Origin of the sequence: Flavobacterium fructosi, from assembly GCF_042787335.1 — a bacterium.
Lineage (GTDB): Bacteria > Bacteroidota > Bacteroidia > Flavobacteriales > Flavobacteriaceae > Flavobacterium > Flavobacterium fructosi.
The window spans coordinates 1-57,671 of the sequence record NZ_JBHZQA010000011.1; the positions used below are offsets into that span (position 1 = coordinate 1).

The following is a 57,671-nucleotide window of genomic DNA, read 5'->3' on the forward strand; positions in this document are numbered from 1 at the left end:
TCAATTGGACGGCTTTTTCTTTGAAAGCTTTGTCATAAACTTTGCGGAATTGTTTCATAGGTTAAAATTAAGATTATTTCTTAACTTTCTGTGATGGCTAAGTTAGCATGTCCAGATTATCGCTATTAATTATTTTATGAGTACCGTGAAAGAACTTATCCGTATAAAACAAACTTATTTTGAATTCATTATCGCTAGTGTCAAAAAATTCAGAAAAAAATTCATTAGCATCATTTTCGATTTTTGATACTAACCTACTAATTTCAGAATTTACATATCCTATTTGCGAGTAAAAGTCAAAGTAATCTTGTTGTACGTATTAAGGAACAATTTCTCCACTGTAACATCACACTAACCACTGCTAATCAGTAAGTTAGTGTTTTTTATTTCTACTTTTAACCCATATTTAGGCCACATTCGTTATATATACTATCAAAACTTTTTTACAATAGAATACAATCCTTTTTGGTTGATTTTAGCCTGTAAATTTCATTCCTGATATACCTGAAGCATTTCACAAAAAACGTCGTTATATAGCTTTGCATAGCCTACTTTGGTCATTATTACAACTAAACACTGGTGTTTTTTAGAATCAAATATCCGATTAGAAATTCCACCTCCCATTTTATTTTCCCTTATAAGTTGATGGGAGCTTACTTGGCATAGTGCATTACTGCTTTTATAGCTTTCGTATTTTTATTTTACAATGTAAAACCAAAATTTAAGGTAAAAACCATCAAATGAAAGCTTTAGAATGCGGTAAAACTGCATACTCGCTGTTGAAATACGGCCTGTGTAAGAACTTTTATAACTAAGTCGTATTTTCGTCAATTTCACAAATATCAAAAATCATTAAACAAGTGATATAAATACCTAATTTAGTTATTGGCTTAGCATATTCATCATTAATTGGAATACCTCTTGCTTGTTAAAATGTCAAATTTTATTTAGAATAAATTTAAATAAAAATTTGTTTGTTACGTTTTAGGTTTTATATTTGCATTAAATTATTTTAATTCAATCTAAATTAACTGAAATGAACTTTAAAAAAATATCTCTCTCCGCATTCCCAATCTTAGTATTAGTACTTTCTTCTTGTTCAAATGATGACAATGCAGCTGCTGAAGAATCTTTTAACTATACCGTTCCTACAACGTACACATTTGAAAGAAATGCGGTAACATCTGTAGATTATTCAGGGCAATCAAGCCGGTTATTAATGCTTGATGAAATGGGGAAATATTTTAGTACAGCTGCAACAAACGGAACTGTAGCTGACGATACTGTTTTATCAGAAATGTATTTAAATACAAACAATCGCTATACTGGTGCAGGTTTAAACGCTTCTGGGAAACAATTAAAAGATAAAACGGCTGCTTCAAAAGATTATTTTTCATTATATCTTGGTGGTGGTTCAATAGCGGAACAAGTAAGTGTTCGTGATTTATTTGAAACCCAATTCGACAATGCTGATGCTGCCAGTCAAGGAAAAACTGCTTCAGCGGGTGTTGCAGGTGTTTATCTAGATGGAACAAGTAAACGATTATTCGCCGCAAATGGATTAGAGCCTCAACAAGTATTATTAAAAGGAATGATGGGCGCTTGTTTTATGGATCAAATAGCGAATAATTATTTAAGTTTAAATAAATTAGATGAAAGCACTAACAAAGCAGATAATACCAGGAAAATTTTAGTTGCTGGAAAGTCTTACACAGCAATGGAACATACATGGGATGAAGCTTACGGCTACATTTACGGTGCCGATAATTTAACAGTTACCCCAAACGTATTCAAGCATTGGAGCAGCTATATCAATCAAGTTAATGCCGACACTGATTTTAATACACTTAAAGCCGACATTGAGATGGCTTTCCGTAAAGGCAGAGCAGCAATTGTTGCTAATGATTATGCAGTTCGTGATACTCAAATTGATATTATTAAAGCGAAACTAGCACTTGTTTCAGCAGTTAGAGCCGTGTTTTATTTGCAGGAGGGAAAAGGTAAATTAGCTACTGATAATGGTGCAAAAGCTTTTCATGCTTTGTCTGAAGGTTATGGATTTATTATGGCATTGCGCTATACTAATATACCAGGAACAAATAGTCCTTATTTTACTAAAGCAGAAGTAGATATAATGTTATCTTCTATGGTGAGCGGAACTAATGGATTGTGGGCTATCGATACCTTGGGAGCAAAACTCGATGCTATTTCATCACAAATTGCAACAAAATTCAGTTTTACAGTAGTTCAAGCTGCAACAGTAAATTAATTAAATAAAAACAAAGTACGAGAATTTAAGTTCTCTTGCTTTGTGTATTTTTGTAAAAATTTTTAAAAATGAAAAAGATTCTATTAATTTTAAGTCTCATTGTTTTAATTGCGGCTTGCTCATCAAATGAGGGAGAGAGCAATACTGACGGGAATAATTATGATCGAACAGTACTATTAACTAACTGGGCTGATAATATCATTATACCAAGTTATGTAAATTACCAAGCAAAGGTTCAAATATTAGCAACAAACTCAAATGCTTTTGTTACAACGCCAACTGAAGGAAATCTTCAAGCGGTTAGGTCTTCTTGGCTAGACGCTTACAAAGCCTATCAATATATATCGATGTACAATCTGGGTAAAGCAGAAGAAATCAATTTTAATATGGCTTCTAATACTTATCCAACAAATACAATCGGTATAGAATCTAATATTTCATCCGGAACTTACAATCTGGCATTGTTATCTCAACTTGACAAACAAGGTTTTCCAGCATTGGATTATTTGATAAATGGTTTGAGTACAAGTGATGCAGCAATCGTTGGTTTTTATGCTACAAATACAAATGCTACCAATTACAAACAGTACTTATCAGCGGTTGTGAGCAAATTAAAAACTAATATTGATGCAGTTGTAACCGACTGGAATTCGGGTTTTAGAAATAGTTATGTGGCTAACAACGGAACATCGGTAAGCAGTTCAGTAAACAAGACCACAAATTTATTTGTAAAAAATCTTGAAAAAGATATTAGAGCTGGTAAATTAGGAATTCCGGCAGGCGTTTTTTCAAGTGGTGTTAAATATCCAGAAAAAGTGGAGGGCTATTATAAAAATGATATTTCTAAAGAGTTATTAAATATTTCCCTAAAAGCACAACAGGATTTTTTCAATGGAAAGCATTTCAATAGTACCACAACAGGTGCAGGTTTAAAAATGTATTTAGACTTTTTAAATGCGATACGAAATAACCAAAAATTAAGCGATATCATAAACAATCAATTCACAACTATTTTTACCGTTAATACTACCCTGAACAACAGTTTTTCGCAACAAATAAATACTGATAATTCAAAAATGATTGCTGCATATGATGCTTTACAGCAAAATGTTATTTACGTAAAACTAGATATGATGCAAGCGTTAAACATTACTATTGATTATGTAGATGGTGATGGCGATTAATTATGAATATTAGTATGACAAAATATATAAATAAATATTCAGAGGCATCAACGCTAGCTTTTTTTAGGCTAGCGTTTGGTTTTATGATGGTTTTAAGTTTACTGCGATTTGTGAGTTATGGCTGGATTGATAAATTTTACATACAGCCCCAATTCCACTTTACATATTATGGTTTTGAATGGGTAAAACCACTTGGAGATTATACCTATTTATTGTTTTTTATTTCAGGGTTAGCCGCTTTATTTGTCGCCATCGGATACAAATACAAACTATCGATTATTACTTTTTTCCTGAGTTTTACTTATATAGAATTTATGGATAAAACAACTTACCTAAACCATTATTACTTTATTACGGTGGTGAGTTTTATACTAATTTTTTTACCTGCAAATGCGTACTTTTCTGTTGATGCGTATAGAAATCCTAAAATTGCCTTTCAGAAAATACCCAGTTGGACAATTGATATTTTGAAATTGCTTATCGGGATTGTATATTTTTATGCAGGGTTGGCAAAACTCAATTCAGACTGGCTTTTTGAAGCTATGCCACTCAAAATCTGGTTGCCTAATAATTCCAATTTACCAATAATTGGTTCTTTATTAAATGAGAATTGGGTACACTACGCTTTTAGCTGGACAGGAATGATTTATGATTTAAGCATCCCTTTTTTACTATTATATAAAAGAACCAGACTCTTCGCTTTTGTTTTAGTAGTAGTATTTCATATTCTGACTAAAATACTTTTCCCAATTGGTGTTTTTCCGTATATAATGATTGTCAGTTCATTACTCTTTTTTAATGCCGATTTTCATAAAAAGTGCTTACAAATTATTTCAAAATTGTTTAACTTTAGTATAGCTGTTTTTGAAAATGGAAAAGAAAAAATTCAAAATTTCAATGGCCTTTATAAAACTAAAATAGCTTTGGTGAGTTGTTTTATAGCTTTACAATTACTGTTTCCTTTTCGATACTTATTGTATCCGGACGAATTATTTTGGACAGAAGAAGGCTTTCGGTTTTCGTGGCGCGTGATGCTTATGGAAAAAGCCGGTTATACTCAATTTAGTGTTACCGATGCGAAAACTAAAGAAAATATAAAGGTAGACAATAGTCATTTTTTAACCACTTTTCAAGAAAAGCAGATGTCGTTTCAACCAGATTTTATTTTGGAATACGCACATTTTTTACGGAATTATTACCAAAAACAAGGCATTCAAAACCCTGAAGTTAGAGTAGAAAGTTACGTTGCTCTCAACGGAAGATTAAGCAAATTATACATTGACCCAAAAATAAATCTAGCCAAAGAAAATGAATCTTTCAAACACAAAACTTGGATATTACCTTTTAACGATGAAATTAAAGGATTTTAGTTGCATTCTATTTTTGTTCATTACGATAAATAGCTTTTCACAATATAAAATTTCGGGAATAATTACGGCTGAAAACGGTACTAAATTAGCGTTAGTTGAAGTGTACAACAAAAGTTTCGGCACTAAATATTTGTCTAATTCCAAAGGAGAATTTTCAATTGAATTCAACCAATCTGGTGATTATCAACTTGTGTTTTACAAAGAGAGCTATGCCGTTTTAGAAAAAACAGTGGCAGCATCTGATGAAAATATTGTTGTTGTTTTACAAAGCGTTACACAACTTTCCGAAGTGGTAATCAATAAACAGAAAGACAAAATATTTGCCCTCAATAAATTAAAAGATATTGAAGAAACAGCTATTTATGCAGGTAAGAAAACTGAAGTTATTTCATTAAACAAAATAACAGCAAACAAGGCAACCAACAATGCACGTCAAATATTTGCTCAAGTGGTAGGACTAACTATAAATGAAAGTTCTGATGGTGGTTTGCAATTAAGTATTGGTGGTCGAGGATTAGATCCAAATCGAACATCAAATTTTAATACCCGTCAAAACGGGTATGACATAAGTGCGGATGTTTTGGGTTATCCTGAAAGTTATTATGCAACACCCACCGAGGCATTAGAAGAGATTCAAGTCATACGCGGCGCGGCATCGTTACAGTACGGTACACAATTTGGCGGATTAGTTAATTTCAAATTAAAATCACCAAGTAAAAGACCCTTTGAGTTTGCAACGAGAACTACAGTAGGCTCGTATGGTTTGTTTACCAATTTTACTTCGTTAAGTGGTACAAAAGATAAGTTCAGTTACTACACCTTTTATAATTACAAACAAGGAAATGGATTTAGACCTAATTCTGAATTCGAGAGTAAAAACTATTTTGGAAATTTAAATTATCAATTTTCGGATAAAACTTCCTTACATTTTGACTACACCTATTTCAATTATTTAGCACAACAAGCCGGAGGATTAACTGACGTGATGTTTGATAATGATCCAACACAAAGCAATAGAACACGAAACTGGTTTGCTGTAAATTGGAATTTATTTGCCCTTCGATTAAAGCATAAATTTAATGATAAGGCAGATTTTTCTTTGCAATTATTTGGTCTGGATGCGAGTCGAAAAGCACTTGGATTTCGTTCTAACAGAGTTTCTGCCCCGGATGTATTAGGTACCGAAAGGGATTTAATAATTGGTAAATTTGTCAATTGGGGTGCAGAAGCCCGCTATTTACAACGCTACATAATTAATGATAACACTAGCGCTTTTTTGATTGGGGCTAAATATTATCAATCCAAAAATTCAGGCCTTCAAGGTCCGGGAAGCTCGGGTAGTGATGCCAATTTTAATCTAGCAGAAGCTGAATTCCCTTTTTATGCCAACCAATCCAACTATAGTTTTCCCAATTTAAATATAGCTGTTTTTGGGGAGAATATTTTCAAAATAACCCCTAATTTTTCTATAACTCCTGGTTTTAGATTTGAAAAAATAAAAACACAAGCGGAAGGTTCCTACCGAAAAATAAATCTTGATTTAGCAGGAAATGTGATTTTAGATGAAACTAAGTTTGAGAAAAATATAAAAGACAGAAACTTCATTTTAGTTGGTGTCGGATTAAGTTATAAACCACAAAACCGAATTGAACTGTATGGGAATATTTCTCAAAATTATCGCTCGGTAACATTCAATGATATTCGTACGGTTTCACCAAGTCAAGTGATTGATGAAAATATTACTGACGAAAAGGGCTATACTTCTGATATTGGAATTAGAGGACAATTAGGAGATAAAGTCACTTTTGACGCTAGTATTTATGGCTTGTATTATAACGATAAAATAGGGGAATATGAAACCCGAAATCCTAATGGTTCAGCAGCAATTGTCAGATTTCGAGACAATATAGGTACAGCTGTAACGTATGGTTTTGAAACCATGTTTGACTGGAGTTTAAGTAAGACTTTCTTTAAAGAAAGCGACAACTTTGCTTGGAATGTATTTTCTAATATTGCGATTACCAATTCAGAATATTTAAAATCGGATGCGCCAAATATTGAAGGAAATAAAGTAGAGTTTGTTCCGCTTTATAACATAAAGACAGGAACAGGAATTGGGTATAAAAACTTTATTTCGAGTGTACAATTTACCTATGTATCTTCTCAATTTACGGAAGCAAACAACAGTAAAACAGATATAAATGACAATACGTATGGTATTTTTGGCCAAATTCCAGCCTATTATGTAGCTGATTTTTCAACCTCGTATAAATGGAAAAAATGGAAACTAGAAGCCGGAATCACTAATTTTACAAATAACAGTTATTTCACCAGAAGAGCAACTGGCTATCCAGGACCAGGAATAATACCTTCTGATACTAGAACTTTTTACACAACTTTAGAATTTGTATTTTAGAGTAATAAAAACTTACCTTGATCTTCTCTTAAAGTTGTTGTTAAGTACTAAAATCAGTAAATTACTTGAAGTTCACTATGTGTATTTTTATCGTTTTTTTTATTTCAATTTTTTGAACCTATATTTTATTGAAAACAAGCAACGGTACTTTGGCCTTAAAGGAATAATTTGCGGAGTTACTGGAAAAAAATATTTTATCAAAAAAACTTCTGTTTTGTTGCGTGAACATAATCATCATGGAAGGTTTTGACTGCTTAATTACCGCCTCTATGTTTGAAATTAAACTCTTGGCCAGATTGATATTTTCGATATGCAGTTCAATATTATGCTTTGAATTTTTTTTTACCAATTCATCTATGGTGTTTTTATTTGTTGTCATTTCAGTGGGGTAATTGAAATGGAGTATTTCAACTTTTGCCTTTAATGGCTTTGTGAATTCAATTACTTTTTTCAGTTCATTTTCAATATTTACAAGGTCGGAGGCGTAAATGACGCTCTTTATCTCACTTCGACGATAATTGTGGGGCACGGCTATAACAGGGACTATTGAATGAGAGATTAGACTAGAAGTATTTGTCCCGAATATTTTTTTTAGTTTTCCTGAGCCTCTGGTACTGAGGCAGATAAAACTAAATTTATTTTCCTGAGCATATTCACTGACATTGCTGTCTGCAAAAACAGCACTATTTATTACACACTTTTTATTTTTAGAAACAACATCAATGTCTCTATAAACCGATGCTACAAATTGGTTCAGTTTTTTTTGAATTTTATCCGCTTCTATCTTTTCATAATTAGCGAAGATGGCATCGCTCATTGATGTAAGATTTGCAATGTAATAGGAATGAAAAAAAGTCAACTCAAATTTATGTTGGGATGCCAATTGAATGGCAAATCGCAAACCTGCTTTTGAGTTAGAAGAAAAATCGGTGGTAACAAGAATTTTATCCATTATCTTTTATGTTGATTGTTATTTTGACAAAAACACTATTCAATTGACTGATTAAACCTATTATTGTTTTTTGTTAGACATCAATGAAGTTGCAATGCTCAAGATTAAAATAACAACAATTACCAACAATGCAATTTGTATCGGCAATTTGTAGAAATCAACCAGTAACATCTTCAGCCCGACAAATATTAATATCAAAGCAAGTCCCTTCGACAAATACCGAAACTTATCCATCATTCCCGCCAGCGCAAAATACAATGAGCGCAAGCCAAGTATGGCAAACACATTTGAAGTATAAACAATAAAATGGTCTTGCGTGATTGCCAGTATTGCAGGAATACTATCTGCTGCAAAAATCAAATCGGTGGTTTCAATCAACACTAACACTAAAAACAAAGGCGTTGCAAACCGTTTTCCATCTTGTTTTACAAAAAAATTACCACCATGCAGTTCATTAGTAACAGGCATCACTTTTCTGAATAATTTTATAAGGGGATTTTTTTCTGGTTCAATTATTATCTCCTTTTGCGTAAGCATCTTATATCCTGTATAAATCAGTATCGCTCCGAAAACATAAATCGTCCAATGGAATTTTTCAAGTAACGCCACTCCCGCAAAAATAAAAGCAGCCCGCATTATTAAAGCTCCGATAATTCCCCAAAACAAAATTTTATGCTGATATATTGCAGGAGTTTTGAAATAAGAAAAAATTAAAACGAATACAAAAATATTATCTACGCTCAATGCTTTTTCTATTACGTAACCCGTAAAAAACTCCAATGCTTTCACTTCACCTTGCCAATAATAAATAAGCCAATTGAAGCACATGGCAAGGGTTATCCAAACCCCTGTCCAAATCATGGCTTCTTTAATACTTACTTCATGTGCTTTACGGTTAAACACCCCTAAATCCAATGCCAGCATCAGCAGTACGAATACATTAAAGCCAATCCAAAAACTCAAATCCGTTTGCATATTCGCATCTTGTTTAATTATCCATCACTCCTATTTTATCAAATTCATTTGGTTAATTTTTACAGGTTACCAAAAGGTTTGTTTATTGAATTTTCTTAAATGCTTTTCTATAACGATGGTCTGACAGTTTGCGTGTACAAGTCGTTCAGGATTTACTTGTACAAACGGTATTAAACGAAAACGCATCTTAAAGGTAATGAACTTTTTGGCAAATGCCTAACAAAATTTTATACCATGAAAAACTTGAAGCGTGTATGAATCCTTTATAGTTTGTGATGCCTATACTATTGATTATAGTCATATTTCCTATTCTTTTGTTTATATTCGGTTCGATTTTTTTTCTATAATACTTTGTAAGTTTAACACATATGTTGCGACATAAAAACCTTGTTTAATACTCCAAACTGTATGACCTCTAAATTGTTCAAATTGTTGCTGTGTTGTTTCACAGTAATTGCCAAAGTAGTTTCATGAGTTCAGTATTTATTTTTTTTTATTTCATCGGCACAAGGATCATATCCATCTTGTTTAGGTTTTCGTTGATTGGTTAACAAAATATTTCATTTACTATGCTACAATCCATTATTACTCCTTGTAAAACACTTTTTGACAACAAGTTTTTCCTCGCATATAAAACATGTACTTCACAACAAGTATTACATCTTAACATTTTTAAAATATTTTCTTTGAATCCATTTTTCAATACTGATAATTATTAGAATTGAAAAAGCTACCATGGCTGACATCCCCCATGCCACTGCTTTTAATGGTGATGAATGAAACCAACGATTCATAAATGGAAAATAAACAAAAGCGGCCTGAACAAACAGTACTGTTGCAATTCCGATATAAATAAATGGATTGGAGAAAAGCCCGATTTTATTGACTGAAAAATTAAGAGATCGGCAATCAATAAGGTAAAACACCTGAAATAAAACCATTGCTGTTACAGCCATTGTTTGAGCTTCCGAAATGGCCAGTGAATGTTCCATGCCTCTGGACAGTTCAATATTATATTCCCAAAGAAATAATCCAATTGTTCCACCTGCCATTACCAGAGAAACCAGTATCATCCTGAAAATTATCAAAGAACTTAATAAAGGTTTATTGGGCTTACGTGGAGGACGATTCATTACATCGGGTTCCATTGCTTCAAGTGCAAGAGGCAATGACAAGGCTACGGCAGTTATAAGATTGATCCATAATACCTGAACAGGCTGTATTGGGATGAGTAGGATTCCCCCTTCTGAAGGAAAAAATAACACGGCAATAAAAATAACCAATCCCAATCCTATACTTGTAGGCAGAAGAAATACAATCGATTTCAAAAGGTTATCAAATACTCGGCGTCCTTCTTCAACAGCAGCCTTTATACTTTCAAAATTATCATCGGCCAGGATCATGTCTGCCGCCTCTTTGGCAACAGCTGTGCCACTTATACCCATAGCTACGCCAATATCTGCACGTTTAAGTGCTGGGGCGTCATTTACACCATCTCCTGTCATGGCTACCACTTCCCCGTTAGCCTGAAGGGCTTTTACTAAATTTAATTTATCTTCGGGGGATACCCGTGCGAAAATATTGGTGTTTTTTACTACCTCTTGAATCTCCTGGGCATTCAAATTCTGAAGCTCCTTTCCAGTGATAACCCTGTCTGCATTTATAAATCCAAGTTCCCTGCCTATTGCTCCGGCTGTTGCAGGATGGTCTCCGGTAATCATTTTCACCGTAATACCTGCATTATGACACGAATCGATCGCTTCTTTTACTTCCATCCTTGGAGGGTCACTTATGGCCTGTATCCCTAAAAAAGTAAAATCGCACAGATCCTCTTCCGTAATGAGTGATGAATGTTCGCTATCCAACTTTCTGGAAGCGAAAGCCAATACTCTCATTCCTGTTCCTGCTAATTGTAAAGCCTCCGTTCGTACCTCTGATGAATTTTTACTATTTAATAAAAGTGGAATAACTGATTCAGGTGCGCCTTTAAGGTAAATTATTTTTTCTCCAGAAGGGGATAGATGGAGCGTAGCCATTATTTTTTTTTCGGAATCAAAGGGTAATTCATCCAGCCTCCGCCATTTGCTTCTTAGTTCGTCCTCGTTTATTCCAAACTTTCCGGCTACTGCTATCAGGGCAACCTCTGTAGGGTCTCCTACTGATTTCCAATGACCCTCTTTTTTATGAAGTGTTGCGTCATTGCACAGTGCTGCAGCACTAATAAGTTCACCTATTTCATCCTCCTTTCCCTCTTCATCAGAATCATTTTTTAAAATTTTACCATCAGTATTAATACCTACTCCTGTAACATTGAATTTTTGCTTTCCATTCCAAAGTACCTGAACGGTCATTTCGTTAAGGGTAAGCGTTCCCGTTTTATCTGAGCAGATTACAGTGGTGCTGCCCAAGGTTTCTACAGCGGATAAATGCCTGATAATAGCTTGTCTCTTTGCCATTCGCATAATACCGATAGCTGATGCGATAGTAATTACGGCTGGCAGTCCTTCTGGGATAGCTGCTACCGCAAGAGTAATGGCAAAAAATATTGCATCTATGAATGTATAATTACGAAATATTCCTATTAGAAAAACTAAAACACTAACAAGGATGATGGCATAGGTAATTCCTCGTGCAATTTTTTCAAGAGATTTTGTCAGTGGAGATTTGACTGATGCGGTAGTTTGAAGAAGTGCTGAAATTTTACCAATCTCGGTTTTAATACCTGCCAAAACAACGACGCCTTCTGCTGTACCGGAAGTAATCAATGTGCCGCTAAAAACCATATTTTTACGATCAGCAACTCCTACATCTGCTTCAATAATATCCGTATTTTTTTCCACCGGCAAGGATTCTCCTGTAAGGATAGATTCATTACACTGCATATTTTTTACGAATGTGAGCCGCATATCTGCCGATACCTTATCGCCAGCCTGAAGCAATACATAATCACCGGGAACTAGTTCCGCAGCCTGGATATTCTTTTGCTTTCCATCTCTAATCACTGTAGCATTTTCCGGAATTAATTGGAGAAGTCCCTGAATGGTTTTTCCAGCCTGGTACTCCTGAACAAACCCGATAATGGCATTAATAATTATTACACAAAACACCACTATACCATCTGTGATTTTGCCCATAGTTATAGCAAAGATGGTAGCAGTAAGTAGAACATATATAAGCGGGTTAAGAAATTGCCTCAGCAAAATTTTAAAGGCACTTTCTCTACTTTGCCTGCAAATGATATTTGGCCCTTCCTTTTTCAAGCGCTTCCCAGCTTCTGTTGTACTAAGACCTTCAGAGGAAGTATCGAGACTCTCTAATACTTTACTATATGAAACGGAATGCCATTCTTTATTTTGGGCTATGCTACTCATAAAATCGTCAGTTATCGTTGTTTTAATTATTTAAAAACAATTAAAATCATTCAGAAATAGGTGCTATTTAAATTTGTTTAGGGTTTGTTTTGTAGTGTCTTACAATATTTTAATAAAAAATAAGCAACACCGAGTGCAGCAATTAATAAAGCTAAACTTATAACAATATTACTATTTGTTTGCTGTATATCTAGTGTGATTATTTTAGTTGAAATGGCAATAATTGAGATTTCTATGATTGGAGCAGTAGGAATTGTATCGGATGAAATAATTAATAGCAATGCTTTTATAAGCTCATATCCAATCGCAATAATCAATATCAAATTAAATACTTCGAATAAGGTGGAAACATCAATCAATAAATAAGGTGGAGCGATAATTTTTTTAAATTCTAAATAGATAAGATGTAATGTGCCCAATATTAAAATTAAAGTCATAATTCCAATTAAAACACGAATTATATTTTTATTAATGGCTATAATTATTCTTAAAAATTTATCATCGCTCTTCATAGTATTTTTTTTAACAGATTATAGTTGGAGATAAATTATTTCAATTTTTAAGCGTTTGCTTGTCAAATCGGCAAAATCCATCCGAAAATTGATCTTAAGTTTTCGATATTTTATGTATGTCCTCTGTATCAATTTTATCAGGGTTGCCTTTTACGCTATTAAAGCCTTTTGTCACAAGTAAATTTAGTTATAAAAATATGCCCTTTTAGTAATATAATTGTTTTTTTGTTTTTATTTAATTGATTGTGAGCAAAAAACCCAGAAACATTAGCTTGTTGGTTAGCAAAACGTTAATCGTAAGTTGTCGATGTTTCATGTTAACAAATATGGCAATTTTGTAGAATCTTTGTTTTTTTTGCGTAAGTTTTACTTTTACACTTTTCACATTTTAATTGTCAGTTTAAGTTCCGTGATTTAGTTTTTTCACACTTCTATTTCCAAATTTCGTTTTTTGAGTCATTGCTTGCCGACTAACCTGAATTGTCAAAAGGTAAAATGACTAACCATCGTTCAAACGGGTTAACTTAATGACATTGTACTCTAGACTACGTTTGTTACAATTAAAAGTAAAAAACCGTCTAAATTTTAAAAAAGTGATTTTATATTTGGTTCAGTGGTCTATTTTAAGATGGTTTGTTTGTCAATTATTTGTTCATTATCAATGCGAAATAAAGATTTCAGCCCGGTATATTCACAAATAAATTCTTCACTCGTATTCACAGGATTCTCGTTAAATAGTATACCTTTAATGGGAATGTTTCTACGTTGAAGAGCTTCGACAGAAAGTAGTGTATAGTTTATGCTTCCGATATAATTCCTGGAGACCTAAATAACTTCCACTTTTAATTTTTCTATAAGGTCAATTACCAAAGAAGCACCATTGAGCGGAACCATCAAATCGCCTGCTCCTTCAATAATGAGATGTTGTTGGTTGCTGGAACTTTAATGGAATCTAAATTAAGTGTAACACCATCAATCGCATCAGCAACGTGCGGATACATCGGTTCCGTAAGGCGATATGCTTCAGAAAAAAAATGAGAAGTAGAATTACTGATAGGTCCCTCCATTTTCATTGTATCCGTCTGATGCAAATCTCCTGATTGTATAGGCTTCCAGTAATCGGCTTTTAGCGCTTCGACGAGAATGGCTGATACTATTGTTTTTCCTATATCCATACCAATGCCTGTTATGAAATAGGTTTTCATTTGCCGTGTTTTTTTAATTAAATTCTAATCTTTGCCCCGGGATGAATTCAGAGAAATTACCATTCTCATAGACAAGATTTCCGTTAACAAACCTATGGGTTACTTTTGATTGAAATATTTGGCCTTCTAATGGCGACCAACCGCACTTGTATAAAATATTTTCTTTACCAACCGTCCAAGGCGAATACAAGTCAACCAGCGTTAAATCGGCAAAATAACCCTTCCCAATAAAGCCTCTCATTTCAATACCATAAAGGATCGCTACATTATGACAGCTTTTTTCGGCATTTTTTTCTAATGAAATTAGCCCTTGTTTGTATAATTCAAGCATAATATACAAGGAATGCTGTATCATTGGCGCACCCGACATGAATTGGATGTATAGTTTTTGCTTTTCCTATAAAGTGTGCGCTGCTTGGTCAGTTGTGATAATATCAATTCGGTCACCCAGCAAAACCTTCAAAAGACCTTCTCTGCCTTACTCCGCCTTAATGGCAGAATTCCATTTTATTACGGTTCCCAATCGCTCATAATCCTCGTATGAAAACCAAAGATTTTCATACGATACTTCGGTGGTGATGTTCTTTTCTTTTAACGGTATGTCGTTTCGAAACAAATGGGTTTCCGAGGCTGTGGTTAAATGTAGAATATGCAACCTTACCTTGTGCTTTTCGGCAATGGCAATGGGTCTTTTGGTAGATTTATAACATCCCTTTCCACTTCTAATTAACAGATGAAATACCTGTTTATTTTTAAGTGTAATTAAAAAATTATTTTGCAAAAGCATCCTAAAATTTTTTAGTAAAAGGGATGAAGGTCTAAAAACCGGTAATGTTCTTAAAATTAAAACCTATAAAAAATTTCGGTTGTGAGTTATTTTTACAAAGCTAAAAAGGAGAAGACACCCCCTATTGTTTCACTATTTATCAACGCAGTCAGCAGTTGAAAATTTATATTTTACACGTTCAAAATCTATAGGTGCACCCTTAATAAAATTGGTTGCCCCCAAAGTGGTTTCTAATTTACCATTCCCTAAAATGAGTTCATTTCCACGTTTTAAAAATGCCATTGGATTTTTGTACGTTATTTTATCATACGAACCCTGGATAAATGTGTAGCTGGCAAATAAAGTATCCCCACGGAATTCTCCTGCGATTTTTCCAACTTTTTTTGGCATATCTAAAATTTTCATCACCATATCGCCGGTTATTTTTCCATTTTTTAAAGTGTTTATTTTTAATTCAAGAGTATCCTGTTCATACAACGCTTTATAACATTGAACGCTTATCGGTTTTTCAGCCTGAACTTTGGTAGCTTCACCGCTTTTGAGGGTTTCATTTTTTTTACAGCCTTGAAGTCCAATACAAGCCAATAGTAAACAAGAAAGAGCTAGATTTTTCATAATAATAAGTATTTAGTTAATATTTGTGGCAATAACAATTGCTAATTTACATATAAATAGCATAAAATACTACGGATTTATTAGCGTTAAAATTATTAATGATACGGTATTAAAGCAACAGTAGTCTCTTTTACAGCACTCTTCAAGTAGTATTAATTTCAATAGAGTTAAAGATCTTTAAGCAATCCGCGGGCAATTACTATTTTCATAATTTCATTCGTTCCGGCATAAATGCGTGCCACACGATTATCGGCATACATACGAGCAATTCGATAGTCCCACATATAACCATAACCACCAAATAATTGCAAACATTCATCAACAACGTGGCCGCACATATCAGTGGCAGAATATTTAATCATCGAAGCACTTTCAGTTGTTAGTTTATGCTCTGCTAATAATTCAATACATCGATCTAAAAAAGCCTGATGTATTTGCATTTGGGTAGTACATTCCGCCAGTTTAAATTGGGTGTTTTGAAATCCCGCAATAGGCGTACCAAAAGCGGTTCGTTCCGTAGTATAAGCGATGGTACTTTCGATGGCTCCTTCAGCAGTAGCTACGGCCATAATCCCGACTGTCAATCGCTCTCGAGCTAATTCCTGCATCATAATTTTAAATCCTGTTTTCTCATCTCCAAGCCTATTCTCCTTTGGAACTCTTACATTATCAAAAAACAACTCTGCAGTATCTTGAGATTTCATTCCAATTTTCTTGAGCGGAACTCCTTTCGTAAACCCTTCCATTTTAGATTCTAAAATGAGTAAGGTAACGCCTTGCCCCTCTGTATTGTGATTGGTTTTCACAGCCACTATAGCCATATCGCACATAAAACCATTGGTTATAAAGGTTTTTTGTCCATTTACTAGATAATAATCCCCTTTATCTTCGGCTGTTGTTCGAAGTGCTTTCAAATCGCTCCCGCAATTAGGTTCTGTCATTCCTATAGCAGTTATAATAGCGCCTTTAGCCATTAGAGGTAAATACTTTTGTTTTTGGGCTTCCGTTCCATAATACAATAAATAAGGAGCTACAATATCGGAATGCAACGAAAATCCAGGACCGGTTATTCCTTTTTTTGCGAAAGCTTCAATTAACAAGGCATTAAAAGTAAAATCTAGTCCTCCTCCCCCGTATATTTCTGGTATATCCAAACACAACAATCCTAATTCTCCCGCTCGTTTCCAGATTTCACGCGATACCATCCCATTTTTCTCCCATTCGTCTAAATGATCCATAATGTCATTTGTGATGAATTCCTGAATCATTTCGTGCATCATTTTATGCTCTTCGGAGGCATAAATCTTTCGTTCCAATAGTATGTTTTTTAGCATTTTTTTAGCATTTTTAGATTAAAGGATGCATCTGCTGGTTTAAATGGGAATTTACGACATAAGAAGCAACAAATCAACATTATAACGTTATTTATTGCATTATAATTAATAAATTTACTGTTGCTTTACTTTAGATTTTCAGCTAAATAATCTTGTAATGACGTTAGATAAATACAATCAGAAACGTAATTTTAATTTCACTGAGGAACCCAAAGGTGAAAACTTCAAGTCGAAAAACGATTTGATTTTTATAGTTCAAAAACACGCTGCGTCACATTTACATTATGATTTTCGCTTAGAAATGAATGGGGTTTTAAAAAGTTGGGCAATACCAAAAGGCCCGTCAATGAACCCAAACGACAAAAGACTTTCCATTATGGTCGAGGATCATCCTTTATCTTACAAAGATTTTGAAGGAACTATTCCTGAAGGAAATTATGGTGCCGGAAATGTTATTGTTTGGGATAATGGGACTTATACGTTGCCCGAAGAGCAATCAAAAGCAGCTACTGAAAATAAATTAAAAACAGATCTAGAAAAAGGACATATTCGTTTTATCCTGAACGGAAAAAAATTAAAAGGCGAATTTTCATTGGTTAAACTAAACAACCAAGAAGATAATTCTTGGCTTTTGATTAAAAAAAACGACTCGTACGCAACGGATATCGACATTTTAAAAAAAGATAAATCCGTATTATCTAAGGTAACTTTAGAGGATTTGGCAAAAAAAACGACAAAGGATAATTTAGATTCAAAAATAAATGAAAGCGCTAATTTTATTAAACCAATGTTAGCCCATACCGCTGAAAAGCCATTTGATAATAAAAATTGGTTATTTGAAACGAAGTATGATGGTTACAGAACAATTGCGGTTATTAATCCGGAACAGGTCCTTCTTTTTAGCCGCAATCATCTTTCTTTTACTAAAAATTTTAAGGCAATTGCCGATGAGCTTCGACAAATAAATCATGTTGCGGTACTTGATGGCGAAGTTGTAATTGAGGATAAAACTGGTCGTTCGGATTTTCAATTATTGCAGAATTATATCAAAACAGGAAAAGGAACACTAAAATATTATGTCTTCGATATTTTAAATCTGGATGGCCACGACACTTCAAATTTATCATTAATACAACGAAAAGAATTGGTTGAAATTTTGCTTCATAAATTCCTGTTATTGAATGTGTTTTATTCGGAACACATACAAGAGAAGGGAATTTTATTTTATGAACATGTCATCGAAAAAAATCTGGAAGGCATCATGGCAAAAGAGGTAAACAGCCTATATAGACCTGGAAAAAGAAGCAACGATTGGCTTAAAATAAGGATTTCACAACAGGAAGAAGCAATCATCATTGGCATAACCGAATCAAAAACTACAAGAAGTTATTTTGGTGCCCTTTTATTGGCTCAATATGATCATGAAACATTACGATTTATAGGAAAATGCGGTACTGGTTTTAAAGAAGAAACGCTAAAGGAATTGTATAATAAGTTCGAACCTTATTTTATTGATAAATCTCCAATAAAAGATAAAATTCCAACACGTGATAAAGTAAAATGGCTTAAGCCAAAATTTGTTTGTCAGATAAAATTCACGGAATGGACTCAAGATTATTATTTGCGTCATCCTGTTTTTCAGGGCTTACGAATGGACAAAGAAGTAAAAGATATTATTTTCTCATTAAAATAATCATAATCAATAACTTAAATAAAAAATAACAACCGTGAATCTTAAAAATGAAAATGATTTTTATTTAAAAATTGGACAAATAAATTTGCATTTGACTAACCAAAACAAACTATTTTTCCCTAACGATGGCATTTCAAAAGGAGATATCGTAAATTATTATAATGAAGTTTCAGCATTGATATTACCCTATTTAAAAGACCGTCCAGAATCTATGAATCGCTTTCCTAATGGAATAAATACAGGTGGTTTTTACCAAAAGAATATTGACTTAGAAAATAGTCCATTCTGGCTTAAAACGGAGAAAATTTATTCCGAATCAAATGATAAATATAGCGATTATTTGCTATGCAATGATACAGCGACCTTACTATATATGGCAAATTTGGGGTGTATTGAATTCAATCCGTGGAATTCCACCATCAATAAAATGGACAACCCGGATTGGGCTGTGATTGATTTAGATCCTGCAAAAAATGATTTTAAAGAAGTGGTAAAAACAGCGCTTACTCTCAAAGAAATAATGGATGAGTTGGATACAGCATGTTACTGTAAAACATCCGGAGCAACAGGATTGCATATTTATATTCCCTTAGGCGCCCAATACAGTTATGATTCTGCCAGATTGTTTTCGGAGGTAATCGCAAATGAGGTTGTTGCCCGATTACCGCAAATCACGAGTGTCGTACGATCAGTTAGAAATAGAGGAAATAAAATTTACATTGATTTTTTACAAAACAGGCAAGGTCAGACTTTGGCTTCCCCCTATTCCGTGAGACCGAGAGCTGGAGCTACTGTTTCAACACCTCTGGAATGGGGAGAAGTCAATGAGAAATTATCGCCGTCACAATTTACCATCAAAAATGTACTGCAACGCTTTGATCAAAAAGGCGATTTATGGAAACCGGTATTAGGCAAAGGAGCCAATCTAGAAATGATTATAAAAAACATTTCTGAAAACCCAAGGCGTTAAGATGATTTGGTTTTTTCGTTTTCGAGGCTTGCTTTCAGCATAGCCATTAAATCATCATTCTGTTTGCGCACCACTTTAAGTTTAGGGGCGACTTGTTTTTTACCTTTTGCTTTATTTCTTATAATTTCTAAAAGTTTTGCTGTATAATTGTCCTTGTACTTTGCAATATCAAATTTCTCTGTTAATTGTTCGACTAGCCTAATGGCCATATCCATTTCTTTTGTATTCGGTGCAGATGACGGTGGCAATTTTAATTCTGTGGTATTTCTAATCTCTTCTTGAAATCGAATTCGGTTAAGTACAATAACATTTTTATACGATTTCAAAATGACCAAACTTTCTCTATTTCTTAAAACAATAGTCCCTACCCCTACTTTTCCCGAAACTTGCAGTGCATCCCGCAGCAATGCATACGCTTTGATTGCTCCCTTATCCGGCTCGAGATAATAAGGCTGTTCATAATAAATGGTGTCAATTTCTTTTTCATCGACAAAATTCATTATTTCGATGGTTTTGGTTTTCTCTGCTTCAGCAGCTTCAAAATCAGAATCTTCAATTACCACATACTTGTCATCCAGTTTATATCCTTTTACAATATCGGCATAAGTAACTTCTTTGCCTGTATTTTCGTTAATCCGTTTAAATTTAATATTAGAATAATCATACTTGTCGAGCATATTCATTTCAAGATTGCTTTCCTGGACTGCTGAAAATAATTTAATTGGGATGTTTATCAATCCGAAAGTAATTGAACCTGTCCAAATTGATTTTATTCTGGTTTCCATAAAATTGAAGATTTACGTCATTAAACAGGAATGCAATTACGCTATCAAAAGCATACAAAATTCTGAATTTCAATACATTAAATTTACGAAAAAATAATATTTGTTTAATAACTATTTTTATCAAAATAAAACATCAACGCTAATAAAACTCCAAAAAACAACTTCTAAAACACTTTAGCATATTTATTTAAACCCTTAAGAGCCTTTACTTTTATCTCCCTTTTAATTTAAAGATTGTTTAAGAACGCTTTACAAAATTCATTCTCAATAGTCCCGCGATCTGTCTAAAAAAGTTTTTCCTTCACCTCTCTTACTTCCCGCCTCAAATCCATTAGTACCTCTTTCAAGCTTTCCGGACTCAAATCATCTGGTTTAAATTCTTCGGTAGCAAGACTGCAGGCAAATTCCCAAATTTCAAGAATTTCAGAAGCCTTAACTTCATACGACTTATAATAGGCATTATCCGAATGAAGGACTAAGGTATTTTTTCCGTTTTTGTTTAATCGCTTGTAAACAATTCCTTCGTTTTTGGTTAACAAAATATACGTTTTCCCATCCATAACATCCCCCAGTTTTTCTACATAACGACCTACAATGAAAAACCCACTTTTATGCGGTGGCATAGAATCACCATCAACAGGAAAAGCCCTGAATTTGCCATTGCGTAACCACGGTAACGAAATATGCTGCAGGTTTTCAATAAATTCAGGGTCGGAATAACCCGTAAGATAACCAGCTCTCGCCTTATGAGGAACAATTTCAATAAAACTCTCCCCTTCCTTATCCACCGTAATGGGCAGCAATATCCGGTTATCCTCGAGTTTTAACAAATCATCCATGGGTATTTTCCGCACATCTACCGATAGCAACAAGTCAATACTAATGTGGTAATAATAAGATATTTTCTTTAGTATTTCATAGGGAGCTTCTGAAGTCCCATCTTCATATTTAACGTATCTCCCTCTAGTTATTGCAAGTGACTCCGCAAGTTTTTCTTGGGAAATTTTTTGTTGCACCCTTAGGTTTCTGATGTTGTCGGAAAATAAAGACATGATAATTTTGTTATAATTTGTAACAACAAATATAATCATATTTGTTACAACCTGTACTAGTTTTGTAAAGTATAAAAAAGGAAAGGATTATGGAAAGAGCAATTGTACATATGGATTTAGACACTTTTTTTGTGTCGTGTGAAAGACTGGGAAATTCAAAACTGGAAGGAATCCCTTTAATCATTGGCGGTGGTGACCGCGGTGTAGTTGCTTCCTGTTCTTATGAGGCCCGCACCTTCGGAGTACGTTCCGCAATGCCTATTAAAATGGCATTACGCCTCTGCCCGCAGGCAAAAGTGATGAAAGGCGATATGGAATTATATTCTAGGCTATCGCATGATGTTACTGAAGTGATTCAGGAGAAAGCCCCAGTCGTAGAAAAAGCCAGCATCGATGAATTTTACCTCGATATTACCGGTATGGATAAATTTTATGGGGGTTACAAATGGACCAACGAACTGGCACGATCCGTTACCAAAGAAACTGGTTTACCTATAAGCTTTGCGTTATCGGTAAACAAAACCGTTTCTAAAATTGCCACTGGAGAAGGGAAACCACTGGGAAACCTGGAAATACCGGAAAATAAGGTCCAGCAATTTCTAAATCCACTATCTATTCAAAAAATACCTATGGTGGGTGATGTAACATTTCAGCTGCTGTCCCGAATAGGAATCCGAACGATTCAGACGCTTTCAGAAATGCCGGCAGAAGTATTACAACGAATGATCGGCAAGAATGGCATGGAGATATGGAAAAAAGCCAATGGAATTGATAACAATCCGGTGGAACCTTATTCCGAACGGAAATCAATTTCGACAGAACATACTTTTGAACAGGATACCATTGACATTCAAAAATTGAAATCGATACTTATCGGAATGGTGGAAAAATTGGCTTTTCAGCTGCGTTCAGAAGAATGGCTTACGGCAACTGTTGTATTAAAAATACGGTATGCCAATTTCGACACGGAAACCAAACAATGCAAAGTACCCTACACCTCAGCCGATCATATACTGACCCAGAATGTCACGGACTTATTTGATAAATTATACCAGCGCCGCATGCGACTGCGATTAATCGGAATTCGTTTCAGTGGACTCGTGCGAGGAACCTATCAAATCAATTTATTTGAGGACACTGAAGAAATGTTGTCTTTGTATCAAGCCATGGACAAAATGAAAAGCCGGTATGGCTTTGATGCCGTAATGCGTTGTGCCGGCGCAACATTCAAGCCCAATAACAAGTCTGAAATTTTAAACCGTAAATTATAATCCTATGTACCTCAACTGTCATTCTTTTCATTCCCTGCGCTACGGCACCATACCGCTTACTGAACTGATACAGCAGGCTGTTATTTGTGGGATAAAAACTATGGCGCTGACCGATATTAATACCGTCACAGGGATTTACGATTTCATAAAAGCTTGCGAAGTAGTCAACATCAAACCACTCGTTGGTATAGAATTTCGCTGCAACCATAAATTACGTTATATCGGCTTGGCCAAAAATGCCGATGGTCTAGCCGAAATGAACCGCTTTCTGACCCAACATAATTTCGAAAATAGATCATTACCATTGGTAGCACCTTCATTTAATAACGTATGCATTATTTATCCTTTCGAAAATAAGCCAACGGAATTAAAAGACCATGAATTTGTTGGCATTGCCCCCGAGCAGCTTCCCAAATTGTTTCTTGCGGAATGGCACTTATGGCTTAACAAAATGGTGGCCCTGCAATCCGTCACCTTCCGTAGCAAAAGAGAATTCAATCTGCATAAAATCCTTAGAGCCATTGATACCAATGTTATTTTGTCCAGACTTACTGTAGACGATTGTTGCAAGACGTCTGAAGTAATGATTCCCCTGAAGGAATTGCTTTCGAAATTTGAGGAGTATCCGCAAATTATAAGCAACACCGAAAAACTCATTGAAGAATGCCATTTTGAATTCGACTTCAAAACCCCCAAAAACAAAAAGTTCTATTCCGGAAGTCGAGAAAGTGATATGCAGCTTTTGACCAAGTTGGCTCAGGAAGGAGTATTCAAAAAGTACGGTACCGATAATCCGCAAGCGAAAGCAAGAGTAGAAAAGGAATTAAAGGTGATTGATCAATTGGAATTCAGCGGCTATTTCCTAATCACCTGGGATATCATTCAATACAGTATCAGTCAGGGCTTTTTGCATATTGGTCGTGGCAGCGGTGCCAACAGTATTGTAAGTTATTGTCTTGGCATCACCGACATCTGCCCTATTGAGCTGGATTTGTATTTTGAACGTTTCCTAAATGTGAACCGCAAGAGTCCACCCGATTTTGATATTGACTGGTCCTGGAAAGAACGCGATACAATTCTCCGATATATTTTTGATAAATACGGTGCTGACTATGTCGCTTTTTGTGGTACCAATGTGGAATTTAAATACCGCTCCATATTCCGGGAAGTGGGAAAAGTATTTGGTTTGCCCAAAGAGGAATTGGATCTATTGGCTAAAAATCCCATGCAGTTGCATGATACAAACCCAATCGTAAAGCTAGTTCAGGAATATGGGATGCTGCTCGAAAAGTATCCCAATCAACGAAGCATGCACTCCTGTGGTATATTGATCTCGGAAGAACCCCTTACCAATTTTACCCCTCTTGAAATGCCTCCCAAAGGGTTTCCAATCGTTTTGTTCGACATGCACATTGCCGAGGATATCGGCTTTGAAAAATTTGACATCCTGAGCCAGCGGGGTATCGGTCATATCGACGACAGTGTAAAACTAATCGAGAAAAATAGAGGGATTAAAGTCGATATCCGAAATATATCATTGTCAAAAAATGAGGCTAAGTCCAATCATTTTCTAAGCCATGGAAAAACAATTGGGTGTTTTTATATCGAAAGTCCGGCCATGCGTGGATTATTGCGCCGTCTGAAATGCGATAACTACAAAACCCTCGTAGCAGCCTCCTCTATTATCCGCCCGGGTGTCGCCCAATCCGGTATGATGAAAGAATATATTTTCCGACACAACCATCCCGACAAGTTCGAATATTTTCATGAGGTGTTCAAAGAACAACTCGGCGAAACCTATGGGGTAATGGTTTATCAGGAAGACGTAATAAAGATTGCCTTACATTATGCAGGCCTTCCGGCAGCCGATGGAGATATTCTGCGTCGGGCTATGAGCGGCAAAAAACGCTCCAAAGCAGCATTGCAAAAAGTGAAAGACAATTACATTGCTTGTTGTGCAAAAAAAGGACATCCCTTGAAGTTGAGTGAAGAAATTTACCGGCAGATTGAATCCTTCGCAGGATATTCCTTCTGCAAAGCGCACTCGGCTTCTTATGCTGTCGAAAGTTACCAAAGTCTCTATCTTAAGGTACACTACCCTATCGAATTCATGGTAGCCGTCATCAATAATCAGGGTGGTTTTTACCGTACCGAAGTATACGTACATGAAGCCAAAATGTCGGGTGCAACCATTCAAAATCCCTGTGTAAATAAGAGCGAATACGAAACTACCCTATACGGTATCAATGTCTATTTGGGTTTCATGCATCTCGAAGGTTTAGAAACTAAAATAGCGCATGGTATAATTACGGAGCGGGAGGAAAATGGCGAATTCACATCCCTGGACGATTTTATCAATCGCATTCCAATAGGTATTGAAGGCATACAAATTTTGATTTTTATCGGAGCGTTCCGCTTTACAGGCAAAACAAAAAACCAATTATTGGTGACTGCCAGACTCATTATGGTCAACTTCAAATCCGAAAACAGAAACGGGATGCTTCTTCAGGAACCCATTAAAGAATATACGTTGCCCATACTCGAACGATCTCCTTTTGAAGATGCTTTTGATGAAATCGAGCTCTTGAGTTTTCCGGTTTCCTGCACTCCATTCGATTTGTTACAGACAAAATATCGCGGACAGGTAATGGCAAAAGACTTATTAAATCACCATAAAAAAGCCGTAAGGATGCTGGCCTACCTTATTTCCAGAAAGCACGTGCCTACCAAAATGGGAGCCATGTATTTTGGGACCTGGATTGATAACGAAGGGGAGTATTTTGATACCGCACATTTTACAAATAGTTTAGAGAAATATCCGTTCCAAGGCGGTGGCTGTTATTTACTTCTAGGGAATGTTGAAGTGGATTACCATTTCCCAACCATTACCATCACCAAAATGGCTAAAATGCCCTTCATTCCTGATCCGCGGTATTCCAACACCAAAGACAGGCAATATAAAGTACACGAACAGCTTCGGGAAGATGTCAGCATGACCGATCGGGCACCGTATCCGCAGGAACATGAAATTAACCTGCCGAGGTATAAAATGAGTATCTGATAACCCGTTGGCTGTGAAAATTAGGGATTTATACCGCAATCAAGATGCAACAATTTAATGTTTTGAAGTCGAAAAACAAACAATATCAAACTTCATGGCGCTGTTCCATAACGGGTGTTTTTTATTCTTTAGACATTAGTCAAGCAGAGGTTCACGCCATAAATTTTTCGAAAAATATAAAATAACAAATATTTAATTGTCTACTGCTTAAAGAATGGGTATTTGTCTTCAACAATGCACTTGGATTTATTTGAAAAGGCAAATAAAAATTGGAAACACCATAATTTAATTATACACAACGAGTTAAATAAAGTAAGTAATCCCCTTATTTTTTAGTTTTATTCCCATTTTTATATAAATTTTGGTCTTAGTGATGTGCTTGGTCGTTCTGCCCATTCATTTAGTTCTGAGGCAATCGCGAAGCAGTCAGATTGTATAAATTCCTATTGCGTTCGCACTACATACATCAACTTAATATACTCTTATACAGGTAAATAAGTATTAAAGTACCGTACTAATCATCAAAAATTGTGTAATTTTAATGTAAATACCAATATTATTTATTTAAACTTAAAATTTTATAATTATGAAAAAGAATTCAGCTTTAAAAATTACGGGCTTATGTGCCTCGTGTTTGTTGTTCCTAGTCTCCTGCGAGGACAACCAATCTCTAAAAGATACCGATAGTAATTCTGGTCTCTTTTTAAAAAATAAAATGGAAATTCCAGTTATCGATTTCTATGCTCTAGCAGACGGGCTAATGATTGATAAATTTTCTACTGCCAATCCTGAGGTGGCATTGAGTTCCGCATTCATTTCAGGATTGCAGGCAGATGAAAAAATTCTTTCCATAGATTTTCGTCCCGCTACAGGTCAGCTCTATGGTTTGGGAAGTAGCAGCCGATTGTATGTTATTAATCCTGAATCGGGAATAGCTCGGGCAATAGGCAGCGGGCCTTTTTCTCCTGCACTTTCGGATGGTATTGCTGGCTTCGATTTTAATCCCACTGTTGACCGGATCCGGGTAGTAACAAGCAGCGGACAAAATTTTCGTCTCAATCCAGAGACAGGAACTGTAGCAGCCACCGATGTAAATATAAACGGACCAACTGGAGTAATGGTTTCTGCGGTTGCTTACACTAATAATGTTGCCGGAGCCACAACTACTACCTTATACGATATTGATCTTACCTCTCAAAAACTTTACAAACAATTGCCTCCCAACGCAGGAACTCTTGTTTTAGTGGGTGACTTAGGGTTAAATATAGTTGGTGACGGAGGCTTTGATATATTTTATCAGCAAGACGTAGCGTTAGGAATTTTTGAAGTGAACAATAAATCAACTTTATTTAGTGTTGACCTTAATACTGGTAATGCCGTCATATTAGCTAAGTACAAAAAAGACTTGAAGTACACCGGAATAGCTATTCCTACCCAACCGGTTGCCTATGCGGTTACCGCCATAAACAACCTTTTAATTTTTAATCCTAACACCCCCTCAATAGTTGTTACCAAAGCTATTACCGGAATGTCCTCAGGTGAGACCGTTTTGGGAATAGATTTCCGACCTCTTAATGGACAGTTGTATGCACTTGGAAGCACCAGTCGTTTATATACCATCAATGCCAGTTCAGGCGCAGCAACTGCAGTTGGAAGCTCAACTTTTAGCGTTGCTTTGTCGGGGACCGATTTTGGTTTTGATTTTAATCCTCTTGCGGATCGCATCCGTATTATCAGCAATACAGGGCAGAACCTTCGTGTAAATCCCGCCAATGGTGCAGTAACTGTAGACAGCTCATTAAACCCGAGTACAACTGGCATTTCTGCAGCAGCTTACACCAATAATTTCGCAGGTACCACAGCTACGATGCTTTTTGATATTGATGTCAGCACCGACAAACTTTACCTGCAAAATCCGCCCAACTCAGGAACATTGGTTGAAATAGGTAACCTTGGTCTTAATGCCGATATCGCTACTGGATTTGATATTGGTGGTGCCACTGGAACAGCTTTTGCGGTTCTTACATCTAGCGGTACTACAAATCTGTATGAAATAAATACCACTTCCGGGGCAGCTTCTGTAAAAGGCAGCTTTACATCACCGGTTACCGGCTTTACAATCGGCTTGGGATTCTGATAAAAAAAATCAGTTCATCGTTTAAGATTAATAAGGCCCTATATTTATGCCTTGTTCCTTTTATTCAATTCTAGTCAATAACCGACGACTTAAATTATGGTTGTTTAGGTTCTAAAAATAAAAAAAAGGCTGTCCAAAAAGTAATTTTTGGACAGCCTTTTTTTGTTTGCAATCATGCGTATCAGTATTTGTGAACACTAGAAATTATCGATTTTGCATCCCATTATCAAATCTCACTTCATCAATACCTTCTCCAACTTTCAATGTTCGGTTCCGCTGTGTTTAATAAGTTATCTTAAGCCGTAATACTCAATCTACACCCTTTTTGGAGTTTCTAAAGAAAAACAAATCTACTTAACATAGAGCGAATGGTAAGTAATATCTCTTAATCATGATAGTAAAGATCACGAACTGTTTCGCGGCCGCAGTGCCTGAAAACCCTAATCCTTTTGATCATGAAAAATTTTGATCCATAAAAAGCAAAAAAACGTATTGCAACTTTAAAAATTATGGAAAAAATGGAGAGAAGAATTGATTATCTGTCAAATGCGATATAAGTTTAGATGGTAAGTAAAAAATTAGAAGCGTATTTTTCGAAAAAAATATCAGAAGCAAACTTTCAATGGTTTTTATAATCCAAGAAATTTTGGAAATTCTTAGTATTAACTACGAAATGCTGCTAATTGAAAAGCCCAGTAAAAAATACTTTCCTGAATTTGGACCTTTCCTATCTTTATCGTAATATTGCAATGTAAATATATCATTATGGGAATTACTAAATCAGAACATTTTACAGACGAGCAAAATGAATTGGCGACTTTAGCGAAAGCCATAGGTCATCCCGCACGTATTGCCATTATTCAACACCTTATCAAAGTAAACAGTTGTGTGTGCGGTGATATTGTAAACGAACTGCCTCTAGCCCAACCTACCGTTTCGCAGCACTTGAAAGAACTGAAAAATGCCGGTCTTATAAAAGGTAATTTTGAAGGAAATGCCATTTGCTACTGTCTTAACGAAGAAGGTTTTAATAAAATAAAAGGCTTTTTCCAGCATATCAATACCTATTTAGAAAACAAGAAAAATCAATGTTGTTAATTTTAAAAATACTAGAATCATGAAATCGCCAGGACTCAAAAAAACAATATAATTTAGGAATGGCGATACCATATTCCTATTAAAAAACAAATATTATAATCATATGAAATTATCAGAAATTAAAAATCAGTTGAGTAAGTTAGAAAACGTTGCTTTTGTATTGCCAAACGGAACCTATGTTCCAGAACATTTCCATGTAACAGAAGTGGGTTTAATCACCAAAAACTTTATTGACTGCGGTGGAAAAGTTCGAAAAGAAAGCGTAGTAAATTTCCAATTATGGGATGCCAATGACTTCGAGCACCGCTTAAAACCGCAAAAACTTTTGGATATTATTGCCCTTTCAGAAAAAGTGTTAGGAATCGAGGATCACGAAATTGAAATAGAATATCAAGCCGAAACGATTGGAAAATATGACTTAGGTTTCAACGAAACAGCATTCACTCTTTTAAACAAACAAACAGCTTGTTTAGCACAAGATCAATGTGGCATTCCTGCAGAAAAACAAAAAATAAAATTATCCGAAATCACTACGCAATCAAGCTGTTGTTCTCCTGGAGGAGGCTGTTGCTAATTTTTTAAAACTATAAAATGACTCTAACAAAAACCATCCTATTTCCTGAAATCGAAAAAACAATTGGTACTCTTGATTTCGAAACGATCGCTGCAGAACGCAAAATTATTTTGCAACCGCTGATTGATTTTATTCAAAACAAAGCTACCAACCAACAAGAAATCAGGCTAAACTTAATCTGCACACACAATTCCAGAAGAAGCCATTTATCCCAAGTTTGGGCACAAACAGCAGCAGCTCATTTTAATATAAAAAATGTATTTTGCTATTCTGGGGGTACCGAAGCAACTGCTTTATTTCCTATGGCTGCGAAAACACTAGAACAATCAGGCTTTAAAATTAAAACCATTGCAATAGGGAATAATCCAATTTATGCCATAAAATATTCCGACAAAGAACATCCTGTTATTGGTTTTTCAAAAACTTATGATGATGATTTTAACCCCAAAAGTGAGTTTGCAGCAATATTGACTTGTTCGCAAGCAGATGGAGGTTGCCCTTTTATTACAGGTGCTGAAATGCGTATTCCAATCACATTTGAAGATCCAAAAGCGTTTGACAATACGCCACAACAAGCAGAAAAATATCAGGAACGCAGTTTGCAAATTGCTACCGAGATGTTCTATGTATTCTCCCAAATAAAATCATAAAATGGCAGCTAAAAAAAGATTACACTTTCTCGATAGTTACCTTACACTTTGGATATTTCTGGCAATGGCAATTGGCGTTTCTATTGGCTACTTTATTCCGTCAAGCAGCGGCTTTATCAATTCTTTTTCAAGCGGAACGACCAATGTTCCTTTGGCAATTGGATTAATATTAATGATGTATCCTCCATTGACTAAAATTGATTTTTCAAAAATTCCTTTAATGTTTGAAAAGCCAAAATTACTCACCGCCTCTTTTTTAATCACCTGGATTATTGGTCCGTTTTTAATGTTTTTATTAGCAACATTCTTTTTGAAAGATTATCCGGAATACATGACCGGTTTAATCATTATTGGGATTGCGCCTTGCATTGCGATGGTAATTGTTTGGAATGAATTAGCTGAGGGAAATAGAGAATTAACAGCTGGATTAATTGGAATTAATAGTTTACTTCAAGTCTTCTTCTTTGGTTTATATGCTTATTTCTACCTGGAAGTCATGTTGCCTTTATTTGGAATAAAAGGTTTGGAATTAAATATTACGGTTGCCCAAATTGCTACAACAGTTGGGATTTATTTAGGAATTCCATTTGCATTAGCAGTAATTAGCCGCTATGCCATCAAGAAATACATTGGCGACAAATGGTTCAATCAAAAATTTATTCCTTTTGTCTCTCCCATTACTTTGATTGCTTTGCTTTTTACAATTGTAATCATGTTCAGTTTAAAAGGTGAAATGATTGTTGATTTACCGCTGGATGTAATTCGAATTGCTATTCCACTTGTGATTTTCTTTACCATTATGTTTTTCCTGATGTTTTTTGTTTCTAAAAAAATTGGAGCCAATTATCGGGATGCCGTAGCGCTTTCATTCACTGCATCGGGTAATAATTTCGAATTGGCAATTGCAGTTTCTATTGGAGTTTTCGGTATCAATAGCGGACAGGCATTTGCCGGCGTTATTGGGCCATTAGTAGAAGTTCCGGCTTTGATAATTTTAGTAAATGTCGCTTTTTGGTTAAGAAAAAAATATTATCAATCTAAGTAATGTCTAGTCCTGAAATAGCGATACAGGATTAATGAAAAATAAAAGTACAATTTTTAAACAGTAGTAAGCTCAGGTTTACTACTGTTTTTTGTTTTATAGATTCTCATTTTAATTATATTCTGACTGTGCATCTGATTTGGAGTAAGCATATAATTTGAATAATGAGGTCTGATTTCATTATAAACACTAATAGCTTCTTTTACAATTTTTTACATAATTTCTGTTTTTTGATTGTAATTATCAATCATAAATTCCTGCTTTAAAATACCATTAATTCTTTCTGCAACTGCATTTTCATAGGGGTCTGAGTTTTGTGTCATACTGCATAAAACCTTGTTTTTATTAAGTTGTTTTTGCTATTCATTAGCACAATATTGAATGCCTTGTCGGAATGATGTATTAATGGCAAACTTTTGTTATTTCTATTTTTAAGAGCCATTTTTAAAGCCTTCAAACTGCTTTCTGTGTTCATGTTGTCAGCTACATAATACCCCATAATATTTTTAGAATAAGCATCGGTGACTAAGCTTAAATAACAAGGATTCTCTCTTTTTCCGATGTATGTTACGTCAGATACCCAAACTTGTTCCGGTCTGTCTATTGCTAAATCTAAAATTCGATTTTGATGTTTTCTAAAATGATGATGCGAATTAGTTGTTACATGATAACCTCGTTTAGGTTGTATCAATAAATGATTAGCCCTGAGTATGTCAAAGAATTTATCTCTTCCAATTTTCATTAATTGAAGTTGATCCAACAAAAGATAATATAGTTTTCGAGTACCTACTCCATGCATTGTCTCCCTGATATCATTTACCAGCAAAATCACTTCTTTGGCTTTGCTTTGTTTGGATGTCTTTCTTCTTATTTTTCGATAATAAACCTGTCTGTCTATCCCGAACAAATAACAGGTAGATGCTACTGTTTTTTGTTGTTTTTCTCTAAAATGGTCGATTGTTCGGAGGAGAGTTTTTTCGTATGTCGATTTGATATTCTTTCTCAGCTAAATCAATCATCATGTCAAACAGTATAGCTTTTTTGTCTGCAACATAGGCTTGTGGCTCTAAAAGAGCCTTTTGTTTTTCTAATAACTTGACTTGGATTTCAAGTTCCATAATCTTTTGTTCTGGGGACTTAGTCATATTGAAAGGAGTTTGGTTTTCCCAATCAAAGTTACCAAATTTTCCTAACCATTGGACTATTGTTGAACGAGATTGTATACCATACTGCTTTCTAGCTTGGGTAACTGATAAACTACCGTGTTCAACTTCTCTAACAATTTGAAGCTTTAAAGACATACTGTAATTGCGTTGAGTGCGTTTTACATAATTTGCGCTTTCTTCCATAATGATGTTTTTTTGTTGTATCGCTATTTCAGGACTAGACATATATCTGTACAGCGGGACCTTTAGTACGTACCGCAAATTGGTTGGACAAATTGGAAGGCGGATTGGATTATTTAAAAGAAGTTATCATTCACGACCGTATTGGTATTTGTGAAGCATTGGAATCTGAAATGGAATCGCTTGTTGGAACTTTTGAATGTGAGTGGAAACAAGTACTTGAAAAACCAAGATTGATGAAACGTTTTAGTCACTTTGTGAATTCAGATGAAACGGATGATACTATTGAATACGTACCATTAAGAGATCAAAAAATGCCAAAATCGTGGTAATAAATAATTAAATTCTTTCCAGTAAATAGTACTTCAACGCTTTTCGGGAGTAATGGAAAGATAAAAAAATAAAATTATGGAAAATATATTAAACGATTACAAAGCTGTTTCTTTAGAAGACGTTAAAGTTTGGTTCAAAGCCGGAAAAATAAAAGACTTTTCTAGTAATAGAGGAGGATGTATTAAATATAAAAACAAACAGATTGCCGTTTTTAATTTAGAAAGAAGAAATGAATGGTATGCCTGTCAAAATGCTTGTCCTCACAAAATGGAAATGGTCTTGTCAAGAGGGATGACAAGTTCTGCAGATGGTATTCCAAAGATTGCCTGTCCAATGCACAAGAAAACTTTTCTCTGGTAGATGGTTCCAATCTGAATGGAGAGGAATATTCAATCGCAACTTACCCTGTAAAAGTTGTAGAAGATGAAGTATTCGTTGGCTTTTTGGAATAATTATGTATCTTTGATTTTAAACATTTCTAATGACAGCAACACTATTCCAGAACGCAAGTAAATGGATTGACGCAGAGAATGCTCAAGATCCTAACCACGAAACATACCAAGCTATAACCTATCCAAAAGAATTATTATATTCAAATCGAATGTATGAAAGACTGATGGATTTTCATAAAAATGCATCAGAAGAAGTTCAAATTGCCTCCAAAGCACAACACATTTGCCGATGGAAAATAGCACGGGAATCCTATTCTATGGATCGTGTGGGTTATTTAAAATGGCGCGAAGATTTGAAAAAATTTCACGCCAAAACAACCGCTGTTATTTTAGAAAAAGCAGGGTACAGCGAGGAATTTATCGCCAGAGTTTCTTTTCTGATCGAAAAAAAACTACTTAAAAAAGACGCCGAAACACAGCTTTTAGAAGATGTGATTTGTTTAGTATTTCTAGAGTATTACTTAGACCCTTTTGTACACAAACACGACAGGGAAAAAATGAAAAACATCATTCTGAAAACTTGGCTGAAAATGTCTGAAAAAGGACAGCAGGAAGCCTTAAAAATCAACTACAGTGCTGCGAATCTTGAATTGATCAAAGAGTCTCTTGAACTGTAATTTGATTTCGTTATGACAAAAAGCGCCAAAGGATCATCTATCGATACTATTTCATTTAAAAACTTAAGGCAATTGTATCTTTTCGCCTTATTAACAATTGCCATTACGGTATTGATAAGCCAGTTGTTGATACAATACAATCTTAACAGCCAGCTGAGTGATTCCCGAATAATCAATATTTCGGGAAAACAAAGAATGTTGAGCCAGAAGTTGACGAAAGAGGTTTTAATTTTAAATTTCGTAACGGATACTGCCAAAAAAAATGAGGAAATTACAAACATTAACGAAACGCTTTCGCTTTGGAAAACTACCCATTTTAATTTAGAAAAAGGAAATGACAGCCTTGGTTTTCCAAAAGAAAAAAGCAAAACTCTTTCGGTATTATTTAAGGCAATCAAACCTAATTTTGACAGTATAGTTAACGCTACAACGCTTTTTTTAGAAAATAAAAAACAAAATACAAAGGAATCCGAAAATCAAAAATTAGTACAAACTATCCTTGAAAACCAAGTAGTTTTTCTTTCTAAAATGAACCAAATTGTTGATGAATACGACAAAGAGGCGCTAGAAAAAGTGACGCTGCAAAGTAAAACGGAATATGCAATTTTAGTATTTACACTATTTGTTTTACTACTGGAATTCTTGTTTATCTTTAAACCGACCAATCAAAAAGTAGAAAAACTTATTTCTAAACTTTTATCTTCCGAAAAAAAGGCATTAAAACTCGCTTATAACACGGAAATAATTAGCGAAATAAAAGAAAATTCTGTTAAAGAATTGAAATCGCTCAATTATGCCATGGAGAATACGTTGCTCTATTGCCGCGTTGCCCCTGATGGTACCGTGATTCATATTGGTGAAAAATTCTCGAAATTACTTCAATACAACCCATTTATTTCTGACAAAACCTTTTCTCAGGTTCTGACTCCAATAGAAAAAGAGCAAATTCTAATTGACAGGATTCTTGCCGAAAAACAACGCAGTAGCTGGCAAGGAGAGCTCAATATTACCAATAGAGATGGCGAATCCCTCTGGCTCGACTTATCGATGGTTCCCTTAACGATAAAAAAAGAAGAATCTGAATTATTGATTATCTGTTTTGATATTACCGAGCGTAAGAAAGCGGAACAAGAAGTTGAACGATTGAATACCGAAAATGTAACCGATAAAATCAATCAACAAAAGATCATTTCGAGTAAAATTGTCGAAAATCAGGAAAACGAGCAAAACAGGATTGCCCGAGAAATTCACGATGGAATTGGACAAATGCTTACCGGCTTAAAATTTAGTCTGGAAAGCATTAATCTCGATGATAAAGAAAAAGCGGCTCAAAAGATAGAGTACCTGAAAAAATTATCGCTTGATATTATAAAAGGAGTCCGTACCGCCACCTTTAATCTACTGCCTCCTGAATTGAGCGACCATGGCATTGTTTCCTCTATTGCAAAATTGACTCAGGAATTATCAAAATTAACAGGGAAAAACATTCTTTTTTATAATAAGACCCATTTTGAAAAACGATTGGATTCTTTAATTGAAATTAACATCTACAGACTGACCCAAGAAGCCATTAACAACGCTCTTAAATATGCCGAATCCTCGCATATAATTGTACAATTATCTCATAGCAGCACACTTTTGAGTATTACGATTGACGATAACGGAAAAGGATTTGATAGTACAACCGTCGAGAAAAAGAGAAACAGCGAGTCCGGAATGGGATTGCTTTTCATGAAAGAAAGGATTCAACATATTAATGGTCGGGTTTTCATCAACTCGATTCCTGGTGAAGGAACTCGTATTACTTTCAATATTCCTATATAATCTTCGGAAAATTGCAAAATTCACTCTTTTTTCAATCCAAATAAAATAATTTCATTAGAATACGTATCTTAGCCTTTATTTTTAGGTTAATATACGTAATAATCAGATTTAAAAATTAAGTAAATTATGAGTAATACTATTCGAGTTGTTCTGGCAGATGATCATGTATTTGTAAGAGATGGTATCAAATCATTATTAGAAAACGAAGTAAACATAGAAGTTGTAGGCGAAGCTATTGATGGTTTAGAAGCCCTAAAAATAATAGAAACAAGCAATCCTGACTTACTCATTTTAGATATTCGTATGCCTAACATGACCGGTATTGAGGTAGTCGAAAAACTAAGAAGTCAAAACAATATGGTAAAAATTGTTATGCTTTCTATGCATGAATCCGAAGAGTACGTATTAAAATCAATCAGAGCCGGAGCCGATGGATACTTACTTAAAGGTTCCAGCAAAGAAGAATTTCTTAAAGCACTACATACTATTGCTAATGGCGGAAAATATTTCAGTGGCGACATCTCCTCTATATTAATTGGTCAGCTTAACAATCCGTATGGGGTAATGGAAAAAAAGCAAGTACTTGACGAAGAACTGATGATAACCAAAAGGGAAAAAGAAATTCTTAAACTTTTATTATCTGGAAAAGGGAATAAAGAAATAGCCGAAGCTTTAGACATCAGTAAGCGGACTGCAGAGGTTCACCGTTTTAATTTGATGAAAAAATTGAAAGTAAAAAATCTTATGGAACTTTCTAATAAAGCAACAGAATATTCTTTATTGTAATCTTTTTTCAGGAATAGCCTTTCCAATATTTCAAAGACTACGTACTTCTATATGAATTAAGTATAAATACTTAATTAATTTCAGCAAACTGCGAAAACGCAGGTTTCAACTAAATTTTAGTACTTATATTTGTAAAAAATATAAGTATCATGAAAAATTCAAACTTTTTATCCCAATCCCATAAAATTTTGGTTTTTAATACACTTGCATTTACTGTATGTTTTGCATTTAGCTAAATGTCGCGTTTTTGGGCTCAATACTAACAGAACGATCTCCAAATGCTATCACCCCTTTTTTATTAAGCATTTTTCTGTAAGTTGACTGTATAACGGATTTTAGAAAAGGACTATAGTTTTTATCTATTAAAAATAAATTTCGATAAGAATGTTTTTATGTAAATTCGTGCTCAAGAAAATAATATAAAATTACAATATGGAAAATAACACAAACTCAGGCACAACGTCTTACAATGTGAACAGCGAAAGCAAATGTCCGTTTAATCATGGCGCTAGTGCTGGAACTCCTTCAAAGCAAGGTGCTGGTTCTGCTCCGGCAAATCGTGAATGGTGGCCAAATCAATTGAAATTAAACATCCTACGCCAACACGGTGCGCCATCTAACCCAATGGGAGAAACGTTCAGCTATGCGGAAGAGTTCAAGTCTTTAGATTTTGCAGCCTTGAAAAAGGACATCATGGATTTAATGACTACTTCACAAGACTGGTGGCCAGCAGATTATGGCTTTTACGGTGGTCTATTCATCAGAATGGCTTGGCACAGTGCAGGTACGTATCGCATCGCGGACGGACGTGGTGGGTCTGGAGCTGGAACGCAACGCTTTGCACCACTAAACAGTTGGCCAGACAATGCCAACTTGGATAAGGCTCGTTTGTTACTTTGGCCTATCAAACAAAAATATGGCAGAAAAATTTCTTGGGCTGATTTACTGATTTTAACTGGTAACTGTGCTTTAGAATCGGCTGGTTTTGAAACTTTTGGTTTCGCTGGCGGACGTGAAGATGTTTGGGAACCAAATGAAGATATTTATTGGGGTTCCGAGCGCGAATGGTTAGGTGACAATCGTTATAATGGAGAACGCGAATTAGAGCAACCTCTTGCTGCAGTTCAAATGGGATTAATCTATGTAAATCCAGAAGGACCTAACGGAAACCCAGATCCAGTATTAGCAGCGCATGATATTCGTGAAACTTTTGCCCGTATGGCAATGAATGATGAAGAGACTGTTGCATTAAGTGCAGGTGGACATACTTTGGGTAAAACCCATGGTGCGGCAGATCCAGAGAAATATGTTACTGCTGAACCAGCAGGAGCAAGTATCGAAGAACAAAGTAAAGGTTGGAAAAACAGTTTTGGTACCGGTAATGGTGGAGATACAATTACTAGTGGTTTAGAAGGGGCATGGACTACCACTCCGTCTAAATGGAGCAATAACTATTTCGAAAATTTATTTGGTTATGAGTGGGAATTAACCAAAAGTCCCGCAGGTGCGCACCAATGGAAACCAAAAGATGGTGCAGGAGCTGGTTTAGTGCCAGATGCTCACGACCCATCAAAAAGTCACCAACCGTTTATGTTGACAACAGACCTTTCACTGCGATTTGATCCTGCTTATGAAAAAATATCAAGACGTTTTCTAGAGAATCCAGCCGAATTCAATGATGTATTTGCTAGAGCATGGTTCAAGCTAACACACCGTGATATGGGTCCAAAGACTCGCTATTTAGGTCCAGAAGTTCCTGCTGAAGAATTAATTTGGCAAGATCCTATTCCTGCGGTTACACATCAATTGATTAATGATGAAGATATTGCTTTATTAAAAGCAACCATTTTGGCTTCAGGATTATCAGTTTCTCAATTGGTATCAACTGCCTGGGCTTCCGCATCAACTTTCCGTGGGTCTGACAAACGTGGCGGAGCAAACGGTGGTCGTATTCGTCTAGAACCTCAAAAAGATTGGAAAGTGAATAATCCTTCTCAATTGGAGATAGTTCTAGAAACACTTGGTCAAATTCAAAAAGAATTCAACAACGCTAATTTTGGCGGTAAGCAAGTCTCCATTGCTGATTTAATAGTCTTAGGCGGTAGTGCAGGAATTGAAAAAGCAGCAAAAAATGCTAATCATGATGTGAAAGTGCCTTTTACACCAGGAAGAACAGACGCTTTACAAGAACAAACAGATGTAGATTCATTTGCAGTTCTTGAGCCTCAAGCAGATGGTTTCCGTAATTACGTTAAGAAAAAATATACGGTTTCAGCTGAAGAACTCCTTATTGATAAAGCACAATTGTTAACACTTTCTGTACCAGAAATGACGGCTCTTGTTGGAGGTATGCGAGTACTGAATACGAACTTTGATCAGTCTCAAACGGGAATTTTTACAAAACGTCCAGAGGCTTTAACGAACGATTTCTTTGTAAACCTACTTGATTTAGGTACAACTTGGAAAGCTGTTTCAGAATCGGATGACGCATTTGTGGGTACCGATCGTAAAACAGGTGCAATCAAATGGGTTGGAACGCGTGTGGATCTTATTTTTGGTTCTAATACAGAGCTAAGAGCCATTGCTGAAGTTTATGGCTGTATCGATTCTCAAGAAAAGTTTGTTAAGGACTTTATTGCAGCGTGGAATAAGGTAATGAACCTAGACCGTTTCGACTTAGTTTAATTATAAACCTTGTAGTATATAGAATTAAAGGTGGCCCGTAATGGGCCACCTTTTTTATTTTGATTTGTTATATCATCGCTCGTGTCCGACAAAGGAGGTCAAAACCAAATGCATATCGCTATTTTTTTGAAATTTAGTTTCAAATCACAAGCAGAAAGTTCCTGTACACTGGGCGGTTATCTTTAGGAGCAGCATGATTGCAGATTTCAAGAACGAATCCTCCTGCTGTCCGCTGTATCTCTCCACTGCGTTACGAGGATGCCGCTACCATCAGGGCTAGGAATCACGAACTTTTTTTATAATGACATTTTCACAATCTGGTCATTGCGAGGAACGAAGCAATTACATTTAAATAAATCTCTCAAAAGTAAGAACTAATTACAAAAATACTCTTTTTGAAAAAAGCTTATAAGTCGTTCATGTTACAAGCGCTACGTTTTGCACTATTAAAGTAGGTACTGTTGAAAACGAGCCAGAGATAGTTTAAAAAAATATAATATTATGGTGGAATTTCAGTGGTCTTTTAGAGGCTAGCGCGAGCGTCACGCTCGTGCCCATAATCAAATTCTATTCTCTTTTTTTTCGCAATAATTTAATGATTTAATTATGTTTCCAAAATATAAATCCTTTGTGGGCACGAGCGGGACGCTCGCGCTAGCTGGGGGTTAGCTGATGGCTTATTTATTTCAATTGCTTTTCAAATTCAGAAAATCTTTTTATTGCAGTTTCTTTATTTAAATGTCCTGGGAAATTATTTAGTATTTTTTGATATTCAGTTTTTCCCAAAGCTTTACAAATATATGCTTCATGCACAAAGTTTAAGTAATGTATTATGTTACTTAAACACTCGTGAAATGTTTTAAAATCTATATTTGCATTAATAAAAGTTTCAACATCATGATAGTTTGCTTTTATTCTCAATCGATACATTATATTCAAAATAGTTGTTTCGGGAATTGTTTTATATATTAAATCCCAATGAAGTTTTGAAAATGACTTTCTAAATTCTCCTTTTGCATTTAAAAATTTTTTGTCATTATTATTTTTTAATTTTTCTCTTTTGTTTTCAGCTATTTTTTTCCTCGTAGATTTTAGAAAAAGTGCAATTTGTAATTGAGCTTCATCTAATGATTCAATTCTTGCTAAACCACAAAAATCCCTTGGGAATTTTTTAAAAGTTTCAATTCCTTCATATTCGTAACTTTCATGTAACCCTTTACTAAAAAAACTAATTGCTTTTGGATAATGTCCATCTTTTACTGAGTTTCCAAATATTTTTATAGATTTTTCATGTTGTTCATTCGCTAATCCTTGAGTTTCATGAAATGCTGTTAATGAGAGATAAATTGAGTAATATGCTTGTGGAAAATTCCAATGTAAAGCAAATTTATAAAATTCTTCATTATTGGCTAAAGTTGTTAATGTGAAGGCATATTCTGTACTCCAAGAGTTCCATAATAATTTTCTAATACTCTCTAAATCAAAATTTTCATTTCTTAATTTTAAATTATTAAAAAATGTGTTTTTTTTCAAATTAAAACGTTCCGTATTACATTCAATGTGATATGATACAGCAAAAAAATGATTAAAAAAAACTTGAGATGGAATAGCTTTTCTTTTTTTTTCTTGAGCTTCTTTTAGTTTATCTATTAAAGACATTAGTTATTTTAGATTTTTGAATTCTTACAATTTTTTTTCAAGCTATAGCTATGTTTCGCGGCTTTGCGAGGTTGTGAACTTCGTAACCGCATATATTTCATTAAGATAAATTATTTTTGTTCATATTTCGCAATCTCGGAAAACTGCTGTTGTTCGCTCTTATAATTGAAACCTAGATAATCCAAACTGAAATGGAATTTTCTTTGTTTGATAAACTTTAATGTTTTTAGTTTTAGCTATTTCAACGATTTCATTTTTGTGAATGTCCGAAATATTGATTCCCAAATTTACTTCATCTATAAACTCAAAAGGAATATTAATTATCCTATTAGCTTCACTTGCGGGTTCGGGATAAAAAAGTTTTGTTAATCTATATTCTTGCTCATATTCCCATTCTTTAGATTTATAATGAGTTTGTGTTGCTGAGATTTCCATTGTATGTTCACTAAAAGGATCTAATTGAGGAAAATCGTCAGAGTAAACAACTTGGCCTCCTTTACCAAACAAACCAGATTCTCTCATATGTCGCTCATTGTATCCAACGTTAAAACCTTTATGAAAATCACCATAATGTGACCACATCAAAATAGAGTCCCATCTTGCTGATAGAGATAAAATACCGTAGTGTTTATTGTTGGCGTCAGATTCAATAGCTTCGTGTTCCTGTTGGTAACTTTCAAGATTTTCTAATCTTTTCAGATGAAACGCTCTCTCATTTTCTAAATTTCGGTCATCTTTTAGAAGCCAAAATTTGTGTTTTTCTATTCCTTCATCAACATAACGATTAATCTTTTCTTGACTATCTAATAACATATAATTTTTAGTAATCCCAAAATCAAATGGATCATTAAAATGCTTTGGTGCTGATAAATATAATTCACCTTTGGTTAGAATATTTCTATGTAATTCATTTGACCAACATCGATATTTATAAACTATATCTGGAAAATCTATAGGTTTCATTAATTTAAGGTTACGTTCGAAATAATTGAGTACAACTAGTATATAAGTCTGACGATATCATACTTATCACCCCTAAATTTTTCAGATAGGTATAATGATCGTCAAACATCACTTATTTCAAATATACATTTAATTGCATAAAAATCTGATAAATCACTTTTGATAATTAACTTACTTTCAAAGATAATTCCTTCTAAATTGTAAACTTTACGGGAAACCACATTCACGTTCTTTTTTGCATAAAATCCCTAGCCCCGGTAGCAGTGAAAACCAAATGCAGGTGGAAACCACTTTTTCTGGTGGTGGCAGAGCGACCGCAGGAAGCTCCTGCCGGTACCTAGAAAAAGGGTTTGAGACCAAATGGGTTGCAACGAATAACGGGAGTAGCTCCTAAAAAAAATTGTAGAAAATTAACCGCCAATAGCAATCATGCTGCGGTTATCTTGATTCAAAGCGGGATTGTTTACATCCTCGATAGTAGTCATTCCTGCTCTTACTTTCTTTTTGTTTTTAATGGCAAAAGCAATCAAGTCTTCTATCGCTTCACCATTTCTGAAAGGTGTCAATACATCTGTTTCGGAGTTGGAGAACAGACAGTTTTTTATTTTCCCGTTTGCCGTAAGGCGAATTCTGTTGCAGCCGTCACAAAAAGGATTGGTTATCGAACTGATTATCCCAAAACTTCCCAAGTAGTTTTTTATTTTGAATTCTCTGGCGGTGAAGTTTTTATCGTCTTCTAATTTCTCTACATGGGATTCCGGAAAATGATGTTGCACCTGATCCAAAATCTCCTTTTGAGAAACCATTTTGCTCTTGTCCCACTCATTTCCTGCAAAAGGCATGAATTCTATAAACCGAATCGAAATGGGTAAAAACTCAGTGAGTTTAATAAAATCAATAATTTCATCGTCATTGAATCCTTTGATCAAAACCACATTGACTTTGATTTTGAAATCATTGTTCAACAATAAATGCAAATTATCAATTACACTCTGAAACTGGTCTCTAAGCGTAATCGAATGGAATTTTGAAGCCACCAAAGTATCTAAACTCAAGTTGATTTTTTTGACGTTAAATTGCTTTAAAACGTCTAGATGTTTGTTAATCAGAATTCCGTTTGTAGTAATGGAAATATCTGTTTGAAGCGAAGCCAATTTGGCTATTATTTCAGGAAAATCTTTTCTTAATAGCGGTTCACCTCCGGTCAATCTTATTTTGTCAACACCATTAGTGACGAATGTTTGGGCGATGGCGTGAATTTCGTCACCCGTCATCAGGTTTGCTTTTGGGCTTAATACAATTCCATCGGCTGGCATGCAATAGGTACAACGCAAATTGCATTTCTCAATTAAGGAAATACGCAAATAGTTGTGTTTACGTCCAAAATCATCCGTTAAAACAGCGTTATTTGGCGTCATGATTATTGCCTTTTAATATATGAAAAACATGCAGCACGTGAGGAAATATGGCATCCATGGATTCCTTTGCGCCATTGGTTGAACCCGGCAAAGCCAATACCAACGAATTTCCTAAAGTTCCTGCAACGGTTCTGGAAAGCATCGAATACGGCATGCGTTGTTGCCCATAACTGCGTATGGCTTCCTCAATTCCCGGGATTCTAGTTTCTAATAACGGCTCCAGTGCTTGCGGTGTAACATCTCTTGGCGAAAGCCCGGTTCCACCTGTAAAAATGATCAATTGATTTTCTTTGGAGAAAGCTTTAGCGCGCTCTTGAATCACATCCATTTCATCCGGTATAATTTCGTAATGTGTCGTTTCAACTCCGCAAACTTCCAGTTTCTCGACAATGATTTTCCCGGAACGATCTTCTTTATCTCCTGCAAAAATTGAATCGGAACAAACGAAAACCGCCGCTTTAATCGCTGATGGAAATCTATTTTTGAAAGACGATTTTCCGCCTTCTTTATTGATTAATTTAATGGTCGAAATCTCGATATTTTTGTCAATAGGTTTCAGCATATCATACATTGTCAACGCCACAATCGAAGCGCCGTGCATCGCCTCGACCTCAACTCCAGTTTTATAAACCGTCTTTACCTTGAAAATAATATCAATACTTAATGCGTTGATTTCATATTCCACCGATGTAAATTCAATAGGAATAGGATGGCAATCAGGAATGGATAAATGCGTGTTTTTGACCGCAAATAAACCCGCAGTTTTTGCCATTTCCAGTACGTTCCCTTTTGGAACCAGATTATTTACAACGGCATCAATTGTGGCTTGAAGACTCACAATTACTGTTGCCTTTGCGGTTGCGGTTCGGAGCGTACTTATTTTATGTGTGATATCAACCATTTATAACGTGTTTTTCTTCCAGACAAAAGTACTGTTTTCGAATATTTCTTTACCAAAAATTGGCACATCTCTTTTAATCCAATTCACAATCGTTTCCGTGGCTTCATATACTTGCTTTCTTCTGGTTGCCGAAACAAAGACAAACAAACAGATTTCTCCTGCTTTAACCAGACCCAAACTGTGATAAATGTGCATGCAAATTAAATCGAATTGCGCGAAAGCTTTCTCTCTAATTACCGCCATGGCTTCGTCTGCCATTTCTTCGTAAGCGCTGTAATCAATTGCAGCTACGGTTTGACCATCAATTGCATCGGCTCTAACTTGACCCAAAAAAATATTGTGTGCTCCAATAGTGGTTTTCGATTGGTGTTTCGCAATCGAATTCCCTATAAATTCCGATGAAATTGGTCCCTGAATGAAAACAGTTTTGGTACTCATGCTTTTTATTTTTATATTTTAGGAAACAGAAACCGTTCCTTTATGCAGTATTTTATCCAATGCAATAGCGCCACCAGCAATACTTCTGGCATTCATGAAATTATTATTTCTAAGAATTTCAATTGCTTTTTTACTTCTAATTCCGGATTGACAAAAAACAAACATTGATGCAGTAACATTCAAAAGATGCAATTCAGATTCTAAACGGTCTAACGGAATTTGAATTCCATTTTTGATTGTTATTTTTGGATATTCCTCTGCATTTCGAACATCCAGAAAAACAACTTCTGGATGATGCATTTGTTCCAATGCAAAAGCAGCATCGATTTCAATAGTTGAAGCTTCAACGAATGCATGTTTATTTTCGAAAGCTACTCTATCGATCGTATTGGTGTCTGTTTTTGAAAAATCAAACTTCTGTTGCTCGTTATTCAACATATTATAAACTAATAATTTACCAGACAACAACTCTCCTATTCCCAAAACCATTTTCAAAACTTCATTCGCTTGAAACATTCCAATGATTCCAACCGATATTCCCATAACACCAGCATCATTACAGTTGCCAACTTGCGCTGATTCCTCAGGAAAAAGACAGCGGTATGTAGGGCCGTTTTCATAATTAAAAATAGAAACCTGTCCTTCAAATTTATAAATAGAACCGTAAACAAACGGTTTGTTGGTTACGCAACACGCATCATTAATCAAATATTTAGTATTCAGATTATCCGTGGCATCAACCATAATATCATACTGCTCGAATAATGGAATTACATTTTTAGAGTCTAATTTTTCAATAAATGCATTTATTTTTATAGAAGGATTAAGTTCCAAAGCCATAGCTTTTGCTTCGAGAACTTTACTTTTCCCCACGGAACTACTTTTGTAAATTACTTGGCGTTGCAAGTTAGTCACTTCGATTCTATCGTCGTCAATAATTCCAATTTCCCCTATTCCGGCTGCAGCTAAATACGGTAAAACAGCTGTACCCAATCCTCCGGCACCAATAATCAAGACTTTGGCTTGTTGCAGTTTTTGTTGCCCATTAATACCTACTTCAGGAAGTATAATTTGTCGGTTGTATCGTGCTGTTTCCATAAATTTAGGTTTTGTAGACAAAAATCAAAAAATTTATTACTGATGCGGAGTTTTTTTTTAAAATCTTAAATCAAAAATCGTTAATCAGCAATCAAAAATCCTACCCTCCAGCAAATGGTGGTAATAAAGCAACAACATCATTGCTTTTCAGCATATAATTTGCTGTATCCTGTACTATTTTTTGATTAATTGCAACACTAAAAGAAAGTGAACTCAATTGGTATTTTTGTTCTAATGCTGCTACTAATTGGTGTAAAGGTAAACCCGAAAAAGAAAATTGTTCTCCTGGAGTTTTTGTTTTTTCGGCTATGGCGCCAAAATATTTGACTGCAATCATGGGGTTAAATTTAAGTTTTGAAAAATAAACTCATCCTCGGATAATTCCTCTTGAAAATAAGTCGTTAATTTTGAAGCATTTCGCACCACTTCACCAATAACAATAATTGCAGGAGAGGAAAGTTGGTGCTCTTCGACCAACTTCGCAATAGAACTTATGGTTCCAACCACTTTTTTCTCCGTGTCTTTGGTACCATTTTGAATGATGGCAACAGGCAAATCATCGGTTCTGTTGTTTTGATAAATCGAAATAATTTCGTCCAATTTATTCATTCCCATCAAAATGACCACCGTTGCCGAGGATTGAGAAGCCAAAGCCACATCTTTAGACAATTTATGATCCGAAGTAGTTCCGGTAATTACCCAGAAACTTTCGGCAACTCTTCTTTGTGTTAAACTGATTCCATTAGACGCCGGCACCCCTAAAGCAGATGAAATTCCAGGAACAATAGCAGTTTCTAAATCAAATTTTTCAGCATATTCAATTTCTTCACTTCCTCTTCCAAAAACAAATGGATCGCCGCCTTTCAATCGAACGACATGACCAAAACGTTTTGCCATCGACACAATCAATTCATTAATTTGATCTTGACTGTACGCGTGACAACCAAAACGCTTTCCAACAAAAATGATTTCTGCCTTCGTAGCATATTGCAATAATTCTTCATTTACAAGCGCATCATACAAAACAACATCAGCACTTTCGAGTGCTTTGATTGCTTTTAAAGTGATCAACTCTACATCTCCGGGACCTGCCCCTACGATTGTCAATTTTGGTGTATTTGAATTTTTCATTTTAACTAGGATAAATTGGTATTCAATTCGTTTAACTCGGCAACAGAATTTATATTTTTAAACAGATGTCTTTTGGCATTCGGAATCGGAATCAATTGATGTTTTACATTTGAAATTAAGCGCATCATTTTCAAATCATTAGCATCAATTGCCTTTTTTAAAACAGGTAGTATAGTTGTAGCATAAATCCCTATCAAAGGATGAATCCAATCAGTATCTTTAAAAACAGAAACCTCAAAATTTGTACCATGATTTTCAATCAATTCCAACAGTATTTCGGAAGAAATTAATGGAATCTCGCAACTCAATATCAAATTCATCTCCGTTTCTGAATGAACCAGAGCTGTATATATTCCGCCCAAAGGTCCTTTATGAACTACTATATCTTTTACTTTATTGTATGGTAAATAATCGTAATCGTTGGTATTCGTAATCAATTGAATGTTACTTGATATTGGCAAAACCGCTTCAATAATATGCGCAATAAAAGGTTTGTTTTGGTACAACACCAATCCTTTTTCCAATTGCATTGGGCTGCTTTTTCCTCCACAAAGAATTGATACTTGCATACTTTATAATTTATTGATTTAAACAATCAACTTCACGCTCGCTAATAGGATTACTGTTGCTAACACACATTTCAACACTTTATTGGAAAAATATCCGCTCCCGTAATAGGCGCCTAACATCCCTCCGAAAACAGCTATTGGAACTAAATAAAAACTTTCTGTTGGAAACGTTTTGTCTCCCATAAAATAGCCCGAAAGTCCTGCAATAGAATTCACCAGAATAAATAAACTTGAAATGGCTGCTGTTTCTTTTAACGTTGCCCAACCCAATAATAAAATGATTGGACTCAGGATAACACCGCCACCAATCCCTAACATTCCGGATAATAAACCTATTCCAAAACCTATCCCCATAGCTAGAGGAATATTCATTTTAGCACTATCTGTTTCTTTAGAATTAAAAAAACCCAATAATCTTAGCGCTGCTAGAATCAATACGATTCCTAACACTATTTTATAACAACTATTTTCTAACGGAATCATTCCGCCTATAAAAGCCGCCGGTACCGAAGTTATCGCGAAAGGATAAAACAGTTTGGGTTTGAAGAAATCTTTTTGATAATAAAAGAAAAAAGAAATTCCTGAAACAAACAAATTAAGCAACAAGGCTGATGGTTTCATCACCGAAACTGGGAATGCAAAAATCGCCATCAATGCCAAATATCCCGAAGCGCCACCATGACCCACGCTGGAATACAAAAACGCAACCACCGCTAGTAATACGCCGAATAAAATCAAAAAATCATTATTTACTATTGACATCTTACATCTATTAATTAAGTGGTATAACCAGTACTTCCTGATCTTTTTCAACATTTACCACATCATAAGGCAAATAAATTAAAGCATTTGCTACCGCAAAAGTGTTCAACATGGCTGAACTTTGACTCTCCAATATGGTAACTTTTTCATCATCATACAACCCTTTCAAAAACAAGGATTTTCCTGTTGTATTCTCTATTGTTGAACTTATTTTCCGTTTGATTTTTGGCAAATGAATTGCTTCAAAACCCATATTTATTTTTAGCGCCGGATACACATAAATATAAAAACTGGTCAATGTCGAAGCTGGGTTTCCAGGCAAGGCAAAAACTAATGTTTTGTCTTTTTTTCCAAAAAACAACGGTTTTCCTGGTTTCTGATTAATTGTATAAAACAACTCTTCTACTCCATTAGATAAAAGTGCTTCTTTTACAAAATCATAATCTCCAACCGAAATTCCGCCCGAGACAAGCACGACATCAAAACCCGAAAGACAACATTGCAAAATTCTTTTTATCGCTTTCAAATTATCCTTTACCTGGAATTTTTCTGTTTTTTTAATCCCAATTCCCTGCAAAGCAGCTTCCAGCATAATAGAGTTACTCTCGTAAATCTTCCCTTCAGATAATTTTTTACCCACTTTTACCAATTCGTTCCCAGTAACCACAATTGCTACTTTAGGTTTGGCATAAACTGTTATTTCCTTAATTCCCAAACACGCTAAAAATCCGATTGCCGCAGGAGTAATCACGGCATTATTTTCAAGTACCAGTTCGTTTTCTTTTATTTGCTCGCCTTTGTTTCTGACATTCGCAAAAAGAACAGGCATTTTGGTAATTTCAAGTGTTTTATTTTCAATCGTAGTATGTTCCTGCATGACAACGGTATCCAAATTATCTGGAACATATGCTCCAGTGAATATTCGTATTGCCTGATCTTTCTTTATTTTCTTATTCGAAAAATCACCCGCTTGTGAAGTGCTTACTACATCAAAATGTTGTAATTCACTGTGCGAAAAAGCATAACCATCCATCGCTGATTGACGGAAAGGCGGCATATCCATGGGAGAATAAATTGCTTCCGCCAAAATATAACCAAGTGATTTGGTCACTTTAATTTTTCTGACAGTCATTTTGCAACTATTTTCTGCAATAATCGATAAGGCTTGGTCCACTTGTATCATACGATTTTGATTAAAACTAAGTAAAAATACTTATTGCAAATATACGTAAATATGTGAAGTTGAACCCACAATTAACTATAATTCCATCTATAATAAATATAGAACGATTTAAACCGTTTTATTTATTAAAAAATGAACAAAGCAATACCAAATCAATAAAATCCGTAAAAAATAAATCCCAAAATCAAGATAGATTTTGGGATTTAAATACTAATTCAAATTTTTAAGAGTATTCAATAAGAAAAAAAGTCTCTACGTAACAAATAGACCAATGCTCAAAAAATCAAATTACCTATTGTACTGCTATTTCAAATAAACTGGAAGAACCGCCTTTGTAATGTTCAGGAAGACTATCAGTAACTTGATATTCTGTTATTCCTAAATAAGTAAAGCCACAACTTATATAGTAGTTATTGAGTTTATCATTACCGCTCCCTGTATCCATTCGGATAAATCGCTTTTCATTTTCCAATGCAAATTCTTTTGCCCACGCTACAATTCGTTTCGTAAAGCCATTCCCTCTAAAGAAAGGATTAGTGGCAATTCTATGGATATATATTGAAGGTTCTTTATCTTTTTCCTCCCAAATAAAAGGATCGCTGTATGTAATTGCAAAAACACATGCAATTTCTCCATCAACAATTATTTTCCATTGCCTGCTTTCACCGATTTCAGCTTCAATTAATGATCGTTCAAATCCTTTCCAATGTTTTTTCGCAACACTTTTTTGGTACGCTGTTCCTTCATCGTATAATTTAAAAATGACATCAATATCACCTATAACACTATTTTCTACTGTCATTTTTATTTTATTTATGCATTAAAATTTATTCAATAGGTAAAATAAGTGTTGACGTTACAGCCTCTAAAACTTCAAAAGCAGTTTCTGCCATCTTGTTTCCTTTGGTGTCCAATAGGGGATTTACCTCCACAAACTCGACACAAACTACTTTTTTACTTTCGATAATTTGGTTAATAATTGCAATGACTTCATATTGATCAAATCCCTTTGGCACCGGAGTTCCCGTTCCATACGAAATCATATCGCAATCCATGGAATCCACATCAAAAGAAATATAAATGATATCACAATTCGTTAGCTCTGCCAAAGCCTCAATCACACAAGTTTGGATCCCTCTATAACGTACTTCGTGAACTTTATAATTCCTTATATGCAACTTTTCAATCTGCTTATCTTCGGCTTCTTCGGTATCGCGAACACCAAAATAAATAATATCTTCGGCCACTACTTTAGCACCTTCACTACCTATATTTTTCATTTTCTCCCAATGCTGTTGCGTTTCAAGAGGCACTTCATTATTCTGACAACTTAAATTATCATCTGCAAGAGCCGCCGATAATGGCATGCCATGAATATTACCCGAAGGCGATGTATAAGGCGAATGCAAATCAGCATGGGCATCTATCCAAATCACTCCTAATGTCTGTTCGGGATATGCTGTCTTTATACCACTTATTGTTCCTAATGCTGAGGAATGATCACCAGATAATACTATTGGAAAAAAATTATCCGTTAAATTTTTTTTCACCGCATTACAAACCCGAGTACATTGCTCTACAACATGCTCAATTCTTTTGGCAGAAGTACTTCGATTTTTATCGTATATGGATTCGTTATGTGTTTTCACATCTTCAAATTCAAATTGATTAAAATAATCGCTATTTTTATTAATAGCCGCAATTTCGATTGCATCGATACCCATATCCGAACCTCTGGTTCCGGCACCAATATCAGATCTGTTTTTTATTAATTTAATTGCTTTTTCCATTGTAATAACCATTATTTGAAATCATTTAATGCTTTCTCAATAATCGCCAGACATTCGTGAATTTGAGCCTCGGTAATAACCAATGGCGGAGCAAATCGTATTTTGTTTCCGTGTGTTGGTTTTGCCAATAAACCATAATCTCTAAATTTCATACAAATATCCCAAGCTAAATCGGATTCCTCATCGCTGTTAATAACGATAGCATTTAATAATCCTTTACCGCGAACCAACGTGATTAAAGGATTTCTTGCAGCAATTTCGTTAAGTCCCGTTCTTAAAACTTCTCCTAAGTAAGCAGCATTTTCAGCCAGATTTTCATCTCGAACCACTTCAAGAGCTGCAATGGCTACAGCAGCTGCAACAGGATTTCCACCAAAAGTAGAACCGTGCTGTCCTGGTTTGATTACATTCATAATTGGGTCATTCGCCAATACAGCCGAAACCGGATAAACACCACCTGAAATGGCCTTACCTAAAATAAGAATATCTGGTTTAACTTCCGGTTTGTTTTCACATCCTTTTTTACAAGAACAATTTCCACAAGTAGCCAATAATCTTCCCGTACGCGCAATCCCTGTTTGAACCTCATCAGCAATGAGCAAAACATTGTGTTCCTCACAAAGTGCTTTGGCTTTTGCCAAATAACCTTCTGCGGGAACATAAACGCCAGCTTCTCCCTGAATTGGTTCTACCAAGAAACCTGCAATATTTTTAGTTGATTTTAAAACATTCTCTAATGCCTCAGTATCATCATATGGTATTTTTATAAATCCTTCTGTAAAAGGACCAAAGCTTTTACGTGCATTCTCATCATTTGAAAACGAAATAATAGTAGTAGTTCTTCCATGAAAATTATTCTCACAAACAATTATTTGTGCTTGATTTTCAGGAATTCCTTTTACTTCATACGCCCATTTTCTACATATTTTCAAAGCAGTCTCAACTGCTTCAGCTCCAGTATTCATTGGCAAAACCTTATCAAAATTAAAATATTTGGTCATGAATTCTTCATAAGGGCCCAATTGATCGTTATAAAAAGCACGTGAAGTCAAGGTCAACGTTTGCGCTTGTTTCATCATAGCACCAACAATTTTCGGATGACAATGTCCTTGATTTACTGCCGAATAAGCTGATAGAAAATCAAAATATTTTTTTCCGTCGATATCCCAAACATACACTCCTTCACCTCTTTCCAGAACTACCGGCAGAGGATGATAATTGTGAGCACCGTATTTATTTTCTTTTTCTATCAACTCGTTAGACTTTGAAGAAAGTGTTTGATCTATATGTTCCATAACTTACTATTTTTTAAAACTTTGAAACAAAAATAACTAATATTTTTTATTTAACAACAATATATGAGTATTTTGACTTGATTTTGATGTAAAATAATTAATATTACTTTTAATGTTACGTAAATAAGTCATTTTTTGCAAAATAGTATGTGGTTTTAGCTTTAGATGAAAAATAATAATTACTTTTATACTAATTAAGAATACCTTTTTAATTTAATAAAAAAAACTCATGGATGCATTATTGGATGAATTCGATATCAATATCATTAAAGAACTTGAAAAAGATGGCAGAATGGCGTATTCAGCTATTGCCACAGCTTTAAAAATATCCAACACGATGGTTCACCAGCGCATTAACAGATTAATTGAACAAGGAATAATTATTGGGATAAAACCAATTATTAATGAGAAAAAAATTGGTTTCGACTGGGCATCTTTCACAGGTATTACTTTAAACAAAGACCAGGATTCGAATCGAATTATTGCCGAATTAAAAAATATTCCCGAAATCACAGAATGTTATTATGTTACTGGTTCTTTTACTCTTTATATAAAAATAGTAGCCCAAGACCATGAGCACATGAGAAAGATTCTTTATGAAAAAATTGACAATATCCCTGGTATTTCAAAAACAGATTCGATCATAGAGTTGGGTTGCGCCTTCAAAAGGAATGTTTCATTGTAAAATGTAAAACTATCAAAAGACAAATTAAATGCAGATAAAAAAACAAATTCTAAAGCAGTTTTGGGTTAAAACCCTATTTTTTATTATTATTTTGTCCGTTAGCTTTACGATGAAAGCACAAAAAACAAACGGTAAACTATTTATTATTGGTGGCGGAATCAAATCTGATAAGTTGATGAATCAGTTAATCACGATATCTAATTTAAAGAAAAAAGATTACATCGTGGTTTTACCCATGTCGAGTGCACAACCTGACAGCGCTTACATTTACTTTAAAGAACAAATAAAGAAACTGACTCCGAATCCAATCGTGATGCTCAATTTTGATCATGAAACGGTTAATGATAAAGTATGGAATGATTCCTTACAGCATGCAAAACTAATTTTCATCAGCGGTGGCGATCAGTCTAAATTTATGAATGTTGTGCGAAACACTACAATTCGTGTTGCTATTCGCAACGCTTATGAAAACGGCAGTACTATAGCAGGAACAAGCGCGGGAGCAGCTGTGATGTGTGAACATATGATTACAGGAAATCAAAAATTAGAGACTAAATATACCGAGACTTTCAATAATATTCGATACGATAATCTGGAAACCGCTGAAGGATTAGGTCTTGTTAAAAATGTAATTATAGATCAGCATTTTCTAAAAAGAAGCCGCTATAATCGATTACTATCGGCTTTAATTGAATTCCCAAATCACACAGGAATTGGTATTGATGAAAGCACAGCTATTATTATTAGTAATAAAGAAATCGAAATTATTGGCGAAAGCGAAGTTATTGTGTTTAAAAAACCAAAGGGAATCACCAAGTCTAAAAACAATAATCTCGTAAGTATAAAAAGTTTGAAAATGGCCATTTACAAAGAAGGTCAAAAATTTAAAATTTAATAAAAATGAAGTATTTCAAAAACAATTTACCGTTGGCTATTTTAGTTTTTTGTTTTAGTTTTCCAATGTTTTCGCAAAAAATTTCTACTAAGGAAATTAAAAGACTCCAAGAATTAGCTCAACAAGTAACAATTATCAGAGACAATTGGGGAATTGCTCATATATATGGGAAAACTGATGCTGATGCTGTCTTTGGAATGCTTTACGCACAATGTGAAGACGATTTCAAACGAGTAGAAATGAATTATATCGAAAAACTGGGGAGACTTTCCGAAATTAAAGGGCAATCGGTTTTATACAATGATTTAGAAATTAAACTTTTGATTGACACGGAGGAAGCGAAAGCGGATTATAAAAAAGCTACGCCTTGGCTAAAAAAATTATTGAATAGTTATGCTGACGGAATAAATTTTTACTTAAACAATCACCCCGAAGTGAAACCTGCATTATTGACCCATTTTGAACCTTGGTATCCTTTACTGTGGACAGATGGCAGCATCGGAGCCATAAGTACTGCCGATCTTTCGACAGGAGAATTGAAAGCTTTTTATTCTGGAAACACGGATAAAGTAGCCTACATAGAAAGAGAAAAAGACGTGCAAACAGGTTCTAACGGATTTGCAATTTCCCCTTCAAAAACTGCTTCCGGAAATGCCATTTTGTATATCAACCCGCACACCACCTTTTATTTCCGACCTGAAATACAGATAAGCAGCGAGGGAGGATTAAATGCTTACGGCGCAGTAACTTGGGGACAATTTTTTATATATCAAGGTTTTAATGAAAATTGTGGCTGGATGCATACGTCTTCCAATGTGGATGTAGCCGATATCTATGCCGAGAAAATCGTAACTAAACACGGCAAATTATTTTACGAATACGATAAAAAATTAATTCCAATTATCGAAAAAAGAATAACCATCAAGTACCTTGAAAATGGGAAACTGATTCCCAAAACCTTTAAAACATACTTTACCAATAACGGTCCAATAATGGCAAAAAGAGATGGAAAATGGATTAGCTTAAAATCAAACAATCGTTCCATGAACAGTTTGGTGCAAAGTTGGGTAAGAACGAAATCGAAAGGATTTGACGACTACAAAAAAGCAATGGACTTAAAAGCCAATACTTCAAACAATACTGTTTACGCAGATAATAAAGGAAATATTGCTTACTGGCACGGAAATTTCATTCCAATTAGAGACAAAAACTTAAATTGGTCAAAAGTGATGGACGGCGCAACATCCGCCACACAATGGAAAGGATTGCATCCCGTTTTAGAAACAGTTCATTTATACAATCCCACAAACGGCTGGCTGCAAAATTGCAATTCCACACCCTATTCTGTGGCTGGAATTAACAGTCCGAAAAAAGAAAATTATAGACCTTATATGGCGCCCGATGGTGAAAGTTTTAGGGGATTAAATGCCGTTCGCTTATTAAGTCAAGGCAACAATTATACGCTGGACAAAGTAATTGCCGACGGTTACGATACAAAACTAACTGCTTTTGAATTTCTAATTCCAGCCTTAGTTGCCAGCTTCGAAAAAAATATAAGCAAAGAAAATCCGCTTTACAAGGAATTAGCAGAACCAATAACGCTTTTAAAGAATTGGGATTATTACACCAACGAAAATTCAACAGCTACAACTTTAGCTATTGAATGGGCCTATAAATTAGATCCTATTATTCAAAAGGTATATGTTGAAGAAGGTGAATTGGATCAAGTCCAAAATACTCAGAATTTTGCAAAAAATGCTTCTCCCGATCAATTGATTCCTCAACTGCAAATAGTGGTGAATGAGTTAAAAACAAAATTTGGCACTTGGCAAATTCCTTGGGGAGAAATTAATCGTTTCCAGCGATTATCGGGTGATATCAATCTCGTTTATAATGATACATTAGAAAGTACACCAATAGGTTATGGACCAGCACTCTGGGGGAGTTTACCTGCTTACAAGAGCAATTATCAAAAAGGCAGCAAAAAGCGCTACGGATTTAACGGCAACAGTTTTGTATGTGCAGTAGAATTTGGTCCAAAAATAAAAGCAAAGTCTTTATTAGCAGGTGGAAACAGTAGCGATCCAAAATCGAAACATTTCTATGACCAAGCTGAAATGTACCGAAAAGGACAATTCAAAGACGTCTTATTTTATAAAGACGATGTTCAAAAAAATGCTAAAAAAACCTATCATCCCGGCGAATAATCGCTCTACTTTTTATTACAAGAATTAAAAATACAGTCATAAGATAAAAAAATAAAAATCTTAATTTTAACACCCATTAATTGAGACATTTGTAAAAATAAAACAACCGATATGAAAAATATTTTCTTTGTCCTTTTAGGATTCGTATTGTTTTCCAATGGTGTATTTGCACAATTGAAAACAGTAAAATACACAGATGGAAATCAAAAATTAAATGGATTGTCAATTGCTCCAAAAAAAGGAAGCAAAAGTAAACCTGGAATCTTAATTCTTCCCGCTTGGAAAGGAATAGATACGCATGCAAAACAATCAGCCGAGCAATTATCAAAAATGGGATATTATGCATTTGTAGCGGATATATATGGCGAGGGAAACTACCCAACAAACACACAGGAAGCAGGAAAGCAAGCCGGCTTCTACAAAAACAATGTGGCTGATTATCAAAGGCGCATTCAACTTGCTCTTAATCAGCTAGTAAAATCAGGTGCAAATCGGGATAATATTGTTGTGATAGGCTACTGTTTTGGTGGAACTGGTGTTCTTGAAGCAGCAAGAGCAGGAATGAAAATTCGAGGAGCAGTTTCTTTTCACGGTGGTTTAGGACGTGATACTGCTAGAGTTAATAATCCAATCACTGCAAAAATATTGGTTTTACATGGTGCTGATGACACTTATGTACCAGCTGCGGAAGTAGCCGCTTTTCAACAAGAAATGAGAGATACAAAAGCAGATTGGGAAATGATCTATTACGCTAATTCAGTACATGCCTTTACAGATCCTGAAGCTGGAAACGATAATTCGAAAGGAGCGGCTTATAACGAAAAAGCAGCCAAACGTTCTTGGAAACGAATGAATTCTTTCTTGAAGGAAGTTTTTAAATAATTTTTAAATATATTTTTTAAAAACGGTATAAGTTCGGTTTTTTTGTTAGTTTTATATTAAAATTTAACAAAAATATAGAATTTACACTGTTTTTTTTTATGTCAAAAAGTATAATCAGAAAAGATAAAACCTGTCTAAATTGCAGATATGTTGTAGAAAATAGACTCCGTCCTAATTGCGGTCAGCAAAACACGGATACCAGAAAAGCATTCCATCACCTCAATATTCATTTTTTTTAAGGATTTAACCCATTATGAAAACGCTTTATAGAAACAAGATTTATTTCAGTCCTGAACAACAGTTTATTATTTTTTATTAACTTCATTCTAATCATTATTATATTTACACTTTTTGCCTTTTACACATTTATCAATTTACATTAAAAAACATGAGAAAAATAACCGCATTCAGTTTACTTATAATTTTAAA

The 57,671-nt window shown here is 34.9% G+C and carries 47 protein-coding genes and 3 pseudogenes (1 of these 50 running past the window's edge); 24 read left to right on the top strand and 26 right to left on the bottom strand.

Annotated features, from left to right (window positions below; genetic code table 11):
• Positions 1-1,036: 1,036 nt before the first annotated feature.
• The 4 genes from ACFX5D_RS14220 to ACFX5D_RS14235 all read left to right on the top strand — a co-directional run bounded on the left by ACFX5D_RS14220 (position 1,037) and on the right by ACFX5D_RS14235 (position 7,239).
• Positions 1,037-2,269 carry a DUF4856 domain-containing protein gene (locus ACFX5D_RS14220; protein WP_379858873.1) on the top strand — a complete coding sequence of 411 codons (1,233 nt, stop codon included), beginning with the start codon at positions 1,037-1,039 and terminating at the stop codon, positions 2,267-2,269.
• A gap of 68 nt (positions 2,270-2,337) precedes the next feature.
• Positions 2,338-3,453, top strand: a complete 1,116-nt coding sequence (locus ACFX5D_RS14225; protein WP_379858874.1) for an imelysin family protein — start codon at positions 2,338-2,340, stop codon at positions 3,451-3,453.
• Positions 3,454-3,455: 2 nt separating this feature from the next.
• Positions 3,456-4,823: an HTTM domain-containing protein gene (locus ACFX5D_RS14230; protein ID WP_379858875.1), complete on the top strand. Its 1,368-nt coding sequence runs from the start codon at positions 3,456-3,458 to the stop codon at positions 4,821-4,823.
• Entirely contained in the window at positions 4,804-7,239 is a 2,436-nt protein-coding gene (locus ACFX5D_RS14235) for a TonB-dependent receptor domain-containing protein (protein ID WP_379858876.1), read from the top strand. Before ACFX5D_RS14230 ends, ACFX5D_RS14235 begins: the two co-directional genes overlap by 20 nt.
• Before the next feature lie 118 nt (positions 7,240-7,357).
• On the opposite strand, the gene ACFX5D_RS14240 is transcribed toward ACFX5D_RS14235, so the two are convergent.
• The 8 genes and pseudogenes from ACFX5D_RS14240 to ACFX5D_RS14280 all read right to left on the bottom strand — a co-directional run bounded on the left by ACFX5D_RS14240 (position 7,358) and on the right by ACFX5D_RS14280 (position 16,990).
• Positions 7,358-8,191, bottom strand: coding sequence for a universal stress protein (locus ACFX5D_RS14240; RefSeq protein WP_379858877.1), 834 nt, complete (start codon positions 8,189-8,191; stop codon positions 7,358-7,360).
• A 60-nt stretch (positions 8,192-8,251) separates the two neighbouring features.
• On the bottom strand, positions 8,252-9,166 hold the full coding sequence (locus tag ACFX5D_RS14245) for a TerC family protein (RefSeq protein WP_379858878.1): 915 nt from the start codon (positions 9,164-9,166) through the stop codon (positions 8,252-8,254).
• 656 nt (positions 9,167-9,822) lie between these two features.
• Positions 9,823-12,537 (bottom strand): cation-translocating P-type ATPase, encoded by a 2,715-nt coding sequence (locus tag ACFX5D_RS14250; RefSeq protein WP_379858879.1) that lies wholly within the window; start codon positions 12,535-12,537, stop codon positions 9,823-9,825.
• Between the two features lie 77 nt (positions 12,538-12,614).
• Positions 12,615-13,049, bottom strand: a complete 435-nt coding sequence (locus tag ACFX5D_RS14255; RefSeq protein WP_379858880.1) for a phosphate-starvation-inducible PsiE family protein — start codon at positions 13,047-13,049, stop codon at positions 12,615-12,617.
• 618 nt (positions 13,050-13,667) lie between these two features.
• Positions 13,668-14,254, bottom strand: a pseudogene (gene bioD, locus ACFX5D_RS14260) (dethiobiotin synthase).
• A 13-nt stretch (positions 14,255-14,267) separates the two neighbouring features.
• A pseudogene (locus ACFX5D_RS16265) lies at positions 14,268-14,993 on the bottom strand (amidohydrolase family protein); the annotation flags it as partial.
• A gap of 180 nt (positions 14,994-15,173) precedes the next feature.
• Complete coding sequence (locus tag ACFX5D_RS14275; RefSeq protein ID WP_379858883.1) at positions 15,174-15,656, bottom strand: hypothetical protein; 483 nt, start codon at positions 15,654-15,656, stop codon at positions 15,174-15,176.
• A gap of 167 nt (positions 15,657-15,823) precedes the next feature.
• Positions 15,824-16,990 (bottom strand): acyl-CoA dehydrogenase family protein, encoded by a 1,167-nt coding sequence (locus tag ACFX5D_RS14280; RefSeq protein ID WP_379858884.1) that lies wholly within the window; start codon positions 16,988-16,990, stop codon positions 15,824-15,826.
• 157 nt (positions 16,991-17,147) lie between these two features.
• Between ACFX5D_RS14280 and ligD (ACFX5D_RS14285) the strand changes: the two genes are divergently transcribed.
• Together ligD (ACFX5D_RS14285) and ligD (ACFX5D_RS14290) are read left to right on the top strand one after the other, a co-directional pair.
• Positions 17,148-18,683, top strand: coding sequence for a non-homologous end-joining DNA ligase (ligD, locus tag ACFX5D_RS14285; protein WP_379858885.1), 1,536 nt, complete (start codon positions 17,148-17,150; stop codon positions 18,681-18,683).
• Between the two features lie 34 nt (positions 18,684-18,717).
• Positions 18,718-19,653 (top strand): non-homologous end-joining DNA ligase, encoded by a 936-nt coding sequence (gene ligD, locus ACFX5D_RS14290; protein ID WP_379858886.1) that lies wholly within the window; start codon positions 18,718-18,720, stop codon positions 19,651-19,653.
• On the opposite strand, the gene ku is transcribed toward ligD (ACFX5D_RS14290), so the two are convergent.
• A complete protein-coding gene (ku, locus tag ACFX5D_RS14295) occupies positions 19,650-20,438 on the bottom strand; it encodes a non-homologous end joining protein Ku (RefSeq protein WP_379858887.1) in 789 nt (262 codons plus the stop codon). The two genes, ligD (ACFX5D_RS14290) and ku, sit on opposite strands and share 4 nt — an antisense overlap.
• Before the next feature lie 284 nt (positions 20,439-20,722).
• A complete protein-coding gene (locus ACFX5D_RS14300; protein ID WP_379858888.1) occupies positions 20,723-21,490 on the bottom strand; it encodes an XRE family transcriptional regulator in 768 nt (255 codons plus the stop codon).
• Between the two features lie 89 nt (positions 21,491-21,579).
• Between ACFX5D_RS14300 and dinB the strand changes: the two genes are divergently transcribed.
• From dinB to arsB, 7 genes are all read left to right on the top strand, one after another.
• Positions 21,580-22,761 (top strand): DNA polymerase IV, encoded by a 1,182-nt coding sequence (gene dinB / locus ACFX5D_RS14305; protein ID WP_379858889.1) that lies wholly within the window; start codon positions 21,580-21,582, stop codon positions 22,759-22,761.
• Between the two features lie 4 nt (positions 22,762-22,765).
• Entirely contained in the window at positions 22,766-25,822 is a 3,057-nt protein-coding gene (locus tag ACFX5D_RS14310; RefSeq protein WP_379858890.1) for a DNA polymerase III subunit alpha, read from the top strand.
• 586 nt (positions 25,823-26,408) lie between these two features.
• Positions 26,409-27,959, top strand: a complete 1,551-nt coding sequence (locus ACFX5D_RS14315; RefSeq protein WP_379858891.1) for a DUF4394 domain-containing protein — start codon at positions 26,409-26,411, stop codon at positions 27,957-27,959.
• Between the two features lie 765 nt (positions 27,960-28,724).
• The gene (locus ACFX5D_RS14320; RefSeq protein WP_282715502.1) at positions 28,725-29,057 is read left to right on the top strand and encodes an ArsR/SmtB family transcription factor; all 333 of its coding nucleotides are present in this window, start codon (positions 28,725-28,727) and stop codon (positions 29,055-29,057) included.
• Between the two features lie 103 nt (positions 29,058-29,160).
• Positions 29,161-29,631, top strand: coding sequence for a DUF6428 family protein (locus ACFX5D_RS14325; protein WP_379858892.1), 471 nt, complete (start codon positions 29,161-29,163; stop codon positions 29,629-29,631).
• Between the two features lie 17 nt (positions 29,632-29,648).
• Positions 29,649-30,281 carry an arsenate-mycothiol transferase ArsC gene (locus ACFX5D_RS14330; protein ID WP_379858893.1) on the top strand — a complete coding sequence of 211 codons (633 nt, stop codon included), beginning with the start codon at positions 29,649-29,651 and terminating at the stop codon, positions 30,279-30,281.
• Between the two features lies 1 nt (position 30,282).
• The gene (gene arsB, locus ACFX5D_RS14335) at positions 30,283-31,326 is read left to right on the top strand and encodes an ACR3 family arsenite efflux transporter (protein ID WP_379858894.1); all 1,044 of its coding nucleotides are present in this window, start codon (positions 30,283-30,285) and stop codon (positions 31,324-31,326) included.
• A gap of 316 nt (positions 31,327-31,642) precedes the next feature.
• Here the strand turns inward: arsB and ACFX5D_RS14340 are convergent, their stop codons facing one another.
• The gene (locus ACFX5D_RS14340) at positions 31,643-32,065 is read right to left on the bottom strand and encodes a transposase (protein WP_379858895.1); all 423 of its coding nucleotides are present in this window, start codon (positions 32,063-32,065) and stop codon (positions 31,643-31,645) included.
• A gap of 202 nt (positions 32,066-32,267) precedes the next feature.
• On the bottom strand, positions 32,268-32,672 hold the full coding sequence (locus ACFX5D_RS14345; protein WP_379858896.1) for a transposase: 405 nt from the start codon (positions 32,670-32,672) through the stop codon (positions 32,268-32,270).
• An 83-nt stretch (positions 32,673-32,755) separates the two neighbouring features.
• Here ACFX5D_RS14345 and ACFX5D_RS14350 point away from each other — a divergent pair, with 83 nt between their 5' ends.
• The 6 genes and pseudogenes from ACFX5D_RS14350 to katG all read left to right on the top strand — a co-directional run bounded on the left by ACFX5D_RS14350 (position 32,756) and on the right by katG (position 39,366).
• A complete protein-coding gene (locus ACFX5D_RS14350) occupies positions 32,756-33,001 on the top strand; it encodes a hypothetical protein (RefSeq protein WP_379858897.1) in 246 nt (81 codons plus the stop codon).
• 76 nt (positions 33,002-33,077) lie between these two features.
• Positions 33,078-33,454 (top strand): annotated as a pseudogene (gene nirD / locus ACFX5D_RS14355) (nitrite reductase small subunit NirD).
• Between the two features lie 29 nt (positions 33,455-33,483).
• Positions 33,484-34,071 (top strand): DUF4202 domain-containing protein, encoded by a 588-nt coding sequence (locus ACFX5D_RS14360; protein ID WP_379858898.1) that lies wholly within the window; start codon positions 33,484-33,486, stop codon positions 34,069-34,071.
• A gap of 12 nt (positions 34,072-34,083) precedes the next feature.
• Entirely contained in the window at positions 34,084-35,895 is a 1,812-nt protein-coding gene (locus ACFX5D_RS14365; protein ID WP_379858899.1) for a sensor histidine kinase, read from the top strand.
• Positions 35,896-36,021: 126 nt separating this feature from the next.
• Entirely contained in the window at positions 36,022-36,681 is a 660-nt protein-coding gene (locus ACFX5D_RS14370; protein WP_379858900.1) for a response regulator, read from the top strand.
• 432 nt (positions 36,682-37,113) lie between these two features.
• Positions 37,114-39,366, top strand: coding sequence for a catalase/peroxidase HPI (katG, locus tag ACFX5D_RS14375; protein WP_379858901.1), 2,253 nt, complete (start codon positions 37,114-37,116; stop codon positions 39,364-39,366).
• 681 nt (positions 39,367-40,047) lie between these two features.
• On the opposite strand, the gene ACFX5D_RS14380 is transcribed toward katG, so the two are convergent.
• The 14 genes from ACFX5D_RS14380 to rocD all read right to left on the bottom strand — a co-directional run bounded on the left by ACFX5D_RS14380 (position 40,048) and on the right by rocD (position 52,573).
• Positions 40,048-41,025, bottom strand: a complete 978-nt coding sequence (locus tag ACFX5D_RS14380; RefSeq protein WP_379858902.1) for a hypothetical protein — start codon at positions 41,023-41,025, stop codon at positions 40,048-40,050.
• 159 nt (positions 41,026-41,184) lie between these two features.
• Positions 41,185-41,988: a DUF2971 domain-containing protein gene (locus ACFX5D_RS14385; RefSeq protein ID WP_379858903.1), complete on the bottom strand. Its 804-nt coding sequence runs from the start codon at positions 41,986-41,988 to the stop codon at positions 41,185-41,187.
• Between the two features lie 410 nt (positions 41,989-42,398).
• Positions 42,399-43,406 carry a GTP 3',8-cyclase MoaA gene (gene moaA / locus ACFX5D_RS14390; protein WP_379858904.1) on the bottom strand — a complete coding sequence of 336 codons (1,008 nt, stop codon included), beginning with the start codon at positions 43,404-43,406 and terminating at the stop codon, positions 42,399-42,401.
• On the bottom strand, positions 43,393-44,307 hold the full coding sequence (moaCB, locus tag ACFX5D_RS14395) for a bifunctional molybdenum cofactor biosynthesis protein MoaC/MoaB (RefSeq protein WP_379858905.1): 915 nt from the start codon (positions 44,305-44,307) through the stop codon (positions 43,393-43,395). The genes moaA and moaCB overlap by 14 nt, the downstream gene beginning before the upstream one ends.
• On the bottom strand, positions 44,308-44,745 hold the full coding sequence (locus ACFX5D_RS14400) for a molybdenum cofactor biosynthesis protein MoaE (RefSeq protein ID WP_379858906.1): 438 nt from the start codon (positions 44,743-44,745) through the stop codon (positions 44,308-44,310).
• Between the two features lie 18 nt (positions 44,746-44,763).
• Positions 44,764-45,843: a molybdopterin-synthase adenylyltransferase MoeB gene (moeB, locus tag ACFX5D_RS14405; protein WP_379858907.1), complete on the bottom strand. Its 1,080-nt coding sequence runs from the start codon at positions 45,841-45,843 to the stop codon at positions 44,764-44,766.
• Between the two features lie 100 nt (positions 45,844-45,943).
• A complete protein-coding gene (locus ACFX5D_RS14410) occupies positions 45,944-46,180 on the bottom strand; it encodes a MoaD/ThiS family protein (RefSeq protein WP_379858908.1) in 237 nt (78 codons plus the stop codon).
• Positions 46,177-46,974, bottom strand: a complete 798-nt coding sequence (cobA, locus tag ACFX5D_RS14415; RefSeq protein WP_379858909.1) for a uroporphyrinogen-III C-methyltransferase — start codon at positions 46,972-46,974, stop codon at positions 46,177-46,179. Before cobA ends, ACFX5D_RS14410 begins: the two co-directional genes overlap by 4 nt.
• Before the next feature lie 5 nt (positions 46,975-46,979).
• Complete coding sequence (locus tag ACFX5D_RS14420; protein WP_379858910.1) at positions 46,980-47,543, bottom strand: molybdenum cofactor guanylyltransferase; 564 nt, start codon at positions 47,541-47,543, stop codon at positions 46,980-46,982.
• Between the two features lie 18 nt (positions 47,544-47,561).
• The gene (locus ACFX5D_RS14425) at positions 47,562-48,305 is read right to left on the bottom strand and encodes a sulfite exporter TauE/SafE family protein (RefSeq protein WP_379858911.1); all 744 of its coding nucleotides are present in this window, start codon (positions 48,303-48,305) and stop codon (positions 47,562-47,564) included.
• A 10-nt stretch (positions 48,306-48,315) separates the two neighbouring features.
• The gene (locus ACFX5D_RS14430; RefSeq protein WP_379858912.1) at positions 48,316-49,488 is read right to left on the bottom strand and encodes a molybdopterin molybdotransferase MoeA; all 1,173 of its coding nucleotides are present in this window, start codon (positions 49,486-49,488) and stop codon (positions 48,316-48,318) included.
• A gap of 292 nt (positions 49,489-49,780) precedes the next feature.
• Complete coding sequence (locus ACFX5D_RS14435; protein WP_379858913.1) at positions 49,781-50,290, bottom strand: GNAT family N-acetyltransferase; 510 nt, start codon at positions 50,288-50,290, stop codon at positions 49,781-49,783.
• A 25-nt stretch (positions 50,291-50,315) separates the two neighbouring features.
• Entirely contained in the window at positions 50,316-51,278 is a 963-nt protein-coding gene (gene rocF, locus ACFX5D_RS14440; RefSeq protein ID WP_379858914.1) for an arginase, read from the bottom strand.
• Positions 51,279-51,289: 11 nt separating this feature from the next.
• Positions 51,290-52,573: an ornithine--oxo-acid transaminase gene (rocD, locus tag ACFX5D_RS14445; protein WP_379858915.1), complete on the bottom strand. Its 1,284-nt coding sequence runs from the start codon at positions 52,571-52,573 to the stop codon at positions 51,290-51,292.
• A 229-nt stretch (positions 52,574-52,802) separates the two neighbouring features.
• Here rocD and ACFX5D_RS14450 point away from each other — a divergent pair, with 229 nt between their 5' ends.
• The 5 genes from ACFX5D_RS14450 to ACFX5D_RS14470 form a co-directional block, all read left to right on the top strand.
• Positions 52,803-53,258 carry an Lrp/AsnC family transcriptional regulator gene (locus ACFX5D_RS14450; RefSeq protein WP_379858916.1) on the top strand — a complete coding sequence of 152 codons (456 nt, stop codon included), beginning with the start codon at positions 52,803-52,805 and terminating at the stop codon, positions 53,256-53,258.
• A gap of 28 nt (positions 53,259-53,286) precedes the next feature.
• Positions 53,287-54,153: a cyanophycinase gene (locus tag ACFX5D_RS14455; protein WP_379858917.1), complete on the top strand. Its 867-nt coding sequence runs from the start codon at positions 53,287-53,289 to the stop codon at positions 54,151-54,153.
• Between the two features lie 5 nt (positions 54,154-54,158).
• A complete protein-coding gene (locus ACFX5D_RS14460; protein WP_379858918.1) occupies positions 54,159-56,360 on the top strand; it encodes a penicillin acylase family protein in 2,202 nt (733 codons plus the stop codon).
• Between the two features lie 111 nt (positions 56,361-56,471).
• Entirely contained in the window at positions 56,472-57,242 is a 771-nt protein-coding gene (locus tag ACFX5D_RS14465; RefSeq protein ID WP_379858919.1) for a dienelactone hydrolase family protein, read from the top strand.
• 388 nt (positions 57,243-57,630) lie between these two features.
• Positions 57,631-57,671, top strand: partial view of a M28 family peptidase gene (locus tag ACFX5D_RS14470; protein ID WP_379858920.1) — the 5' end (the start) only. 973 nt of this gene lie beyond the right edge of the window; only the first 41 of its 1,014 coding nucleotides appear in the window; it begins with the start codon at positions 57,631-57,633; its stop codon lies off the right edge, out of view.

What these genes read in the sequence shown, in the direction of transcription:
- ACFX5D_RS14315 (WP_379858891.1), top strand. Translation starts at nt 26,409, where the DNA reads ATGAAAAAGAATTCAGCTTTAAAAATTACGGGCTTATGTGCCTCGTGT.
- moaCB (WP_379858905.1), bottom strand. Translation starts at nt 44,307, where the DNA reads ATGGTTGATATCACACATAAAATAAGTACGCTCCGAACCGCAACCGCA.
- ACFX5D_RS14345 (WP_379858896.1), bottom strand. Translation starts at nt 32,672, where the DNA reads ATGGAAGAAAGCGCAAATTATGTAAAACGCACTCAACGCAATTACAGT.
- ACFX5D_RS14365 (WP_379858899.1), top strand. Translation starts at nt 34,084, where the DNA reads ATGACAAAAAGCGCCAAAGGATCATCTATCGATACTATTTCATTTAAA.
- rocD (WP_379858915.1), bottom strand. Translation starts at nt 52,573, where the DNA reads ATGGAACATATAGATCAAACACTTTCTTCAAAGTCTAACGAGTTGATA.
- ACFX5D_RS14425 (WP_379858911.1), bottom strand. Translation starts at nt 48,305, where the DNA reads ATGTCAATAGTAAATAATGATTTTTTGATTTTATTCGGCGTATTACTA.
- ACFX5D_RS14245 (WP_379858878.1), bottom strand. Translation starts at nt 9,166, where the DNA reads ATGCAAACGGATTTGAGTTTTTGGATTGGCTTTAATGTATTCGTACTG.
- ACFX5D_RS14240 (WP_379858877.1), bottom strand. Translation starts at nt 8,191, where the DNA reads ATGGATAAAATTCTTGTTACCACCGATTTTTCTTCTAACTCAAAAGCA.
- arsB (WP_379858894.1), top strand. Translation starts at nt 30,283, where the DNA reads ATGGCAGCTAAAAAAAGATTACACTTTCTCGATAGTTACCTTACACTT.
- ACFX5D_RS14330 (WP_379858893.1), top strand. Translation starts at nt 29,649, where the DNA reads ATGACTCTAACAAAAACCATCCTATTTCCTGAAATCGAAAAAACAATT.
- ACFX5D_RS14420 (WP_379858910.1), bottom strand. Translation starts at nt 47,543, where the DNA reads ATGCAAGTATCAATTCTTTGTGGAGGAAAAAGCAGCCCAATGCAATTG.
- ligD (WP_379858885.1), top strand. Translation starts at nt 17,148, where the DNA reads ATGACGTTAGATAAATACAATCAGAAACGTAATTTTAATTTCACTGAG.
- ACFX5D_RS14430 (WP_379858912.1), bottom strand. Translation starts at nt 49,488, where the DNA reads ATGATACAAGTGGACCAAGCCTTATCGATTATTGCAGAAAATAGTTGC.
- ACFX5D_RS14320 (WP_282715502.1), top strand. Translation starts at nt 28,725, where the DNA reads ATGGGAATTACTAAATCAGAACATTTTACAGACGAGCAAAATGAATTG.
- ACFX5D_RS14300 (WP_379858888.1), bottom strand. Translation starts at nt 21,490, where the DNA reads ATGTCTTTATTTTCCGACAACATCAGAAACCTAAGGGTGCAACAAAAA.
- ACFX5D_RS14275 (WP_379858883.1), bottom strand. Translation starts at nt 15,656, where the DNA reads ATGAAAAATCTAGCTCTTTCTTGTTTACTATTGGCTTGTATTGGACTT.
- ACFX5D_RS14410 (WP_379858908.1), bottom strand. Translation starts at nt 46,180, where the DNA reads ATGATTGCAGTCAAATATTTTGGCGCCATAGCCGAAAAAACAAAAACT.
- ACFX5D_RS14435 (WP_379858913.1), bottom strand. Translation starts at nt 50,290, where the DNA reads ATGACAGTAGAAAATAGTGTTATAGGTGATATTGATGTCATTTTTAAA.
- katG (WP_379858901.1), top strand. Translation starts at nt 37,114, where the DNA reads ATGGAAAATAACACAAACTCAGGCACAACGTCTTACAATGTGAACAGC.
- cobA (WP_379858909.1), bottom strand. Translation starts at nt 46,974, where the DNA reads ATGAAAAATTCAAATACACCAAAATTGACAATCGTAGGGGCAGGTCCC.
- ACFX5D_RS14220 (WP_379858873.1), top strand. Translation starts at nt 1,037, where the DNA reads ATGAACTTTAAAAAAATATCTCTCTCCGCATTCCCAATCTTAGTATTA.
- ACFX5D_RS14310 (WP_379858890.1), top strand. Translation starts at nt 22,766, where the DNA reads ATGTACCTCAACTGTCATTCTTTTCATTCCCTGCGCTACGGCACCATA.
- ACFX5D_RS14455 (WP_379858917.1), top strand. Translation starts at nt 53,287, where the DNA reads ATGCAGATAAAAAAACAAATTCTAAAGCAGTTTTGGGTTAAAACCCTA.
- moaA (WP_379858904.1), bottom strand. Translation starts at nt 43,406, where the DNA reads ATGACGCCAAATAACGCTGTTTTAACGGATGATTTTGGACGTAAACAC.
- rocF (WP_379858914.1), bottom strand. Translation starts at nt 51,278, where the DNA reads ATGGAAAAAGCAATTAAATTAATAAAAAACAGATCTGATATTGGTGCC.
- ACFX5D_RS14370 (WP_379858900.1), top strand. Translation starts at nt 36,022, where the DNA reads ATGAGTAATACTATTCGAGTTGTTCTGGCAGATGATCATGTATTTGTA.
- ACFX5D_RS14385 (WP_379858903.1), bottom strand. Translation starts at nt 41,988, where the DNA reads ATGAAACCTATAGATTTTCCAGATATAGTTTATAAATATCGATGTTGG.
- ACFX5D_RS14250 (WP_379858879.1), bottom strand. Translation starts at nt 12,537, where the DNA reads ATGAGTAGCATAGCCCAAAATAAAGAATGGCATTCCGTTTCATATAGT.
- ACFX5D_RS14280 (WP_379858884.1), bottom strand. Translation starts at nt 16,990, where the DNA reads ATGCTAAAAAACATACTATTGGAACGAAAGATTTATGCCTCCGAAGAG.
- ACFX5D_RS14360 (WP_379858898.1), top strand. Translation starts at nt 33,484, where the DNA reads ATGACAGCAACACTATTCCAGAACGCAAGTAAATGGATTGACGCAGAG.
- ACFX5D_RS14255 (WP_379858880.1), bottom strand. Translation starts at nt 13,049, where the DNA reads ATGAAGAGCGATGATAAATTTTTAAGAATAATTATAGCCATTAATAAA.
- ACFX5D_RS14465 (WP_379858919.1), top strand. Translation starts at nt 56,472, where the DNA reads ATGAAAAATATTTTCTTTGTCCTTTTAGGATTCGTATTGTTTTCCAAT.
- ACFX5D_RS14340 (WP_379858895.1), bottom strand. Translation starts at nt 32,065, where the DNA reads ATGAAAATTGGAAGAGATAAATTCTTTGACATACTCAGGGCTAATCAT.
- dinB (WP_379858889.1), top strand. Translation starts at nt 21,580, where the DNA reads ATGGAAAGAGCAATTGTACATATGGATTTAGACACTTTTTTTGTGTCG.
- ACFX5D_RS14450 (WP_379858916.1), top strand. Translation starts at nt 52,803, where the DNA reads ATGGATGCATTATTGGATGAATTCGATATCAATATCATTAAAGAACTT.
- moeB (WP_379858907.1), bottom strand. Translation starts at nt 45,843, where the DNA reads ATGGAAACAGCACGATACAACCGACAAATTATACTTCCTGAAGTAGGT.
- ACFX5D_RS14460 (WP_379858918.1), top strand. Translation starts at nt 54,159, where the DNA reads ATGAAGTATTTCAAAAACAATTTACCGTTGGCTATTTTAGTTTTTTGT.
- ACFX5D_RS14225 (WP_379858874.1), top strand. Translation starts at nt 2,338, where the DNA reads ATGAAAAAGATTCTATTAATTTTAAGTCTCATTGTTTTAATTGCGGCT.
- ACFX5D_RS14230 (WP_379858875.1), top strand. Translation starts at nt 3,456, where the DNA reads ATGAATATTAGTATGACAAAATATATAAATAAATATTCAGAGGCATCA.
- ACFX5D_RS14235 (WP_379858876.1), top strand. Translation starts at nt 4,804, where the DNA reads ATGAAATTAAAGGATTTTAGTTGCATTCTATTTTTGTTCATTACGATA.
- ACFX5D_RS14325 (WP_379858892.1), top strand. Translation starts at nt 29,161, where the DNA reads ATGAAATTATCAGAAATTAAAAATCAGTTGAGTAAGTTAGAAAACGTT.
- ACFX5D_RS14400 (WP_379858906.1), bottom strand. Translation starts at nt 44,745, where the DNA reads ATGAGTACCAAAACTGTTTTCATTCAGGGACCAATTTCATCGGAATTT.
- ACFX5D_RS14380 (WP_379858902.1), bottom strand. Translation starts at nt 41,025, where the DNA reads ATGTCTTTAATAGATAAACTAAAAGAAGCTCAAGAAAAAAAAAGAAAA.
- ku (WP_379858887.1), bottom strand. Translation starts at nt 20,438, where the DNA reads ATGGAAACCAGAATAAAATCAATTTGGACAGGTTCAATTACTTTCGGA.